The sequence below is a fragment of the uncultured Bacteroides sp. genome, from assembly GCF_910586915.1.
GTDB lineage: Bacteria > Bacteroidota > Bacteroidia > Bacteroidales > Bacteroidaceae > Bacteroides.
Window position 1 is genome coordinate 1 of sequence record NZ_CAJULN010000004.1, and the last position, 57,671, is coordinate 57,671.

The following is a 57,671-nucleotide window of genomic DNA, read 5'->3' on the forward strand; positions in this document are numbered from 1 at the left end:
ATATAAGCTGTAACTAACTGTTTATGAGGAAGAAAATAAGACGTTTTGAAGAAAAAGGAAGGGGAAGGAGAAGCATGAAAGATTTTTTTAATCAAGTTGGAAGAGAAGGAAAAAAGAAAAGCCCTTTCCCCGAGTCTATCTCAAAAACAGAGAAAAAACGTGGGGAAAGGGCAGACAAAAAGTATGTAAATCCTATTACCTATTGACGAAACAAAAAGAATTGAGGACGGGTGTAGAGTCGGATATCCTTCACTTTGCCGGATAAGAATGAACCTTCGCGCACTTTCACCCGCAAGGCAGATACCTTATATATCTCTTTCATATCCAGGATAATCTGATGGGGATGGGCGGAAGTGACCGATGCATCCGTATGCCAGAAAGAAGAGACATCGCCATCGCAGAGGTTCTCTCCTACCCCCAGGTTCTTGTCAGCCTGTTCGCTGCTTACGTAAACGACTTCCCACTTCGTCTTATCAATCGGCTGTCCCTTATCGTCAAGCAATTCAACCTCCGAGATGCAGGCCTGGCAGTCGTCGGTATAAGAAGAAAGCGTTTCGATGCAAAAATGGCGAAGCGTGGCAGCTACGGGAAAATCAAACTGCTGCCAATCGTTGGATTCCTGTATGGTGGCCCCCAAAGTGATGTCGCCTTCGTCAAGAATCGGAATTCCCTGCACGGCACGGCGTTGTCCCTGACGATAGTTCTTATCCGTTCCTAAGCTGTCGAGTATGGGACGGTCTACCCCCTGCAACGAACGATTGCCGGTATCTTCCATTTCAAAAACCACGATTTCATTCTCGCCTTCCTTCAGCCACGGAGCAGGCAAGTATAACGTCTGCTGGGGACCGATGTTCCAGAAACGTCCCAAAGACTTGCCGTTCACCCAAACAGCACCTTTCCCCCAACGACTCATATCGACAAAGCAATCTCCTTTCTTCCCAACGGTAAAGACACCCCGATGGAAAGCTGGTTTGCCCTCGATGCCTGCGCCGAAGGAGAGTGCCGACACATCTTCCTTATAAAGCGGCAAGGGAGTGATGGACCATCCGGTCAGCTTTTCGTCGCCCCACAACACCTGGTTCGTAATGCCTTTCCGGTTGAACTGTATGTCGGGACCGTAATTGACGCGGCCAGAGTTCTCGACCAATATCTCCAACGTGGCAGGGACGTTCTGAATGTCGAGTGTCACATGATTCTGGTTGTAGCGGCGGTCAAGGCTTGCCACCTGCTTGCCGTCTACCAGAATCACGGCGTAGTCGCGCAAATCCTGTACAATCAGTTTTTGCTTGCCTGCCTTATTGATAGTAGTCTGATAATGTATATAACCGAAATCGACACCCAAGTCTTCCATCGAAAGCACATTCTCCGATTGGGTTGCCTGATGGAAGGCGGCGCTCAACGGAGCACTCTCCTTAAGTTCAATCGTGGCAAAAGAGGTGGTCGGGTTGTCGGCAGGCACATCCGGCAATACCGTTCCCTCGGGCAAGTATTTCTGAATCACTTCTCTGAAAGCATGATACTTGGGGTAGCAGTTTCCCCATTCGCCCAACGGCGCGTCGTAATCATAGCTTGTCGGCTGCGGACGATAGCCGCCGGCAGTATTCGCCCCATTGGTGTACCAGAAGTTGGTTCCGCCGTGAAACATATACATACTGACCGACACGCCATGCGCCAACATCCAGTCCAGTTGTTCCGCCGGACGCTTATAATCGACCGTCGAATGATACTGTCCCCACACATCAAACCATGCCGGATAAAATTCTGCCACGAAATACGGGCCACCCGGATGATATTTGTCTATAATCTTAAAAATATCTTCGCTGAATACACCGTTCAATGTGGGCAACGCCCCGTCGATATGTCCGGCCTCAACCTGTCCGCCACCATCGCAAGTAAACAACGGGACATTAAATCCCGCCTCCTTTATCATATCGCGGAGAGCAGCCAGATATTCCTTATCCGCATCGTAAGAGCCGTACTCGTTTTCCACCTGTACCATCAGTATGTTACCGCCATTGTTGATAGTCAGCGGAGCCAGTTGTTCACCAAGCGCCTTGATGTACCGTTCGCAATATTGCAGGAAACGGGCGTCCTTGCTACGATAAACCATATCCTTTTCCTTCAGGAGCCAGGAAGGATAACCACCGAAGTCCCACTCCGCACAGGCATAAGGTCCCGGACGAAGTATCACATACAAATCCTCTTCCTGTGCGAGACGGACAAATTCGGCTACATCCGCCTGTCCACTAAAATCAAACTCACCGGGTTGGCTCTCATGGAAATTCCAAAAGACATAAACCGATATGGTGTTCAGCCCCATCGCACGGGCTCTTTTCAGGCGGTCGCGCCAATATTCGTGAGGGATACGGGCATAATGCATTTCGCCACAAATCAATTGTATGTCTTTCCCGTCGATGTTGAAAGTTCCACCGTCCAGCTTGATACGTTCTTTGGGAGAGCAAGCCAGGAACAGGAGTGGAATTAGCAAACCGAGTAATGTCCGACAAAGTTTTTCAGTAATTCTGGAAGACTTTTATAACCTCTTTATTTATAAGAGGTTTGAGAGAAAGGTTAAAATAGAGGTAACGAATTGGCAACTGTGCCTGTTTCTGCGCTTTGCTGTAAGTTGCTGTCAATGTCACTCGTCTTGATGCAAAAGTAGTAATAAAAATCGGAAACAGGGCAACATCGCCTGTACATTTTTATCGGATGGTCTTTTTTATCGTTATCTCGTATTTCTCCATTTTGGTGTATAGCGTTGTCCTGCCTATGCCGAGCAGTTTGGCTGCAAGAATCTTGTTTCCGTTCGTATGTTCCAATGCCCGTATGATACGCTCCTTTTCCTCCTCATCGCTTCTTAGGGCAAAACAGCCGGGGGTAGATGCAATGGTTTCATAGTCCAGCTCCAAATCCGCTTCGGTTATCATGTCACTTTCTGCTTGCAGAACCGCTCTCTGTATTTTCTGTTTCAACTCACGCACGTTGCCCGGCCATGTGTAAAGAAGCAGGGCTTCCCGTGCGGAACAGTCGAAGCCTTTGACAGCTCGTTCAAGTTCCCGATTGGAGACTTCCCGAAAGAATCCGGCCAACGGCATGATGTCCTCCGGGCAGTCACGCAACGGAGGGGCGGTTATCACATAACCTTGCAAACGATAGAACAAATCCTGTCGGAAACGCCGTTCTTTGATTGCTCGCTGCAAATCCTCGTTCGTGGCTGATACAATCCGTATGTTCGTGTTTTTGTTCTCCTTTGCTCCGACCGGACGGTAACAGTTTTCCTGTATGGCCCGCAACAACATCTGTTGCGTTTCCATAGGCAGGTTTCCAATTTCGTCAAGGAACAGCGTGCCGCCATTCGCCTCTTGAAAGTAACCGTTCACGTTGTAATCCGCACCTGTGAACGCTCCTTTGACATGCCCAAAAAATGCGGACGGAGCCAGTGAGGGGGTAAGCGAGCCGCAGTCCACGGCTACGAAAGGCTTGGCAGCCAATTTGCTTTGGAGGTGGATTTGGCGGGCGATGTGCTCTTTGCCTGTGCCGCTTTCGCCAAGCACAAGTACATTCAAACGGGTCGGTGCCACCAACCGGATGCGTTTCAGCATATTCTGATATGCCGTACCTTGACGGATAAATATACGGTTCTGAAATTCCCGCTTCTCTTCCTGCTCTTTGACAATGGTATGGAGAAGCGGTAACAGCCTGTCCTCAATCAGAAGTTTGGGTATGTAGTCAATCGAGCCGAGTCTCATGCATTCCACAGCCGTATGTACCTCGGCATAGTTTGTCATGATGATGAACGGTAACAATCGGTCGTTGTCTTTCATCCACCTTAAAAGCTCCGTGCTTTCGCCATCGGACAAGCGCAGAGCGGCCAATACGATGTCATCATCCCCGGCTTCCAGCAAATGTTTTTTGGCAGTAAAAAGGCGATGAACCTGTATGCTCTTGAATCCCGCCTTTGCCAAGAACTTGCTGATGAAAGTATTGTATGTGGGATTGTCTTCTATGATGATTATTTTCGTCATGTATTCGTTGCCACTTGGTTGGACAACACTCAAAAATAAGTGGCCCAACTCGTAAATTCAAGTCGGGCTACTTGCATGAATGGCTGGAATACTAATCCCATTGTATAATAATTATTTGCACCATACATTTACAATCTCTCCGATATACATTGTATGAACTCCCATGCCTTGGTCATAAATCTTTCTGGCTTCGGGAGACATCTTGTCAATGTCGAATGGTGCACTATATATAATCTTGCACTCAATGGCAAGGTTTGCTTCCTTAAATATGGGATTTCCCAATTCTGTAAATTCCGGAGTCAGCCCTGCAACCTTCAATTTGTCACCGTCACGTCCGGAGCGTGTCCCTATGACTTGCAAAGCCTGTTTCTTATCTGCCGGAAAACCGGTGACGGTGAAATAATCATTGCGTTCCATGAAGGAGTGTGTATAACGGTCGGTAGAAACATATACCGTCACGACGGGTCGCCCCCAAAGTTCGCCCATGCCGCTCCAGCTTATCGTCATGGCGTTCATGTCACCGTTTGTCCCAACTGCAAGAGCCATCCAGTCCTTATCGAACAATTGAACTGCATTCTTCACATTCGTAGGCTTGATTGTCTGCCATTCCTTTCCTTCGGCAGATTGCCCTTCTTTCTTTGCCGTTTCTGCGGAAGAAGAGCTGCAAGCGGCAAACAAACAACAAGCAAATATGCCGAATATCGTTTTGAGACTATTCTTCATTTTTCTTTTTTATGTGATAGATTATGCTTACTATTTTCCATCTGTCACCAATTTTCACCATCGTGAACATATCAGTAAACTTTCCTGCTTTACTGAAATCGGACTCTATACGGACAATCGCCGTATCTTCCGTTGCGCTACACTCCGTCAGGCTATACGCCACCTCCTACGGGCCGAGCGAGTCTCCATAATCATACAGAGCCTCAATGGGTACAATGCGAAGTTCCCCATTTTCTGACCACGACATGGTTGTGTCATCGGCAAAAGCTTTGGCAACTATACTACGGTCGCTTTTGCGTGCGCCATCGATATAGTATTCGATTGCTTCGAGTATTCCCTTGATACTCTCTTCCATAACGTCACTTTTTATGATAGACTTTGCTGATTATCTTCCAACCGTCGCCGTCTTTTACGAGTGTAAACATATCGGAAAACTCATTGTATCCGAATTTGGATTCAATACGCACTATGGCAACGTCTTCGGCGACACTGCACGATGATATTTTATACGAAACACCACCATCGGGTTTCTGCGGCTGGTCATACAGGTCATACAGCTCCTGAATAGGGACGCTTTTTAATTTTCCGTTCTCAGACCACGACATGGTAGCGTTTTCAGCAAATCCCTTGCGTGCGATTTGGCTATCTCCTTTTCGTCCGCCATCTATATAATACTCAATAGCTTTGACTATCCCCGCCATTTCAAGGTTTGGACAAGATGCTGAGGGTGAACATTGTTCTTGGAGTTTACATATCGGATTCGCCGTTGTTTTGGGCTGATGCCGGGATGGTGGCCAGCAATGTCATGCAACATGCTGCCAATAATGTTATCGTTTTCATGTTTTCCGTTTTTTATTTGTTCTGAATAAAATGTGTACGCAATCTTGGCTCATAAACAGGTGCTTCTATGCCTTGCTTAATGGCTGCTTCCCTGCTCTTCAGCAGCCAAGCCATATTTTCGCCAAGGGAGCGCATCGTCTGCAACCCTTCTTCGTCTTTGCGGACATCTTCCGGGGTGAATCCGTGTACGGAGTTCCAATATTGCGAAGAGACAACGGGCATATTGGAGATGGTGAAAAACTGGTTGAGCTGCTCGAACGTGGCAGAAGCACCGCCACGGCGGCACGACACGACCGATGCACCGAACTTGCCTGCCATTTCGCCCTCCTTGCAGAAGAAAAGCCGCTGGCAGAATGACGTTATCTGCCCCGTAGGCTGGCTGTAATAGACGGGCGAACCGAGAATGATGGCATCGAACTCCGCAAGCCTACCTTGAATCTCCTTGACGGCATCATCGCGGAAGCAATGCCCGGTCTCGATGCATTTCATGCAGGCGATACATCCGGCTACCGGCTTCTTGCCGAGGTAGAGCAACTCCGTTTCAATCCCGTGCCGCCACAAGACCATTTCAACTTCATGCAGGGCGGTATAGGTGCAGCCCTCCTTGTTGGAGCTGCCGTTGATGAGCAATACTTTCATACGCGCTTCTTTCAGATGGTCTTACCTAAATTATATGCTTTTGCCAACGAAGGATGTCCGGCAATGTCGCCCACCTGCATCACACCGCCGGCATAGACTTCACCAAGGTTCTCCCAACCGAGATGGCGGAGCAAGGCATGGTAATAATGCTCGACCGGCTCGAAATTGTCCGGCGTGTCGCCCTCTGCCGCCATGAGCAGTACGCAGTGCTGCATGGGGGTGTGGTATTCGGGACTTTTTTCCGTCACGGCAAACAGGCGGTCGATTACAGCTTTTAGTTGTGCCGTGATGCTCCAATAATACATCGGCGATGCCAGCACCAACACATCTGCCGTTTCGTAATGCGGATAAATCTTCGCCATATCATCCTTTTGTACACAAGGGCTTTGTCTGTCTTTACCGCCGCCCAGACACCCCAGACAGGGATGGATGTCCATCCGTTGCAAATTAAACACCTCCATCGTATGCCCAGCTTCTTTCGCACCTTGCTTGAAGGCCTCTATCAGCCCAGCCGTATTGCCTTTCAGTCGTGGGCTTCCGTTCAATATGACAATTTTCTTTCCCATGATTCTTATTTCTTTTGAATGGTATTCGAGTTTTGATTATAGGCTTTTGCCACGCACTTCCATTCGCCGTCTATTTTTAGCAGAAGCAGATAGTCGGTAAAGTCGATACGACCTCCCCAGCCCTCCTCCAGTACACGGACTACAGCAAGCGTTTCTTCCACCGCCACCACATCAACACGGGCCTTGAATTCCTCGCCGCCGCTGACGGTATCCACATTGCGGTAGAACTGTTCGATGGAACCGCGTTCCAACATCCCATCAAGGAAGCCGAACAGCACGGCATCATCGGTAAACAACTCGCGGGCATATCGGCTGTCGCCTTTTGCCACACTCTCCACAAATTTCATGGCAGCGGCCTGCACTGCCTCGTATTCTTTGATTGAATCTCTCATGATAAAATGTTTTGTTCCTTAATTGCTTGTAAAGTTACAGGGTAGTTCTTATTCCCACAAGTACTGAAAAAATATTCATATACCGAATAATTTTTCGGTATACTTTGTTTCAGATAAATTATAGTTACCTTTGCAGAGTTCCAAAGAATAGAAATTATGTACGAAAGAAAAATACCTGTCGATTTAAGTTGCCCGTTACGGTTGACAATGAGTTTGATAGATTCCAAATGGAAATCATGTATCTTGGATGAATTGCGTGATACCTCCATGCGACCAAGTGAACTTCACAAGGTCTTGCCCGAAGCTGCGCCACGAGTACTGGACCTCCAGCTAAAAGAGTTGGTGGAAGACGGGTTGGTGGCTAAAACCATTTACCCGGAACTGCCGCCGCGGTCAGAATATTCCATCACGGAACTTGGCCGCTCCTTGCTTCCCATCCTTGACGCTATGATTGAATGGGGTGAAATCAATCAAGATTTATTTGAGAAGAAATACGGTCCGCAGAGATGAACCGTATTTCCTGTTCCAACACACCAGTCCTATTTAGAAAAATTCATATTACAATCTTATTCCCCGTTTGCGTTTCTTTTTCCTGCGAAGAATCTCCGCCATTTCCAGATTGGCTTCCGCATCGGTGGCGTTACAGGATGAACCGTGACCGTTTAGCAATTCTAATGAACCGCTGACAAGTTCTCCTCTTGCTGCATCGGAAGTTGCGTTTGGCGTATCTGTTGTACAGACTTTCGGTATCAGATTCATGCGTTCCCCATACCTGTTGCGCTGTAAGGCAGCATCAATCTTGGAATAGCTGAAACGTCTGTCCACTTTGGAACCGTTGAAATGGTAGCCGTTCTTGGTGAAGACAATGCCCTGTATTTCGTTGGTCTGCCCCTTGTGCTTGAAATGCACTTCCACTCCAAGCCGTTTCAAGTTGGCTACAAGCACGTTCCAGTTGCCGCACCTGCCGACCTCGGATTTAAGGATGTCGTAAAGCTCATATTTCGTCCTGTCCGGCTCTTTCAGCCGCTCACGCTTGACGTTATCCTTGCCGTCTGCCATGTGTAAGCCATGTTTCATGGTTAGCTCCTTGCAGATACGGCTACTGCGCAACCGCTCGTTCCTGTCCGAAATGGTATTGCCGTTGTTGTCGATTCGGTTATACGCGATATGCACGTGCGGATGCTTCTTGTCGAAGTGACGGGCGATGAAGAACTGCGTGTCACGGATGCCCATCCGCTCCATGTATTCAAGCGCGATGCTTGCCATGACACGGTTCGTCAGACGTGGCTCATCCTCTTTGGAAAAACTCAACGCGATGTGTCCGACTGGTTTTGAAACTTTACCATTCATTTGCGACTGTGCATTGAAACTCATGGCAATGGTATCTTTATTTTCCATGAATAAGCCGTCATATGCCACCATCTGTGTACCCTTGTCTTTGTCAAGGATGTAGTCCACCACACCCTTGAAGTCGCTTCCCTTTGTGATTTTCGCCATCATATCCCTATCTTGGTTAAAAGTTCGTGAATCCTTGCCACCGCCACCTTGCAGTCCCTCTGTTCATCGTGGAAGCCTCCGGCGTTCGCTTTGCGTGCAAGCTGGTTGAGGTTGTTCGCCATGCCGCAAAGCTGTCGGATGTACCCGGCATGTTCCTCCGACAGCCGTTCTTGCACATGACCGTTTCGGAAACATTCCCTCATATATTCGCTCGGTGATACACCCGCCTCATGCGCCTGTGTCAGCAGGCGGAAGTAGTCGGCTGCCACCATCTTCACAGAGACACGGTATTTCAGTTTGTCGGTCGCTCCTTTCTTTGGGCGACCGCCCTTGTTACGTTCCTTGTGTTCCATTTCCAATATTGTGACTGTGAATACTATATATACTGCATAGACCAACGGGATACCACCTCCTGCAACTTGGATGGTGGGAAGCAGGTGGTTTCGGTACACCCGAAACACAAACTTGCTACCTCCCAATCCTCGAAGAATAAGTTTCGGGCAGCTCCCGTTTTTCTCATTCGGAATGTCACAATCCCAATCCTTTCTTTTTCGGTTTTACGATGGTTCGTGGCGGTGGATTGACGGTCAAATTTTGCCGTTTCCCGCACAGGTAATCGTTCAGGTCTTTGTGTCCGTTGTAGTTGTCGGAGAAGTCGCGAATGCATCCGGCAAACTCCCTCTCCAGTTCCCGGTATGCGTTTCTTCCTGCCTCGTCATTGTCGAGCAGGCAGTGAATGCGCCCATACCCGTGAAACGCATCTATGGCTTTGGAAACATTGGAGACGGAATTGAGGATGACGTAATCCTGCCTGTCAAGGTTGGGCATGGTCGGGCAGTTCTTCATCCGCAACGTGAGGAAGGAAAGATAGTCCATCATGCCCTCGAACACGAGGCATTTCTCTCTTGGCTCTCCATGTTGCCGGATATGGCTGATGTCCTTCGGTGCGATGCAGCCCTTGAAGAAACGGTTGCGCACCTCATATCCTCCCGCCACGTTCGGGAAACCGATGGCGAAATAGGGCTTGCCGTTATGGATGAAGTGCAATTCCCTACATTCCGGCTTTGCCAAAGCGATGTTTATACCCCGTTCCTGTAAATAGCGAAGTAATGCCGGATGGGCAAGTTCTCCTACCTCCAGATGTTGGAAACTCGGTTCGGATGCCTGCTGGCGAAAAGAGAAAGACACGGGACGGATGTGTGGAGCCTGTTCCGCTATCTTGTTGAGCAGATAAGGCACATAGTCGGATGCGTATAGCTCCTGTGCCAACGCGATGATATTTCCTCCCTTGCCTGTTCCGAAGTCGTACCACAGGTTACGGTCGGTGTTCACCTTGAACGAGGCTTCCGTTTCCTGTCGGAACGGGGATTTGTACCACAGGCTGTTTCCCTGTTGCTTTACGGGCGTGTAGCCCAGACTTTGCAGATAGTCTGCGATTCTGATTTGTTTGGCTTCTTGGATGTTCATGATTTTACAGAGGATTTGATAGTGGATGTAAAAACGTTGATTTGATGAATGATAGGTGCAACATATTTATATACAGTATTATAACTGCTCAACATCTTCTCAACAAACCGCTCGACAAAAGAGAAACCAATAAATGGGTGTTGTTCCTCTCTCAACAGCTTTTTTTGATTGTTGAGAAATTGTTGAGAATATATGTTGTTAATTATCAGCATAATTATATCCTTATTCATCAATTCAACAAAAGAATAATGGTATTATAGGGATTCAAGTTGTTCCCTTGTGACGGTGTAGAAACGACCGACTCTTTTTATCGGCTCATATCGACACTCCCGATTATAGTTGAACTGGTAGGTGGTATAGGTCAGCCCGTTGGATGCAGGTGTGAGCTTCCAGCACTCCTGCAAGACTTTCCGGACTTGGTGCTTTTCTACCTTTACCTGCGAGTGTATTAACAAAAGAAGAATATCGTTATAGCAGAATGAGAACGTGTCCGTGCCTGTACTGTCCATGATGTCGAGTATAAGCTCGCACATCTCGATTTCCAGACGGTTACGGTTGCTGCGGATAATCTTTTGCAAGGCTTCGGTATGCAGTAATGACGGGGCAAACCACATCCGGCTTTCTTTTTTCGTTGCCATCGTCCTGTGCTGCAAATGATACAGGAAAGCCGGGATTTCCGCTTTCAGCTTTTGCAGGAAATTGGTATCGTCAGATTGCAAGCGGCTTATCTTTCGCACCCAATAGCGTGTCTCGCCAGCGTCAATGATGACAGGCAGATACTCGTTGTTGGAACACAGCACGAACTTGGCGAAGAAGGCTATCTCGTCACGGTCTTTGCCTTTGGCTTCCACCTTGTAGGAGAGTGTGGTGCTGAGGTTCTTCAACCTCTCGCTGTCTTCCCTGCGGTTGAGCAGCACCTCGTCCACTACGATGAGCAGTTTGCCCGTCCAGTCGGAATTGAACTGGCTGCGGAAATCCTCGTTGGTGTTGAACGTGACGTTGTTCTGAAACACGGCTTTCAGGAAGTTCAGGAACGTGCTTTTGCCTGTGTTACGCTCTTCCGACACCAACAACAGGATAGGCAGTTTCTGTACTGGTTTCAGGTAGAGCAGTTGAAGGTAATCCATGCCCAGTTCGTACTGTTCACTGAAAATGTGGCGCACCAATGACCGGATACAGGGAAACTCGCCTTGCTGCGGGCGGTGCTCTATCGGTTCGTAGAGGTTCAGGAACTTGTCCACCACGGGACGGTAGTCCACATGGTCGGGGACGGTGCAGAAGCCGTCGTACTTCGGCACGGTGGCGAGATAGTCCTTGCCGTAGTCCTGCCGCAACGTCTCGTTGTTCCACACGATACGCTTCCTCACATAGCCACCGTTCAGACGGGGCTGGTTCACTAACTTGTAGAGGGTCGTACCTACACGGATAAACTCCTCCCTTTCTGTAGTTTCTTTCTTCATCGGCATCTTGATTTTATGATTGTCAGATGTTTGTTTGGCGCAAAATTCGGCAATACCCGGAAGTCTGTTTAACAACCCACACGTGACTCACGTAAGATTTTCTTTTATAGCGGAGGACATACGAAGTAAAAAGCCCGAAAAAGAACATATCGGAATGGCTCTTCTTCGGACTTGTCGTAATCGTACGTATGAATGGCAATATGCCTATTCATATATCCGTATAAATACATTGTCGGCAATGTGAATACGCATAGGTTTCATTACTTCATGCCGTCATATCATTAGGGTTTATGCCTGATAATTAGACGTATTCCTTCCATTTATACCCAGCGAAAAGAAGATGTTTGTTTTCTCTTTTCGCAAGTACAGCCTTTCAAAAACGGTATTGCGTACCTGTTCCGCACCGAAGCTGTTGATGCGGAAAACAAGTGCGACTATCATCGGAAAACTGAACACATCGGCATGATAGCCGTTTTCCTGCTGGATATACTTCTGTACCTCGTATTCTTTCAGTACACCACTTTTATACACGGCTTTGATGACAGTACGGAGTGTCGGGGCTATTACTCCGAACAAATCCACCAATTCCGGTTCGCTCATCCAGATACAAGCAACATTATCCGGCATGATGATGTTGTTGGATTCGCCCATTGTTATGATGTTTCTTTCCATACTCATGACATTGTTATCCCGTTAAACGTCTTGCTCAATTTATCACCGAACATCGTCAGGTCATTGTCGAGTTTCTGCGTGGTTATCTTCGCATATATCTGGGTCGTGACGATGTTCGTATGTCCTAATACACGGCTCACGCTCTCGATGGGCATACCCTTGCAGAGAGCCAGCGTCGCGAATCCATGACGGGCGCAGTGGAAGCTAATGTTCTTTGTTATGCCGCACTCTTTTATCATCCGTTTCAACGGTTTGCAGATAGACCAGTAGTTCAAGCCAGGGAATATGCGGTTGTCTTTTTGCATCGGTCGGTAGCGTTCTATTATCTGCAAGGGTATATCCAACAGCTTCACTTGGAATGGGACTTTTGTCTTGTGGCGTTTGGACAATATCCACTTCTCGCCGTTCACCTCCACGATGTTGTCATTCGTCAGTTCCTGAATGTCCACGAATGACAAGGCGGTGAAACTGGCAAAGATGAAAATGTCACGGATGTATGCGAGCTTGCTGTCTGCAAACTCATGTGTCATGACCGCTTTCAGTTCATCTTCTGTCAGATACTCGCGTTCCTTTACATTGGGGCTGATATGGAACTGGATGAAAGGATTGCGCGGTATCAGTCCGTTATAATGCGCTTTCATGACCACGCCTTTCAGCCACATACAGTTTGCCCATATCGAACCGTTCCGCAATCCTGCTTCCGTTGAGAGGTATGCGGCGAACTCCTTGATGAAGTCGGGTGTAAGTTCCAACATGGACATATCGCTGCGCCTGTAAAACGACTTGATAAAGGCGGCTACATGGTTTCTTGCCCGTACACGTGCCCGATAGGTAGCCATCACCCTGTCCTTACCGACACGCTTCTTGAACACCTCGTTCTCACGGTCGAATGCTTTTAGTAGCGTCTCATACTCGCTACCGATGCCCTGATAGGCATTGCGTACCATTTCAGCCGTAACGAATGCTTCACGGTCGGATATGCGCTGGTAATGTTTGATGATTTGCGCTTTGATGTTGTCCAATGCAAGATTGATGTCCCGTGCCTCGCGGCTCTTGCCTTTAGCCCGGTTGCCCTTGATGTCCCAAAGCGTTTTCGGGACACTCTGTTTGCAACTGAACTGCGCCACAGTCCCGTTGATTGTAACCCGTCCCATGATGGGGACAATACCGTTTTTCTCCTTGCTGCCGTTCACGTAGAACAGCACCTTGAATGTGCTTCTTGCCATACTCGTTTTTTGTTTGCAAAGTTATTACTCAACGAGTTAGACCTTGATATGCCAACCTGTGCCACAAGCTGCCAGATACAACACGGTATGTTAAAAATCACCATCCGGCGGGTAACGATTTGGAGACCGTTCTGCTTCATAAATCCGCTTTCCTTTGCGTTACCCCGATTTTTCGACTGTCCTCATTTGGCTCCGCAAACGCCTTATTGACAGGCGTTACGAAGACATTTATCCCTTTTTATTCGTCTTTTCCAGAGATTTTGCTTATTCATGGATATTAAATTGTTATATTCTTATTTTATCTTGTCATACCTATTGCACAAACGCATGACGGAATTTATTTATTTTAGATTTTCAACGGTTTGGTACAAACGATTGAGAAATAAACACTTAACAAAGTATTTGAAAAACAGCAGTAACGATTTGGGAATCGTGCTATTTTTAGCGTTTTGCGGTGCTATGCTGTCCAATAACTCGTGACAAAGATACGAATTTTCGTGGATTCTAAATACCTATCCCATACATTTATCTTTGAAAGCGTGCTGATAACAATAGAAATCAGCAATAATCATCAATAGAATCTCCGCCAGTCCATTCTAACCCCTGCGCAAGAGTAAATTGCTTTTCTGCCCCTTCCTTTGTAAAAAACGTGTGTCCTGTATGAACAAATAGGTCATTTTCATAAGTGATTCTTGAGAGTGCATAGCGTTTTATAGCGGTCTCACCTTCGGATGACTCGGTCATCACATATAGTGCTTGTCTGTCTTCGGAAAATCCGCTATTGATTATCAATGATGCACCATATTGATTTTGAGCAAAAACCTCTTTTCTCTTTAGGTTCTCGGCATAGGTAACAAGTGGAGTATCACCGACCTCTTGTGGAGTACACGGAAATTCAGAAGGAGTGCGCCAGTCACGTTGCGCTGCTCTGGGCGTTAATGACATGATATAGTTCGGTTCTTCTGGTATTTCTTCAATAGGATTATACTTTATAGATAACGATTTATAAATCCATTCGCCCATTGAGCCACCTGATGGCTGTTTATCGCTCGCAACCCATTTCAACAGATTTTTCAAACACTGCTCTCCCTCTTCTTTAGTAACAGTCCGCATCCATCCGAAGCCGGTGTCGGACTGAATCATATTCCGATATTTTTCGGGATTAGCGAGAAATTCCTCTGCACTACAACCACAGATATATTCCATCTTCTTCCGTGAAATAGGATTTAACAATACGTTTTCAAGTCTTGTAAGCCAGCGTAAATTTTCTATCCGATTGTTTTGACGATTAGTATCTATATGATCAACAACGTAAACCTTTGTGTCCTGAGCCCCATAAAACGCCATCGCCACAATAATATGAACACGCGCCGAACCAATCTCCATATACCCTGTTTTGCTGTTGGGTTTACCGAAAGTCCATTGACAATCAGTTGGTCGTGGTCTCTTTCCTTCACGGGGATGCCGCCACACAGCTCCGTTATCACGAACCGAATATCTTTCGTCTTTGTAAACACATTCTTCTTCTCGGGTATAGTCGTTGACGCTTGGTTTCATATTACATATTCTTAAACGGTTTATTTACTCAATTACAACAGCTGGAACAGTTTTAACCATTTCGTTTTTAGTGGTGTATCGATACGTTCCTATCTGCCTTGCACATTTACCTGAAGGGATTTTTATTTTTTGATCGTCATAATAAGATTTGTCATCGTAATTGATAAGCAGAACTAATATCCTATCTGAATAGAAGAGCCCACCAGTCCATGCCAAAGCAACATTCGGTGCCAGAACTTGCATTATTTCTATTTCACCAGAAGTTGTTATACATTCACCTTTTTCAGAGAACAGTGTAAGCCCTGGAAAATCATCGTTGGCTTGATTTGTGTTGGCAATCAACATTGCGACTAAGATTGTTGCTACAATTCCTGTGACGAACCCACTAATAAACAATAGAGCCTTTTTCATGATTATATTTTTTAGAATTTTTCAATCCATCTGTAATCATCACCTTTTGTACTCCACTGAAATTTCCACATATCCCCAGTGTTATCATTAATGAGATAATATTGATACATACTCGTTAAAGGCTGAATAGAAAAAATACATTTCTCATTATCAGAAACCAACTCATATTTATTTATCGGTATGCAAAATAGATTATCCAAATCTTGTGTACTATATTGAACTTGCCATAATCGTCCATTGTATGAATCTAATAGTATAAAAGTCCACATGTTTTGAGTACTAAACATCTGAAACCTATTAGTCCAATTTGAAGTCGTTTCGGGATATGCAAGAGAGAACATATTGATAGGTGCTGCAAACATATAATCTTCACCTTTTACACTAAATTGGACTTGCCAATTTTTACCTGTATATGTATCAAGCATTATAAAAGTCCACATATTCTGTGTTTCATAAAGGCAAAAACGTCCCACTCTATCTCCTGAAACTTCTCTCGCACTGCAAATTTCCCAAGACTGTCCATCATCCTGAATTTGTTGTACCTCACCTGTCATTGTATTTAAACGAAGTTGGTTATGGTAATTTCTCGTAGAGTACATTTTATAGGTTTGACCTACCATCAACGATGGAATAAAGCAAAAAATACCTATTAACAACAGCTGAATTAGATACCATTTTTTATTTTTCATTGTATCTCCATTTTATAGCTTCCAGTTCCTAAAAACCTATTATATGCGCAGAAGCGTGGAACTGTATGCCACATTCTTACTTGAAGGTCGTAGGAAACCTTGGATACGGATGTAACAATAGCAGCCCACGCTATAGCGTGAGAACCACTATGCTATCCTTGTATCCAATTTGAAAATTTCCTACGTTTTCAAGTACAAGATAAGCATAACGCTTCTTCTTTTTCTTATGTCTTGGAAAGAGTTGCCCCAATCCGGATACAAAAGTATAAAAAATCCGTGATATAGTATTCTACTATCACGTACTTTATTATGATTTACAGCTTAATACCCCTATTTTGTTTCCTTGTCGGCATTCCCAACGCTTCCATGAACTCGCCTTTCTTTCGTCTGAACCAATTGACATGCGAAACGCCGTCTATGTTGAGTTCAAAATTTCCTTCTGTGCTCTGTTTGAGTGAACAAACCGCACCGTCAACTTTAAAATGCTGGTTAAACTCACGGGAATATAGTTCACCTTTAATGGTGGCGTCTTTGAATATGCATAGTTTTCTAATGACGGCATCGTCAAAGTGCAGAGAATCGCGCAGGAACTTTATTGTCGGTATCAGTTTATCCACGTATGGGAAATAACGTTTGACGAAATCCACGAACTCGGACAACTTGCGGTTCTGCTGTTCGTATGCGCTTTTCATTTCCTGTATCTGTTTGGCTTGCCGTTCCTCATGTTGTTGAACTTCATTTTCAAGTTCATAAATGCGGTTTTGCAATGCTGCATTTTGCCTTTCCAAAGTCTTAACCTTATTACTGCCGAAAAGAGAACCTACACTTTCCGCTATGTGGGTGGCTGCGGTCGTGGCTACCCCTTTCAGCTTCTCGGTCTGCACCTCTTTCTTGGCTCGCCTGAGTTCTTCCTGTACTATTTCTTTGCTGTCTTGGAGCAGCCCTATGTCTGTTCGTAACTGTTCCGTCTGCTGCATCAGGTCACGGTAATACTGCCGTGTGGATATATGCTTAGCTTCCGAACCGTCAATGCCACGTTGCAGCCCGTATCTGCTCATGGTTTGTGCATAGGTGTCCTGATAGGATTTGAGTTTGGCTCGTGTCATAATCTCATCGGCACACAATCGGGTTGTGCCGGTCGGTTTCTTGCGGTATCGCTTCTTAACCTGTTCCTCTTTCTTTTTGCGCTTGCGCTCTCCTCTGATTATCGGTACAAGGGTGGCATGTATGTGCGGTGTCTGCTCGTCCATGTGCAGGACTGCCGACACGATATTCTCCCTGCCGAATGTGTCGGCAAGGTATTTCAGGTTGTCGCTGCACCACTCGTCAAGTCTGCCCTCGTTGGTGATGCGTTCCATATCATCATGAGTTCCCGTTAGCAGGACACGGATAGCCCTCACTTGGTTGTTACCGATTTTGCGTGTCAGTCCTGCGGTGTCCAATCGGTACTGTATGGCTTGTGTCCTGCTTTCCACACCATCAGGAAACCTTATCAGTTCCCGATTGAGGTGCGTCCTGCTCTCATCGGCATTCTTTGGTTTGATGGTGCGCTCGATGTGCGCTGACATGGCGGTATCCGTTCCGCTTGTCTTTTCCATGTGTAATACTGCATAACCCATGTATAATCCTTTCTTTTTAACTTGTGGAACAATGGTTGATGGTTTACTTCTATACGGCTTCTGCCGTTGGCTGGGGAGTGTCCAGAGAGGTGCAGCCTCTTTGGCTTATTGGGAGATTTTCAGCGTTGCTTGCAATGCGGCTCGGAAAATTCCCTAATAAGCTACGGTATTTTCCGTTGGCAAATATCCGTGCCGCTGCAAGCAACCCCTTTCTACATTTTCAGCCCTCGCTTTTTCGGTGGCTGCATCATCCGCCTTGCGGATTGGACTTGCTTCTCCTGCTTTATCGGTTCTGCCGATTGGGACAAGGGCTTACCGCACAGGTAGTCGTTCAAGTCCTTGTAGTCACGATAATATAGCGACTTGTTAAACAGGCGTTCCCCGAATTTCGCCTTTAAGGTCTCACAGGCGTTCCGTCCAGCCTTGTCGTTGTCAAGGAAACAGCCGATTCGGGTGTAGGTCGCCAATATGCTTTCCGCTTTCGTGAGGTTGGAAACGGAGTTGAGTATGATATAGTCCTGCGTGGTCAGTCGTGGATATTGCGGATTGTTCTTTATTCTAATGGTAAGGAACGAGAGATAATCCATGAATCCCTCAAACAGATAACACATATTTCTCGGTTCGCCCTGCTGTCGGATATGGCTGATGTCTTTCGGAGCAACACACCCCTTGAAATATCTGTTGCGCACTTCATATCCTCCTGCCATATTCGGAAAGCCGATTGCAAAATAGGGTTTGTCGGCATTCATAAACCGAAGTTCCATGCATTCTCTTTTGGCGAGTTCAATGTTTATTCCCCTTTCTTGCAGATAGGCGATGAGCGCAGGGGAAGATAACTCGCCAACCCTTAAACCCCGATAAGTGCGGTTGTCGGATTGTTGCGCACTAAAAGAGAACGATGCAGGACGGATGTATGGTGTCCGTTCCTCTATGCGCTTCAACAGACAGGCTACATTTTCCGTATGGTAGAGTTCCGCAGCCAATGCGATGATGTTGCCGCCTTTGCCAAGTCCGAAATCATACCACCTGTTGAGTTCGGTGTTCACCTTGAAAGATGCGTCCCTTTCCTCTCTCAGCGGTGATTTGTACCAAAGGCTGTTGCCCTGTTGTTTGACGGGCGTATAGCCCAGACTTTGCAGATAGTCCGCAATGCGTATGTTCTTTGCTTCTTGTGTAGTCATAATTTTTCTACGGATTTAATGATAATTGTAAAAACGATGAATTGTTGAACGGGTAATATAATCCGCTTATATACAGCACTGTATTTGCTCAACATCTTCTCAACAAACCACTCGCCAAAAGAGAAACCGACAATTGTGTGTTGTTCCTCTCTCAACTTCTCTTTTCGATTGTTGAGATTTTGTTGAAAGTGTATATTACTCATTACCAGTATGGTTATATACTTATTCATCAATTCAACAAAAAAAGAATGGTATTACAGGGATTCGAGTTGTTCTCTTGTGACGGTATAAAACCGCCCGACCCTTTTAACAGGCTCATACCGACATTCCCGGTTATAGTTCAGTTGGTAGGTGGTATAGGTCAGTCCGTTGGATGCAGGGGTAAGTTTCCAGCACTCCTGCAATACTTTCCTGACTTGGTGCTTCTCCACCTTTACCTGCGAATGTACCAGCAATAGAAGTATATCGTTGTAGCAGAACGAGAATGTGTCCGTGCCGATACTGTCCATAATGTCAAGTATCAGTTCGTGCATCTCTATCTCCAATCGGTTGCGGTTGCTGCGGATTATCTTCCGCAAGGCTTCAGTATGTAACAATGACGGAGCGAACCACATTCGGCTTTCCTTTTCGGTGGAAAGCTGCCTGTGTTGCAGGAAATGGAGAAAGGCGGGTATCTCCGCTTTCAGCTTTTGCAGGAAGTCGGTATCGTCCGACTGTAAGCGGTCTATCTTCCGCACCCAATAGCGTGTCTCCCCTGTGTCTATGATTACGGGCAGATACTCGTTGTTGGAACATAATACGAACTTGGCAAAGAACGCTATCTCATCACGGTCTTTGCCTTTGGCTTCCACCTTGTAGGATAATGTAGTACTCAAGTTTTTCAACCGTTCGCTGTCCTCTCTGCGGTTGAGCAGCACCTCATCCACCACGATAAGGAGCTTTCCAGCCCAATCGGAATTGAATTGGCTGCGAAAATCCTCGTTGGTGTTGAAAGTGACATTGTTTTGAAAGAGGGCTTTCAGAAAATTCAGAAACGTACTTTTGCCTGTATTGCGTTCTTCCGACACCAACAGCAGGATAGGCAGTTTTTGTATGGGTTGCAGGTAGAGCAGTTGCAGGTAGTCCATGCCCAACTCATATTGCTCCCCGAAGATATGATGCAGCAATGAACGGATAGAGGGAAAATCCCCCTGTCGTGGTACATGGTCTATCGGCTCATATAGGTTAAGGAACTTGCCGACTACGGGGCGGTAGCCGATATGTTCGGGCACGGTGCAGAAGCCGTCATACTTGGGAACGCTGCCGATGTAATCCTTGCCGTAGTCTTGGCGCAGGGTCTCGTTGTTCCACGCTATGCGTTTCCTTATATACCCTCCGTTCAGTTTGGGTTGCTCTACAATCTTGTAAATCGTTGTCCCCACTCGGATGAATTCTTCCTTTGCCATGCCGTCATCCAATGGCGGTCGGTGGCTGTCTTGTTGTTTGTTAGCTGACATAATCAAATGGTTTTAAGTTTGAAAAATACCAGCTACAAAAGTATAAGCATTTAATGTATAAGTTGTTACGCGAAATATAGCAGAATGCGGAAAAACGCCTCTCGAAACAAAAAAATCAATGGTTTGGGGCTGGAATCGGATTAGGAAGATGAAAAAACTCCCGAAAAACGAATTGTCGGATTGCGCTTTTCGGGAGAAAAATCAGAGTGCCTGTTTATACGTTTATGACAATGGTATGCCGTTTGTCCTACCCATAGTCAGCGAAAAGAAAACGGTTTGTTTTTCTTTTCGCAAGTACAGTCTTTTCAGAATGGCATTGCGCACTTGCTCCGCTCCGAATGTTCCGATGCGGAAAGCGAGGGCGATTATCGTTTCAAGATTGTAAGCTTCCATGCTGCAATTATCGGATATGCGTATGGTGCGCCTTATCTCATACTCCCTTAATGTGCCACTTTTGCAAAGAGCCTTTATACCTGCCCGAATGGTTGGGACGGTTACACCGAACAAATCCAACAACTCGGCTTCGTTCATCCACACATCGGTTATATCTTTCGGCATAACCACATTGCCGAACTCGTCCATTGTGATGATATTTCTTTCCTTTTTCATTTCCGTTTGATTCAAGGGTTATTGAATGGCGTTGCAAATGTTCTTTTCCATATCCTCCAGCCTGTGCGACAGGGTTTCCATGTCCTGACTAATCTTTTGGGCGGTTATCTTTGCGTAGATTTGGGTCGTCTTTATGTTGGTATGTCCCAAAAGTCGGCTGACGGTTTCAATCGGTACTCCGTTGGATAATAGGACTGTAGTCGCTGCCGAATGTCTTGCCACATGATAGGTCAGACGGGATTTTATACCGCACAACTCGGCAATAGTTTTCAACTTCTTGTTGCAAGTCGTGTTGCTCGGCATGGGGAATACCTTGTTGTCCCTTGTCATGCCTTTGTACTTCTCTATTATCTTTCGGGGAACATCCAACAGTCTGATATTGGATTCCGTGTTGGTTTTCTTTCTTCGGGTGATAATCCATAGATTGCCGTCAAAGAATGTTTGCAGGTTGTCTTCCGTGAGGTTCTTGACATCGGAATACGCCAACCCTGTGAACGTGGAAAAGATGAACAGGTCTCGGACAAGCTCGTGTGTCTTGTCGGGCATATCGGTGTTCATCATCGTGTGTATCTCCTCATTTGTGATATATCCCCTGTCCACGCTTTCGGGCGAATTGATATATCCTGCAAATGGATTGAACGGCAGACGACCGTCATTCCTTGCTATGGAGATAATGTGTTTCAGCACAATCATGTAGCCCCAAATGGTATTGGTACGGCATTTCTTCTCCGTGCGCAAAAAATACTCGAAGTCGTTGATGAATGTGAGGTTCAATTCTTTCAGCGGAATATCCTCACGCTTGTAGGTATGGGACAGGAACTCACGGATGTGCTTGCAAACGGTCACATAACGCTGGAACGTTCCCTTTGCTCTGCTGTGTCCCACTTTCTTGGAAAACTCGGTATTGTGTTGCTCGAAGAGTTTTAGCAGGGTTTCCTGCTTGACACCGATACCGAGATAGGCATCCTTGAGTTTGGCGGCAGTAACATATCCGTCCGTCTGCATCAGTTCCTGATAGCGGCGGTTTACTTCTACTCGGATTTTATCAACGGCAATGTTGATTCGCTGCGCTTCGACACTTTTGCCCGAAGCACGGTTGTTCTTCACATCCCACAGCCGCAAGGGAACATCCATCTTGCAACTGAACTGTTTAATCTCTCCGTCCACTGTAAGGCGGCACATTAAAGGCAGGTTGCCGTTGGGTTTCTCACTGCCTTTCTTTACATAGAACAAGACCTTAAAAGTACTTCTCATAACTCACTCATTTTTTTGGTTACAAAATTAGTTTATAGTGAGTTACCGACAGATACGACAAATGACGCCAAACGATGCAAAATTTAGGTTTCACAAAAAAATTGCATCATTACACGGGTAATGATGTGGTAACTGAACTTTTGCGTCATTTGTCTATATTATGGTTTTCTTTGGCTTTTTGCCGAGAGAAAAATATAGCGTAACGAACGCTGTTCCAGTACATTCGCTACGCTTTCCTCAAATTTACTATTTCGCTATGTGTTTATTTTATTCCATCCGCCACGCGTAAAGTCAGGAACGGCAACCGAAGCCGAACCATTTTCGATGGAAAGGCGGGTCAACTCCGCCATACAACACCATTCTGCCAAATCATATACATCCATATCCAACGGCAAACCGTTGCGCAGACAATACACCAACCGATAATCCATGATGTAATCCATACCGCCATGACCGCCCACTTTCCTGGCTGTCTCTTCCAGTTCCCGGTGAATGGGGTGTTTGTATTCGTCCATTATTGCCTGTTTGGCTTCTTCGGACATGGAAGCGTGCGCGTTCAGGTTCTCATGGTTGGGGACGATATGAGTATCCACCTGTTCGGGACGCAGGCAATATTCTTCGACCGGGTATTTGCTGGCATATCCGTCTGTGCCGACCAATTGGTACATACGGCTATAGGGACGCGGTGTCATTACATTGTGCTGGATAAGCATCGTCTTGCCATTTTCCGTACGGATGACAGTAGTCGTCTGATCGCCATTCTGAAAATCTTTCACTTCCTCACCCGTTATTTTTCTGATATATGCAGGCCCGTTGACCGCTTTAGTGTCCATAGCCACCAGTGTCTTCATCCTGTCTCCCCGGTGAATATTGAGCAACTGGCAAGCCGGACCGATGCCATGTGTCGCATATATGTCTCCCCGGTTATTACGATTGTAATCCATACGCCAGTTGTTCCAATAAGTAGTCCAGTATTCTTCAAGGTTATGGATATAAGCGCCTTCTACGTGCAGAATCTCTCCGAACACTCCCTGTTGCGCCATGTTCAGCGTAGTCAGTTCGAAGAAGTCGTACACGCAGTTTTCCAGTTGCATACAGTGCTTGCGGGTTCTTTCGGACGTATTGACGAGACTCCAAATCTCATCCAGTGTCATGGCAGCCGGCACTTCAATAGCCACGTGTTTGCCGTGTTCCATGGCATATACCCCCATCTCGGCATGGTGCTTCCAGTCCGTAGCTACATATACAAGGTCTATATCGTCCCTTTCGCACAACTGCTTCCATGAGTTTTCATCTCCATAATAAGCCGTAGCTTCGGGCAAACCGGCTTCTTTGAGAATATCCTGCGCCTTTTCCACGCATTCCCGGCGAATGTCGCACAAAGCCTTGATTTGCGTGCCCGGAATATGAGTGAAACGGGCAACTGCCCCCGGGCCACGCATCCCCAGTCCGATAAATCCGACCCGTACAGTGTCTATCTTGGGAGCTGTCAACTGAATGACATCTTCCTGCCCCGAAGGGCGCTCCATAGTAGCTACTACAAGAGGTTGTATAGTTCCTTTCTTCTGCCCGCAGCCGGAAAAGCCGACAAGCAGAAGTAGGGAAATCATTAAATTGAAATATATCCTGTTCATAACGTTCTTTCTTCTTACAAAAAAATATTAGCGGGTAATCTTATTTACAATCTCCGTCAAAGACATACGTGGCGCATCGTCTACCATATGCAGGTTCTTTTCTACCCATTCACGCTCCCAATGAAAATAATCGGGCGCTTGCGCTGTCTCTCCGCGAAGCAAGGCGCGCTGATAGTCAAAGTAAACCATCCAACGATCTTTGTAGTAGGTGTTCATCATGCCCGCCCATTCTTTATAGGCATAATCATGCAAATTGTCTTCCGTCGGTATGTGCTCGCCCCAATAAGTGATAAGCATCATCAGATTGTGGAAATTGTTCTTTTTCTCTGCGGCGGTATTGCCTGCATCTTTCGCTTGCTGCTGCCAGGTGCTCAGGCGGAAGAACGGGTCTTGTGCCAATAGTTCGTTTTCGGTATCTATCATATCGAGGAAGCGGGATACTTGCTTTTCATACTTTTGCGTATCTTTCTCCTGATAAGCAGTCATTATAGCATTGAATACCGAATCGGCATCATTCGCTATCACTTGCCGCAGAAAGTGTATCAGGTCGATGCGATAGGTACGGACATCACTGAATTGGGGCATTGCCCTGGCAAACAGGAGTGCCGCTTTTCGATAAAGCTCCGTGTCGTATTTCTTAGCCAGTCTTCCCCAGGAAGAGACGGATTTGAGTTCCAACGCCGGACGCGCACATAAGATGTTTTCGGGCGGGCCTTCCTGATAACCGACTTCACTGCTATAAATGGATTTCAACATCATTTTCCAGGCAGTCCGTATATCATCGGTGATGCGTCCATAACGGGCTGTAATATAAGATTCCACCCATTGGTCTACATCTACGCGGTCTTTGTGCCACACCAATTCAAGCAACAGTTCATAGGTAACCGGGTTATTATTAATGCCTTCGGGCAAAATGCCTACTCCCTTCATATATGATGCGTATTCTCCATTCGAAGCACGGTGAACCTCATCGGCAAAACGTTGCAACTTTCCGTTGATGCCCGGCCTTTCGCCAAAGTTAGTGACGGTAGCCCAGATGAAAGGAGTTCCCTCGTAGCCTTTGCGAGTCTCCCAGTTGTTGGTGTTTTCGCCAAATAATTCCTGTACCAGTACGTAGCGTTTATCCAGTTTCTCAAGCAATCCCGGCTTCGAGTTGTCCTGCCAGCCTTGCAATACCCAGACGGATTCCGGGAAATATTTCTGCATTGTTTTTTGTATAGCCCGGCCTGCGTCACCCAACGCTACACCATCCGTTGCTCCGCCTTCGTGAAAAGGATCGCCGGAGAAGAAACGGATATCCGACCCATACAAACGGCGGGTTTCTTCATAAAATATTCCAGCTATACGGTCGAATTCGGGATCCGTCGGGTCGAGAATATCCGACCTTGTGAAAGCTCCCCAAGTGCCTTGGGGGATGATATGCGCCTTACTTTTGTTTTTCAGGTTGCTCGGCACCATTCCGTAGAATCCGGGCATCAACGGTTCGATGCCCAGTGACTTCATGCGTTTCAGCATTTTCTGTACGAGTTTCTTCCGGCTGTCTATCTGCGACTGGGGCATAGGGCCGCCCCATCCTTCGATATTTCCCATCAGCCACCAGGCATTATAGGCAGGGCCGGTGATAAAGTCGGCAATCTCCTTTTCCGAATAGTTCATCCGGCGGAGCGTGTTTTGCCATACAGCTTCCGAGCCGTTGGCTACCAGCATCAGGTTAACGCCGTTGAGCGCCATCCAGTCAAGCTCCCACTGCCAGTCGTCCCAATCGTAGAAACTCATGGTATAATTAAAGGTACAGTAATTCAGCGCATAGCGATATATAGATGAGGTTTTGACTGTCACGGGTTGGTCAATGACCGGAAGCTCTGTTACGGGGGCGAGCTGGTCACCAAGATGTGACATACTGCGATGGCAGTAATACTTCAAGTACCAGTTGACACCGACTGCCGCCGCATTTGCGCCGGTAGCCTGAACCAGTAGTTTCTTATTTACTGTTTGCAGTGTGAAGCAATCGCCGTCCGAAGAGGGCATTGCCTTGAACTGAATATGTTTACCCAGCCACGGAGCACGACGGGACACGAGTTCCCGCACGCCGTCGAACGGAGCGGCATAGGTATGGGCTGCCGTACACAGTAACACAAAAAGAATAGCCAGAGAGTGTTTCAATATTTTCATGATTTGTATATTTGAACAAGTAAAAGGGCAGATACTTTATTGATCGGCACCTATATTAACAGAATGAATCTCACAACGCTTGTCACCGTCTATGTCGAACATTCCGATGACATATCCCCGATATACAAGACCTGTGCCGATGGCCGGCGAAGCGGATTTCAAGTGTAAGTCCGGTTGTCGCGTACGGGTGCTTTTCAGCAGCGGGTCTACATTGAACACCGATGTCCGGTCGCCGCTTGCGGCCTGCCAGACGGAAAAATCGGTATATTCTTTGCCGTCCCACATCCATTTATGGTTTTTCTTGTTCGGTGAGAAGTAGATATTGCCGCCGATAAAGTTATTCTTTCCCGAGGTGGTGTATTTGCGGATAAAGATGTCTCTGTCCGACAGGGCATAAATGATATTGTTGGCTATCACATTCTCCTCGCACAATTCGGACAGGCGGATTTCACCTTCACTGCTGTTGTCACGGTCGTTCACTTTCAGGTAGTTGTTTGTGCCGTCCAGTTGTCCGCCTTTCAGGTTGTTGTTGAACAAGGTGTTGTTCAACACATAGCAACTTTTGGTGCTCAGCCCGTCGAAACCGAGATAGGCTCCCATATAGATGCCAGTACGGAAGTTGTTGTACACGAAATTGTTGCGTACGATGCAGTCCTTGGTTTGCAGTTTGTAGCTTTCGCTGCACAGCCCGATTCCCCGGTCGCATTCAAAGACTTCATTCTGTTCTACAATCGTATTTCCGTTGCCGCACAGGTAGATGCCAATCGCTCCGCCATTGGATACGGACTGGCTCCAGTAATCCTGTGACTTTTCGTGCGTGCAGCGATATACTTTATTGCGGCGCACTATTCCGTTACGTGCATAGTTGACCGAAATATCGCCATGAGGATTCAGGTTATCTCCGCCTGCGATAATGATACCGATGTTTTCCACATCATGCACTTCATTATCCTGAATCGTGAAATCGACCACGTTGCCTGCCAGTGTGAAGGCTTCGCTTGTGCCGCTATGAATCTCGAATATCTCGCATTTCTCTATCAGCAAATTACGAATCGGTGTATGGTCGTCCGTTCCTAAAACAAGAATTGCGTGTGCACTACGCCAATCACCTTTCGCATCAACTAATGGACAATCATTCTTTATATCATACACCTTACATCCTCGAAATGTAATATTACCAGATGTTCCGCTTATATAAACTCCTTCCGGATCGGTATTGTCCTCTGAATCATGTGCATGGCAAATATGCAAATTTTCAAATTGCATATAATTTATATTATTAACTTGTACCAATGCATTTCCCCACCCATTGATATGCAGATATGAACCATCTATTTTTGCTGTTTCACCAGGATAACTTTTTAATGTTATCATCTTACCTGGTTCTCCCGAACGCTTCGGAATCACAAATTCTCCATATGAGCCTTCACGTAAAAATATAGTGTCACCTGGATTGACACGCTGTAGTGCGGCAGCTATTGTCTGAAGCGGTTTTCTTTTACTTCCATTATTCGCATCATTACCATCCGGGGCTACATACCAGTTGACAGGAGTAGCACCACAAGCCAACAAACCAAATAAAAGGAAACTTATAAATGAACAAAAACTTTTTCTCATTTTCATGGGCTTTTAATTAAAAATCATTATCATTTACAGGCTCACTGATCAGCTCCTATATTAATACAGTCGCCATTATAACGTCTATCACCGTCAATATCATAGTTTCCAACAAAATAAGCAGCAATAAAATGACCTACATTCTTTGCTGGCGAACTCGGTTGCAAATGCAAATTCGGATTTTCCACATTCAAATCCATCAGCATAGGGTCAACATTGTAAAGAGAGTTTTCATCACCACTTGCCTTTTGCCATGCGGAAAAATTCGTATATTCAACACCATTCCAAAACCACTTGTGATTAGTAGCAGACGGAGAGTAATAGAGATTATACCCTATTTTATTCTCACTACCGGAATTTGTGTATTTGCGAATAAAAATATCCCGGTCGGTCACAGCATAAATCAGATTGTTCATTATTGTATTATTAGTACAATTCTCAGTCAGACGAATTTCACCCTCGCTGTCCTTCTCGTCATTGATATTTTCCGAATTATTATTTCCGTTCAACGCACCACCAACCAAATTATTATGATAGAGTGTATTATTTACTACATAACATCCGGTTGTTCCTCCTACCGTATACCCAACATAGTCTCCCAAATAAATACCTGTACGATAGTTGTTATAAACAAAGTTATTACGTACAATACAATCCTTCGTAGCCAACACATCACTCTCACTAACCAAACCAATAGCACGGTCGCATCCCCATACTATATTTTGTTCAATAATAGTACTTGCTCCGCCGCAAACGTAAATACCAATAGCTCCATAAGCAGCTGGATTATTGTAAACACCTTCCCAAAAATCTTTTGAAATCTGATGAGAGCACCGATATACTTTGTTACACTTCACCACTCCGTTACGTGCGTAATTTACGGAAATATCACCTCCTGCATTCAAGTTGTCTCCACCGGCTATAATAATACCTATATTTTCCACATCATGCACCTCACATTCCTGTATGGTAAATCCATCCACATTTCCGGCAATAGTCAACGTCTCACTGGTTCCGGTATGCATATCATAAATTTCGCATTTTTCAATGGTCAGATTACGTATCGGTGTACCATTATCATCTCCTATCGCCAAAAATGCGTGTGCACTACGCCAATCACCATTATTATGCCCAACAAGACAAGTGCTTTTTATATTGTAGATTTTGCAATTACGAAATGTTATATCCCTTGATGTACCATTAATATATACCCCTTCTGGGTCAGTATTCACATCTGAATTTGTAACATTACAAATGTGCAGATTCTCAAAAGTCATATATTGTACACTTTTCAGTTGCACCAACGCATTAAACCAGCCTTTGATTTCCATTCCAGTTCCATCTATTTTTGCTGTTTCACCAGGATAACTTTTTATAGTCACCAGTTTACCTTTTTTTCCGGAACGAGTAGGAGTAACAAACTCGTGGTATACACCTTCTCTAAGAAATATCGTATCACCAGGGTTAACACACAATAGTGCTTTGGATATACTTTTCAGAGGACTATTCATAGCACCACTGTTACCATCATTACCCGTAGTAGCCACATACCAACTCACCGATTCGGCTTCAGAGGAAGTATCGGAATCGTCCGTATTATCTCCTTCGTTACTTTCCTGTTCTTTCTCCGGTTCTCTTGGAAGTTCCTCATTGCCACATGAACTTAATCCAACAAACAAGGAAAATACCAATAAAATCATCTTCTTTCTCATTCGTATATAATTTAAATCCTCTATTAAAAACTGAAAAATAGAAAAGGCGGTTTGTATGTACAGAAGCACTCCTCACCGCCTCCATCCCCCTTAATTATTCATAAACAATTTTCCTGATTGCATTATTTTTCTTGTCATAAACATAAATTATTCCATTTTTGTCCACAGCAAGATCCTGAGGGCCAGAAAAAGCAGCAGATGAACCATTTGCATCTACATATCCAGCTTGAGTTCCACCTGCAACCAAACGTACCACTCTATTCGTCATATCAAGCAACCGAATACTTTAGTCGAGATTTTCACCACCATCCCATACACCATTACCAGCAACATAGATATTTCCATCTGAATCAATAGCCAAATCACAAGGATATGTGAAAAGAGCATCTTCAAAAGAACCACTCAAATAACCAGAAGTTCCTTTTCCTACTACATTCTCTGTTTCCCACGTTCCTGCTTTAAATTTCACTATAGCATGCTGTATTTGATCAGTTCCATACAAATTACCCTCTTTATCCAAAACCAATCCTCTAAAATTACCAGTAGCGATTTGGGTAGAGCCTTCTGCCGTCCATTTGTAAATACCACTATTGGATGAAACATAAATATCTCCACAACGTTTATCTACAGCCAACATCCAAGGTTCAAAGTCTGTGCTGCCAAGTGTTGTCACTACACCATCGAGAGTTATTTTTCTGATTTTCCATTCAAAAACATCTGTCAAGAATATGTTACCCTCTGCATCACAATCCATCCCATAGAGTCCATTAAAACGTGCCTGTACTCCTGTTCCATCTATGCATCCTTTGTTTCCAGCCAATCCGGCAAAAGTCGTAACGGTGCCGTTAGGGGTAATCTTCCGTACACAATAATTCACACAATCACCCACATACACGTTACCCTCGTCATCTACACATACAGAACCTTTTCTCCAATCTTCTGCAGGATCTCCCTTAGCACCATCGAAGAAAAACAATGCCTCATCTCCATTTCCATCCTGATAACCGGGCTCACCATCAGGACTACCCGCTAAAGTCGTAACGACTGCCGAGAATGAATAAGTGAAAGATTCAATGGTACGAACAGGTTCTCGATTAGCAATGGTAATCGTCAGCACTCCATCACCTAATTTAGGTGGGACAACAGCCATGATACTATTCATATTACAGTTTAACACTTTTAATGGAATAGTTCCTAAAGTTACTGAGATATCTTCTGGATTCTCCGAAAAATTTCTTCCGGTAATCAAAATTTCCGTTCCGGCACTACCACTTGTCGGATAGAAACGATTCACAACCACAGGACTGTCAGCATCATGTCCGGTATCGTCCTTACAACTGCCAAATAGACTTATACTTCCTATCAGTAAAGCCAAAGCAAGATATTGAATGATGTTCTGTTTCATAAGAATTGTCATTTTTCTATTGTTGTTATTTTCTTTACACAATTATTCCGGCGATCTAATACATACACAGTACCGTTCTTGTCAACACATACGGAAGACGCAGCACCAAATGCGGCTGGTAATGTTTCTATGGTTGAGTTAACCCCTCCATAGGAAAGTACTTCAAAACTTCCATCTGTATTGCCAGAATCTGCCGAACCTGCAAACGTAGTAACCATTCCGGTTTGTAAGTCTATATAGCGAATACTCTGATCGGCATTAGCCGTCGAAGCATCTGCCGTACCATTACCCGCCACTAAAATATTGCCGTCAGCAGTAACCGCAATTCCCCATGGACTGGCAAAAGTAGCCTCATTGACCGGTCCATCGGTATGTCCGCTCTTACCACTGCCTGCTATCACAATAGGAGAATCCCATTGATCTTTCACATATTTAATAACCTGATTAGTACCGATATTGGTAATATAAAGATCACCTGTACGCTTATCTATATCCATACCGCCTGGATTTCCATCACCTGAAATGATGATAGTGCCATGATTATTAGGAGAACTGCCATAATCATCCAACTCTTTGAGAAGAATGTTCCCATTCGAAGTCATACTATAAAGCCGATTGTTAGCCTCATCAATAGCCAAGCTCACAGCCACTTGCCAGCCCATATAAAGAGCCTTTCCGTCAGGTTCAAAGCATACAGTTGCCGAAGCCCAATCATCACAAATATACATATTTCCCTTACTGTCAATCTTTAAATCCGTAGGACGTACCACAGCATTGTACGAACCGGTACCCCCATTGTCAAAACGCCAGTTAAGTCCCCAGTCGACATCAGCTTCTGTACCTGTACCTGCCACTTCCGTAACAGTACCGTTCACAGCAATTTTACGTACACGCAAATTACCTATATCTGTCAAATATACATTTCCATTATCATCCACAGCAATACCACCCCGGCGATATTCCCAATCAGCACACATGATATTAAATTCGGAACTTCCCGGTAATGTAGATATAGTGCGTTCGAACAAAAGATTTTTATATTCAAAGTTTCCTGTAGTAAGCGTTCTTCCATTAAAACTAATAACTATAGGATAGGAACCGAAATCTGTTTCCGGAATAGTAACTAAAAAATACCCTTCTTCAACCGTACACTCTGCAACTTGTCCGTTATATGTAGCAGATAAATTCTTTATCTCCTTCGGCAGATTCTCTACATAAATACGCACTTTTGTTCCAACCTTTCCATAAGCAGGAGAATAACCTGTAACAGTTGCCTTCTGAAAAACAAAGTTTATGTCCGATTGAACACTCCTTCCGTTTGCCTTGATAATAATAGGAGCAGTTCCTATTGCCTCATCATCGGGAATTTCAACCAACAACTGCTCTTCATTAGAACGAAGGATAGACAATAATACTTCATTGATACTCACAGAAATAGAATTTACATCCAATGGAAATTGTTCACCATTTATCAATAACTGCGTACCACCTTTTCCTGTATTAGGAGCAAAATCATAAATCGAAAGTTCACCGAAATAGGGTGACAACGACTTTTCATCATCGTCTGCACAACCGGCAAAAACAGCTGTCGCCAAAATAACAGCTATAGATATATAATATGAAATTGTTTTCATTTTGCTATCTTATTAATTTTATATTATCAGGCAAATACTACCATCCTGGATTCTGAACCAAACCACGGGCACGATCAATCTCAGACTGAGCTATCGGATACAAATACATTTTGTTAGCCCAATATCTGGTTTGTAACAGTTTACGTTCATAGAAACCTTCAAAAGAAAACCCTTGCCCTTGATCGTCAGCAAGCACATTCATACGATAAATTTTACGGTTCTCCTTTTTCTCATAAAGCAATCTGCGAGCAAGCGTCCAAAAACGGTCGCCTTCGAAAGCCAATTCAATTTGGCGCTCACGGAGAATCCATTCACGCATTTTCTCTTTATTTCCCAAATCCTGCGGATAAGTAACTGTAATATTCGGAATGCCCGCTCTCTGACGAATTTCATTAAAATAAGTGATAATCTTGGGATCTTCAGGATTATATTCATTCATAGCTTCCATATAATTCAATAAAATTTCAGCATAGCGAATATGAATATAGGGACGATATACAGCCTGATCATTCCGGATACTGGAAGAAGTACTCACTTTCTTAGCTACATTATATCCAGTAAAGTCAGTCATCTGCGTTCCGGCTCCCGATGCACCCGAATAATAATACTCAGCCCTTCCAAATCCATCCTTATTCTTATCAGAGGAGAAATAGTTACAATCATCTACAGTAATTGCAGAAAGAACAGGACGCCCGTTATAATGTACAGACGCATAAAAACGAGGTTCACGATTGACATACATATTCGATTCTCCTTTACGGTATCCCCGATTAATCTCATTACGGACTTTACCATACTCTTCCGGATCGTCACTTTGCGCAAATCCTTCTTCTGTATAACTAACATCATCATTAATATCCAACCCATTACGAGTCAAGAATGCATCCACAATATTCTGTGTGGCATTCTGCATACTATATCCACCATTTTTCGGATTACAACGCTTATCATATCCCCATTGCCAATCACCCGATTTATGAGTTGCAAATATTACTTCGGAATGATTACCAGACATAAACAATTCGCGGAAAGACAAATAAGGGTCAAACTCTTTATCACCACTCTCTGTATTATAATAAAGATGATAAATCCCTAAATCAATCACATCCTCGGCAGCTTCAGCAGCAATCCGCCATTTTTCAAGGTCTTGTGTTTGAGGCGCCAACAGTTCTCCATCCTTATTCTTAAAGTCCTTAAAACGAGGATTTCCATTCCATAGTTCGCTGGCTGCCAACAAACGAGCTTGCGAAATCACTGCCAAAGCAGCGCCTCGCGTTGGACGTCCTAAATAAGCAGTCGAGGCCCATACATCTGGCAATACATTCAATGTCGACTCCATCAAATCGCAAACATATTCTACACATTCATCAAACGGACGACGCACGTATTTATTAAAATCTTCATCTTGCTCGACAGGTTTCTCAAAAATCACAAACGGTCCATACAAGCGTAACAAATTCCAATAAAACCAGCCACGCAAGAAACGTGATTCTGCTTTATATTGTTCCTTCAAGTCTGCACTCAACACTCCTTCAGGAACACGATCGACATTCTGTTCAAATACAAGAGCCTTCTGTATTCCGCGATAAGCTGTATTCCATTTATTATCTCCTAATGTATTAGAAGGTCCCCAGTTACCTTCTACCATATTACGGACATTTGTATTTGAAAAGACACAGGAAGATTCATCGGCAAAACCGAATACAACCGGATCATCGGTAGATAACCAAATATATCCGTAAATATTATATAAGTAGGCTTCGGCTTCCACACGGTTATTCCAAATCATATCTGTTGTTTTCAGATTTTCCGGTTTCTGATCCAAATAATCACAAGAAGAGACTCCTATAACGCCAGCGAACAATAATCCGACAGCCAATATACGACTAAATATTTTTTTCATTGTTTTCATTGCTTTATTAGATTAAAACGAAACTCTCATTCCCAATGTCACCATACGGGATAATGGGTATTTTGCTCCATTAGAGCCTAATTCGGGGTCCCACAATTTAAATTTCGAGAACGTCAATAGATTCTGTCCCGACAAATAAAAATAAAGGTATTCTATTCCTTTATCCATCATTTTTTTGTTTTCAAGCGTATATCCAAACGAAGCTTGTTTCAGACGTAAATAACTACCGTCTTTCAGCCAGTGCGTACTATTCACATAATTATTATCATTGGTGGTAGCGTTAGCTGTCATACGTGGATACCATGCTTCTGCATTCGGATTATCCGCTGTCCAACGATCCAATGTCTTGGTTATGACATTACTCGGATTCAATCCCATACCGGTAAAAGGTACAATACCGACTCCGCCTGCTCCCCAATTTCCATTCCCTGTGTCAATAGAGCTACCATTTGCCATAATGGAAACATCAGCAACTCCCTGGAAAAAGAGAGACAAATCAAAATTATGATAGTTGATATTGAAACCCATTCCATATGACCAAGAGGGGAACCAAGATTTACCTAAATAACATTGGTCATTAGCATCAATCACATTGTCATTGTTTAAATCCTTGTATTTGATGTCACCAGGTGCCAATTCACGCAACTGTCTCGGACTATTTTCAATTTCTTTCTCACCTTGAAAATAACCTTCAGCTATATATCCATAGAATTCACCATAACGAGTACCTTCGCTTTTTTGATAAGGATATTGCATATCCGGTTCGTCACGGAACACAATCTTATTTTTGCTGTAAGTCAAGTTACCAAACAAACGTAATCCCACCTTATTACCGATACGAGTCTGATATTCTAAATTAGCATCTATTCCCTTATTGTCCATTTCACCCATATTGGCATAAATAGAAGCGTCAAAACCTGCCATACCCGGTAAAGAAGAACGCTGAATCAAAATATCTTTGCGCCTTTCCCAATAATAGTCCATTGTCACATTCAATTTTCCCCAAAGCATCATTTCCAAACCGAGATTAGCCTTATAAGATTTCTCCCATGTGAGCTTGTCTGAGCCGAGCAAAGTCTCTCTGATACCGTATACAAGATTTCCATTCGGACCAAATCCATAATTATTACCACTGCCAAACTGAGTAAAATAGGCAAAACGGTCTCCTGTTCCACCAATATTGTCATTACCCACAATACCATAAGAAGCACGTAGTTTCAATAAATCCACTTTCCGAGACATTTTTCTGAAAAATGGTTCATTTGAAATAACCCAACCTACAGAAGCAGCAGGGAAGAATCCAAAACGATGTCCAGGAGCAAAGTTCTCCGAACCTGTATAAGAACCGTTTACTTCCACCAAATAGCGTTCTTTATAACCGTAACCAAAGCGAGCGGCAATAGCCTGATTGCGATAAGGAATAGAGGCTATCGCATTTTGAGCTGTAGCAATCATACGGTTACGCATATTATACAGCAACATTCCGTTTATGTTATGATGCCCAAAAGTACGGTCGTAAGCGATATTGGCTTCCGTATAAATAACCCTCTCACCAGTATCACTATGCTCGTAATAAAGTTCATCTGAACCTTCTTTTATTGGTTTTCCAAAAACAAGTTCTCCATTTCCGTCACGTTGGTTGGTATACCACAAATCCACACCTCCAGTACGTTTATTATTGAATTCGCTATAGCTATCGAAAGAAAAACGGGCATAAGCCGACAATCCCGGGGTGACAAAATCCAGTTTCTGATTAATTGTAAATACCGACTGTAAAGCAGGACGGAATGTGTCGGTATAACCATTGTTCTGTACTTCATTCATCGGATTGGAGCCTGCATTGGCTGGAGGACCAGCCCAACGGCCATCCGGGTAACGAACCGGAAAAGCAACGGGCGAAGTAGAGAATGCTTCATACCACAGTTTGTTGGAAGCAATACCCGGATAACGTGAGTCTGTCATCATAGCTGACAAGTTCATTTGCAACAGAGTTGTTTTTGTAATATTCACGTCTATATTACTACGAAAATCATACCGTTTATAATTTAGGTTCGGGTCATATCCCCGTTCCTTCTTCACATTATATTGTCCTCCCTGGTTATAAAATGAAGCCGACAAATAATAACGTACTAAATCACTACCACCACTAATATTCAGATTAACATTGGAGACGGATGACACTTTTTTATAAATCTGGTCGATCCAATCTACATTCGGGTACAAATAAGGGTCTAATCCACTCTCTGTCTTCAATACCTGTTCACGAGAATAAACTTCACTCAATCCTGAGTTCCGACGACTCTCATTGTACAACATCATATAATCAACCCCACTCAGCATCTTAGGAATTTTGGTAAAGCTGGTAAAACCTGTTTCCGCCTTTACCGAAATTTTAGGTTTACCTACCGAACCACGTTTGGTAGTAATAATCATTACTCCGTTAGCACCTTTCGCACCATATACTGCAGTAGCCGAAGCATCTTTCAATAAAGAAATGCTAACGATGTCTTCCGGGTCGATATTATTGTATGCACCACCGTAAGTCGAGTTTACATCGTCACGCTGCACACCATCCACAATTACCAAAGGGGAAGTATTACCTGTGAACGTTCCGATTCCTCGAATGGTAAATGTAGAATTATCGTATCCCGGTTCGCCGCTGGACTGTACAGAGATAATACCTGCCACCTTACCCTGCAAAGCATTACTAAGATTAGCGACCGGAGTTTTCAAACTTCCTATATTTACAGAAGCTACCGAGCCTGTCATTGTCACTTTCTTCTGAGCACCGTACGCAACGACAACGACTTCTTCCAAACTGGAAGCAGACTCCTCCAACGAAACATTAATCGTAGTTTGATTGCCCACTTTTACATTCCGAGGTTCATATCCCATAAAACGGAATTCCAATTCCGATTGATTATCAGGAACCGTTATCATATAAAAGCCATCAATATCGGTTATCACTCCGGTAGTGGTATTAGCCAACTTTACACTCGCCCCCGGAATCGACTCACCAGTTGTGGTAGTAACATTTCCTTTTACTGTACGCGATTTCTTAGCATCTGCCGATTTTCCTTCTTTGGCAGGGAATAAAAGAACTTGTTTACCTTGTATTTTCCAAGATATTCCTTTTCCTTTAAAAGCCTGTTCCAAAATTGTATTAATAGGTTGCTTGCTAACAGAGACAGTGATAAGTTGATTCGTCTGAAATTGATTATCTTTATAAAGAAATGAATATCCACTTTGTGTTTGAACAGCTTCCACAAACTGTTTCAACGTAACATTTTTCATCTTCAGCGTCAACAAATCTGATTGTTGAGCCTGTATATGGACAGAAAAAAACAACAGAAATAATATCTGCCAGAGACATAGTTTGAACTTTCCCCGAAAAGAAAGAGGTAATATTAAACCTCTCAAACCCTTCGGGATTGAAATATTTTCCATAAATTTGCAATTTAAAATTAATAATTAGGTAAAGTTAATTTTAATTCGATAAAGGATTGGGAAACGGCAATTTCCTAATCCTTTTTGTTTTTCATGTAGTGTTCATCATTTTTTTCTTTTAGGGTTAGCAATTCATTTAAGTTTATAATAATATCAGGCTGCCTTTCTTTTTTATCTTGGAGTTACTAAATAAGTTCCATCCGATTGCTTCAAAAAACGAATAGGAGTAATCAGATTAATTGTTTCGAAGATATTCTCTAAAGACTGTTCTATATCAAAACGTCCCGAAAAAATCTCAGTTTTCAAATTATCCCCTTCAATACGAATCTCCGTATGATAGCGCTTACTTAACATAAACATCACATCTTCCATCTTAAGGGATTCTATATTCATGTATTTATCTTTCCAGGCTGTGTAGAGTTGTAAATCGACATGGTGCACTTCGATACCAGACTGGTAGCTGACACGTCCCATCTCACCCGGCCGTAAAATCACCCCTTCGCTTGTTTCATTGCATCCGTTCAGTTGGACGGAACCGGACTCCAGTACAACTTCCGCCATCTTTTCCGATTTGGAGACTTTCACATCAAAACGGGTACCCAACACTGTCACTTCCACTACATCGGTAATTACCTGAAAGGTTCTTCCATTATCTTTCTTCACATCGAAAAAGGCTTCTCCTTCCAAATATACCTCTCGGTCGTGAGCCGACAGCTTATCAGGATATTTCAAGCTTGAACCGCCGCCCAGCCAAACTTGCGAATTGTCAGGAAGCGTAAAGAGTAAAGCCTCTTTTCCCTGATTCATCACAATCAGCATATCCGGTTTGCTCCAGGTGTGATAGCCCAAAAGTCCTCCCAAAACCAATAGAGTAGCAATACAAGCCGCAGCAGCATAGCGATGGAGAGTCCACATCGGGCGATGTTTCTTTTCCGATTTCATGCCAGCTTCGATTTTACCCCAAGTCCGGTTCTTTGTTTCCTCAAGCAAATGAGCATCCATACTTACCTGCGAATTGTCCACCAGCCGGGAAGCCCGATGCAACGAGGTCTCTTCCTCCAACAATCGTTCCAATGTTTCTTCCTCTTCTTTACTAAGAGTATGGGCAGTCCTCTTAGCAAGCAAATCCCATATATTACTATTTTCTTTCATCATTTTACGAATATTATTAAGCGCTTCTATATATAAAGACAGAAATAAAATGCAAAATACGTAGTCGTGATTAAAATAAAAAGCTATTTTTGCAGATAAATTATGTTAACAGACGCTTCTACATATTAATAATTTAAGTTTAATCAATTTACAATCAACCTGTTATCCATGTCGCAAGAGAAAGAGGAAATAACTTATCTATTACGACAAATCAGTGAAGGAAACACTTCCTGTTTTGAGAAGATGTATAAGCGGTATTTTGAGAAATGTTATTCCATTGCATTATATTTCGTTCAGTCACCCTCTTCTGCCGAAGACGTATTGTCTGAGGTTTTTCTCTCCTTATGGAGTAAACGCAAGTACTTGAAAGAAGTAAAAGAGTGGGATTCTTATCTGTTTATGACAGTGAAGAACCACGCCGTCACATTTTTAGAGAAGAACCAGCAACAAGACAATCTAAGTTCGATTGACCAATATACAATAGAAATAGCAGAAAGCGAACTTACACCGGAAGAGAAACTGCTGAAAAAAGACATGGAAGAGAATATGCAACAAGCCATCCGGCAACTGCCCGAAAAAACCAGAATCGTCTATTGCATGGTAAAGGAGAAATACATGAGTTATAAACAAATCAGTGAAATACTGAACATATCCGAACGGACTGTCAATGCACACATGACAACTGCCATCCGCAAATTGACGGAAAGTCTGCAAAAATATTTCGGATAGAGCGGTTTACATACACTTCTTTGCCAACCACGTAGCCAATCGGATAATACCGTTCTGATTATCCGCTGTTTTTATGCACCCTATGACCGATTTGCAGCACATATAGCTCCTATTTTCACCGCATATATATCCTACTTCCAGCATCTATATGTCCAATGTCCAGCGCATATATGTCCTGCACGCAGCAGATATATATGCTGTAACAAGTTGGTTATTAAGATATAATACCCTCATTCGGCAGATAGGGAAAGATGACGGACAAGCATTAAACTTTTCAACCGATAAGCAACAAGACCTGTTCAATCGCTGCCAGTTCTTCCCTTGTAAAGTCCAAATGTTCCAACGCCTTGAGGTTGTCTGCCAACTGGCTTACCGAACTTGCTCCTACTATCACCGATGTCATTCGCTCGTCTCTCAGCACCCAGGCCAATGCCATTTCCGCCAAAGTCTGTCCACGGCGGCGGGCTATTTCGTTCAACTGCCGGGCAGCCTCCACCTTCTCCGGCGTCACCTGCGAACGCTGAAGAAAACCGGAAGAGCGTGCGGCACGCGAACCTTCGGGGATACCGTTCAGGTATTTATCGGTGAGCAGGCCTTGCGCCAAAGGTGAAAAGGCGATAAAGCCCGAACCGAATTCGGCAGCCAGTGAAAGAGTTTCGGCCTCCACCGTACGGTCGAACATACTGTAACGATACTGACTGATAAGGCAGGGCACGCCGGCTTCGGTCAACATCGTGTAAGCGATACGTGCCTGCCGTGGCGGATATTTGGAGATACCGACATAGAGGGCTTTGCCTTGCTTCACCATATCAATCAAAGTCTGGACGGTTTCTTCCACCGGAGTTACGCCGTCATAACGATGGCTGTAGAAAATATCGAAATACTCCAATCCCGTGCGGCGGAGGCTCTGATCGATGCTTGCCATCAGATTCTTACGGGAACTGTTTCCACCGTAAGGCCCCGCCCACATCTCGTGTCCGGCTTTGGAAGAGATAATCATTTCATCCCGATAGCCTCGGAAGTTCTCTTTCAGGATACGCCCGAAGTTAGTTTCCGCGCTTCCGGGAACAGGACCGTAGTTATTTGCCAAATCAAAATGGGTGATGCCGTGGTCGAAAGCATACTTTATCATATCGGTTGCCACGGTGAAGTCGTCTACACTACCGAAGTTGTGCCACAATCCCAAAGAAATAAGAGGCAACCGCAAACCGCTCTTGCCGCAATATTTATACTGCATACGGTCGTAACGCCCGGCTGCCGGCTGATAAGTGAATGAATGCTCCATACGATTGATGTTTTTCTTTATCTGACAATGTGATAAGGGTTAGAACTGGAAATATATAAACGGCTGAATCTCCGAGCTCTTCATCTGCACGACGATGTATATCAGTACGACCATCATCAGTGCTTTCCCCACAAACGGCATACGGATGACACCGCGACATACCGCATTCTCCCAACGGCCGGGCGCGAAATGAAGCAGGAAGCCGAGCAGCATCAAGGCAAAGACTTTCCAATAGCCTTCGAGCAGTTGCGGAAGCAGTTGGGGGCGGAAGGTGGTGAATATCTGTTTCAGCATATCCACCGAATGCTGGAAGTCGGCGTTGCGAAAGAATATCCAGCAGAAGCACACGAAATGGAAAGTAACCACAACTCCCAACACGCGGCGCCAGCCGTGGCTCTGTTCGCCCTTCTTGCGCCCGGCGACTGTCATCCATATTTTATGCAACGCCAAAGCAACGCCGTGAAAAGTGCCCCAAAGTACGAAATTCCAGGATGCGCCGTGCCACAATCCGCCTAAGAACATGGTGATTATCAGATTGAGGTATTGGCGGAACTTTCCTTTGCGGTTTCCACCTAAAGAGATGTAGAGATAATCTTTCAGCCAACTGGACAGGGAGATGTGCCAACGGCGCCAGAATTCGGTGATGGATGCAGACTTATAGGGCGAATCGAAATTGAGATTGAACCGGAAACCTAACAGCAGGGCGATACCGATAGCCATGTCGCTGTATCCGGAGAAGTCGCAGTAAATCTGCAAGGCGTATCCGTAAAGCCCCATCAGATTCTCGACTCCCGAATAGAGGGTGGGATTGTCGAAGATACGCTCCACAAAGTTGATGCTGATGTAATCGGAGATGACGGTTTTCTTGAAAAGCCCGGCGGCTATCAGGAAAATACCGCGTCCGAACATCTCCTGCGAAACAAAGAGCGGTTGCCGTATCTGCGGGATGAAGTCGCGGGCACGCACGATGGGACCTGCCACCAATTGCGGGAAGAAGGATACATAGAAAGCATAGTCGAGCAGGCTGTGCAACGGTTTGATTTCTTTCCGGTAGACATCGATGGTGTAGCTCAACGACTGGAAAGTGAAGAAGGAGATGCCGACAGGCAGAAAGATGTCGAGCGCCGTAAACTCCCCTCCCATCAGCGACGCGATGACGCCGCCCAAGAAGTTGGTGTATTTGAAATATACGAGAAGCCCCAGATTGACACTCAGACTCAGCGTCACCAGTCCTTTACGCAGCCAGCGTCCGCAGGCACGGGCGATGAGCAACGCCAGGAAGAAGTCGCACACAGTGACAAGGGCAAGCAGGAAGAAATAAGTGCCGCTACTCTTATAATAGAAATAGTAAGAGAAGAGGGTAACGAACAGGATACGGGCGGTGTATTTGTGTTGCAGCAACACATACACCACCATAAAAGCGACAAAAAGCCACAGAAAGATACCACTGCTGAATATCATCGGCGCTTGCGGGTCGTAGGTCAGTACCTCCTTCAGTCTGCTGAAATCTATATCAATGGGAAACATAGTCGTTGTATGCTTGGATAATGGCTTGGTATAACAAATTTCCCTGAAGGACGTATCCTTCGGGCATATAGTGCACGTGGTCGGGACGCATCAGTCCGGCCTCCGTCCAGTTGGTGCAGGCGCGGCTCTTGCCGCCCACCACGTCGTACATATCCCACACCAACAGGTGGCAGTCGGTCGCATAGCGCCTGATGGTTTCGGTAGCGGTCGCCGTGCGGGGATTGACGGTATAGGTACGCTTGCGCCTTCTTTGGCGGAAACTCTCGTACGAGCCGGGCGGGGTGGTGAGCAGGATGGGCACGCCGGGCATACTGCGTTGCAGCAGTTTGACAAGTTCGTCCATCTGGTTGTAGTGCGCGTTGGCATTGTAGCGCCGGTTGTGGCTTTCGTTCGTGCCAAAAGAGAGCACCAGCAGTTCGGGCTTCAAGGCGGCGATTTCATCGATGCGCCCAGGATGGGTAAAGGTAAGGCAGGTAGCACCGTTCACTCCCTTGTCAATGTAGGAAACGGCACCGAACACATCGGCAAGGCGTGCTCCGGTAGTCTGCGGATAGATATGTCCGCGTATGTGGCTGTCGCCGATATGGACGATGCGCACCGTATCTTCGGAAAGCCCGGCACGCACTTGGCGGAGATGTTCGAATACGGGAGCCAACAGGCCGATGCTGTCGACAATCTCGTTCCGTCCGGTTTCGCGGAAGGTTGGCGGAAGGACGACAGGAGCGGCAATGGTATCGTCAGCCCAATGCATCTCGCGCAGGGGCTTGATGCTCTTCAACGCCTTGCCCAACGGCGGGCAGGCGGGGACGCGGTCTTGTGCCGCAATCCTTGCAAGGAAACAGGGAGCCGCGAGGAGTCCCGCCAACAAAAGTATCAGTACAGGCAGCAGGTTATTCTTTCTCATATGCTCTTCTCCTGTCATATTGTTCTTTGCCATATATCAATGTCTCGTAAAGCAATCCTGCCAGGTGCTTGCCGCCCCGGAAGTTGATATGCGTGTAGTCGTAGTTTGCCATAGAGGGTTTGGCGTGCACCATTTTCGCCATACTGCCTTCGCCGCCCATTGCTTCAAACATATTCCAGAAGGCGATACCGCTTTCGGCAGCCATGTTCTGCTGATATCGGATGAGGTTCTTCACACCGGGCATGGTACGGAGTTCGCCGTTCTCGTTCTTGTAGTTGCGGTCGCCGACGCTCAGCAGGAGGATTCCGGCTTGCGGAAAACAAGCCTTCAAATGGTCGATAACGGCAAGAAGCCCTTTCTGATAGGGGTCGTAGTTGCGTCCGCGCTGGGTGGCGACGTTCAAGCCGTATTCAAGGATGATAAGGTCGTAAGGCCGATAGCGGTTGAACGCCTTCATCATGTGGGGCGGGATACCGCGCAACGACAGTCCGGAGCTGCCGCGTAGTGAGAAGTTGTCGAGGATGATGCCTTGCTTTCCGTCCATCGCCAGTCCGTAGAAAAGAGTGGAGTCGGTGTGGTTCACCGTCCAACGGATGGAACCAATGTTGCCGTCCACCTGCATCTCTTGCAGACCGCCAGTGGGAGGAAGTATGTAACTCCTGTCGGTGCCTTTGTTCACGCAGGCAGTGAGACGGAGGGAGTCCTTGTTAAGGAAAAAGATGGATGCGCGCTGGCAGGTGTCGAGCAGTGAGGCGTATTTGTCCTGTCCGCGCAGCTCGACATAGGCGCCGCGACGGGGGACGAAATAGTGTCCGGAGATGCCTTGTTTCTTCTTGTCGAAATAGACGGTATCCGTCACCGCGTGACTGCTCCATCCGCCGAAAAGGTGGCGCACCGTAGGGCGGTAGCCGCTCGTCATAGAGGTGATGGTGACGAAACCTACTCCGCAACCGCCGAACCGTTGCTGCAACATCTCGCGCAGGTCGGCAGTGAAGATGTCGGCTTCGATGAAGGAGTCGCCGAATACGGCAATACGTACCTGGCGGTCGGTGGAGTCGAGAGCTTCGGCAGAGAGACGGTCGAGTGCTTCGTAAAAAGGAGTCATGCCGCGAGAGGTGGAGTCGCTGTAGTCTTCGATGCAGGTAAGCCCTGTGCGGCAGGTATCCACAAACTCCGGTTTCACGACGGGCGGCAGAGGGATGCTGTCCGAATCGGCTGCGGCGGTATCCGCGTCCGGATAGCGGAGGTCGCTCAAAAGGTCGACACGCCGCATGGTATGTCCGTCGACGGTGATAGCAGGCAGCCAGTGAAGCCCGAGCAAAGCGGCAAATACCGTCAGCACAAGCCACAAGGAATATGTCAGGTAGTTCTTGATTATCTTCATCTTATCTAAAAATAGGAATAGGGGATGCAAACTTAGATAAAAATGACGAAAATGCCGAACAAAAAGGAATAAAAGTCAGCAAAAGATATGGCTGATACGCATTTGCAGAAGTCAATCACGTTGCCGACGAACGATGCTACCGCTTGCCCGGAAAGAGGGACTACGGTATCGCTTCCAAATACATCTCTTTAAGATTCAGAATAACTTTCGAGAACCTCTCCAACAGGTTCACGCCGATAACTCCGTCTTCTCCGCCGTTCAATAAGGCGGTATTCTCCGGCTGGCCGGTATGCAGGCCGATACCCGTGTTCACTACCACGGAATCGAGAACGGCAACCCCGTTTCCTATAGCAAACTCCATCGAAGGCAATGTATAGCTACGGGTAACGGATACACCGCCCACTCCGGCAAGGCGCAAAGAGTCGGGCGTAGCCACAGCTTGTACCTTTTCCTTGTGACGGGCATACCAAGCGGGCGACAAGGTAGTGTGATAGATGCCTGTATCAAAGTGAAAACAGAGCGGTGTTCCCTCTTTACTGACGGTGGTCAGACGCAGGTTCTCACCGTCTGTACGTATCAGATTGCTTTCATTGTACGGACGCTGCGCAGGCGTCTCGGGGATGACGAACTCACGGCGTACAAAGTCGAAGTGTATCTCCTGCATACGCAACATGACGGGAAGCCCGATGACCGGCGGAAGTTGTCGGCCGATGCTGTCCGCCTTTGCATGACCTGTCTGAATATCTACCACAAGAAAAGGTACATTGGTCCATGTCGTGCTGCCGATTCGCAGGGTGTCGCATAGGGCGTACCGGCCTTGTTGCAGGCCAATACCTGCCACCGACATATGGGCCTCCAATAAGCGGAGACCACATCTGCGTGCCTGCTGCGAAGATATTGTATTGACTCCTGCACCGGTATCGAAACACAGGCTACTTTCCTGCCCGTTGAGGTGACCGTCCATACGTAGCAGTCCCGTCCCTTTATCTATCGTCATCGGAATGCGGTATTCGCCTGCCGTATGCTGAGGTTGGCAGATGGCGCCGCAAGTTGCATAGGCACGGTATTGTTGCGACAGGGTACGGTAGACATCGGTTTGTGTGCTGTCCAGTCCTTGCGCTGTCAGTTGGTCGTAGAGGCTTTGCAGCAGTCCGGCGGCGTCAGCATAGTGGCCGGCACGTGCCAGATTCACTCCCATCAGCATAGCCATGCTCAACGTATTCGCTCCCAATTCTTGCTGATGATTGTTCAGCAGTTCTCCCAATACTATGCATACCGAGTCGGGACGGTTGAAGTAATGATGGGTCATACCGACAGCCATCTGACGAAGCAAAGGGGTAACGGAATCTGCCGGAGTAGCTTTCAACTCGCGGGCAAGGTCGAACCAACGGCTTTCGTTCATCAAACTGCCGATGCGTTGGTCGACGTTCTGTGCCTGGAGTGTGAACGAAAGGAACAGACAGGCTAAAAGGATGAGTTTCTTTGACATATTTAGGTGTTTTAGTGTGATAATTATAGGTGTTATGTCAGTTTGTGAACAGGCACTACTTTTATACCCAAACTTGCGAGTGTCTTAGCTTGTCGAGACTGTGGAAGTATATATCCTCCCTTTGTATGAACCCAAACAAAGGATACAGATGCTTTGGGCAAGGCCCACAATTGCGGTGCTTTATTCTTCAGCCATGCTTTTAACCAAGAAAACTTTGCTTCAATTGTTGCAACCTCGGAAGTATAGGCAGGGTGTACTTCAATATAACATACTTTTCCATCATAACCAATTGCATAGTCCCAACGGTTATCTTCCGGATATAGTTTCTTAACGGCACTGTCAATATCAACACTTCCATCTATTTTTATCGGCTCAGAGGCAATCACCTTTCCTGTTTCACTCTTTTTTAAGGCTTGAAGCCCTTTACAATAAGCAGATGATATTTCTGAGGTATTCTCCACTGCATGCTGAAAGGGAGATTTCGGCTTTGCCGACAGTTGTCTTTTATTCGTTCGCGCCATATCTCATCATATATTTAGAAACGACATCCGAAGCTTTACTTGCAAACTGAGACAATCCTCCCCATTCAGACTCTTCAATATTCTCGCTCGCTATATTAAGTGAACTTATATCAAACGTTTTTACTCCGCTTAAAGTATGCGCAAAATAATATGTTTTCATTTCACGATTAGTGATTCCTTGAAATATTTTGCTAACGTTGCTATTGGGGGATATTTCAAACAAGTCACACAAAGCTTGTTGTTGTATATTCGGGGGAAATTGCTGAATAAGCCTATAAGCCCATGCAAACTCAAGCATAACAGATGAATGAGTGGAAACAACAACCTTATATCCAAATTTAATAAATTCCAATATCTGCATGATTACACTCTGTATAGCTTTAGGATGCAATCCCATTTCAGGCTCTTCAATAATTATATATTCATATTGTTCACGATTAATTGTTTTTATTACAGGTCCGGTAAGGCAATATATCGCCATTAACAAGGGCATAAATTCTTTTTGTCCGGCACTCCATGTCATAAACGGCAAACTACTGTCGCCTACTTTCATCCGCATTTTTTTTTGCCCGGATTGTTCATCTATTACCACTTGTCCTCCATGAAATATAGTATCATCGAACGACTTCTTTACCCCCCCCTTCAATCTGTAATTCAATGGAAATATTGTTTGCTCGTTTCCCATACCATTTTGAAAAAACAAGCGCAGAGTTTCACTGAAATTACGAAGAACATAGGGCGAGGAAATATCATATTCCATAAAATTCTTAGGACGTCCATCCGAAATTGATAAAATTCTTTGTGCCGGTATATAGAATACCTTTTCCCCTACATCTTCACCAACTTTGAGAAGAAAGTTCTTTTTATAGTTTTTTCCATCCGCCTCTACCAATGTTTCCTTTTTCCACATTGTAGAAAGACAATCGCCAAAATAGTAATTGAGTATTTTATCAGGTTGTTTGTCTATAACATAATTATATCTCGTTAAGGTCTGTACTATATGTTTTTGATCAACCAATAGTTTCAACATCTGAAGGAATAATGTTTTACCACTAGCCTGTGGTCCTAATAAAATAGTAAGATCTCCCAATTGGATGTTCAGACTCTTGATAGGACCAAAATTTGTAAGTTTCATACACTCCATTTTTCTATAATTGTTTTTATACATACAAAAGTAGGTCATATTAGTCTAAAACACAAGGTTCTCAGAGTTATTTTATACTTTCTGTGAAAAATATAAAATAGCCCTGAGACTCTAATTGTTTTGATATTAATGAATTCTATGATTATTCTGGATTTATGCCATTAACAAATCTTGCAACCATAGATGAAAACTATCAACTTCTGAACATTCTCCACCTATTATGTCTATGTAGTTGATAGCATAAGACAAATCTACTTCATATCCATAAAAGTCTCTTAAATCCTGTATTAATCCTTCCGGCGTTATCATAATAAATACTTATTATTGGCTACATGAATCAACCATTAAAGTTAGTCTTATTTCGCAAAGTTTTTAATAGTGCTCTGTATTCTCTATTTATCGGATTCTTATTTCCTGATATATTTAGTGGTGGATTATAATCATTTATAAATTCTTGTTCAAGATTCTCTATTTGTTCCTTTTTTCTATTTTCCACACTATAAAATAATAACAAATTTTCCCTCATCCATTGTGACAGTGTTTCTTCATCATTTTCATTGAATTTAGTTTTTCCATTGGCAGGATTATTCTTATCTCTTGGTATTTTAGGAAAGCCCATAAGACTACCAAGAGATTTGCGAAGAGTTGATCTTCCCGCATTCTTGCCTATGAAATGCTGTTGGTAGTCACGTTTTCTAATACTTACGGTACTAATGCCGGTATATATTATTGGGTAATGATTGTTATTATGATCTATATAGTGGAATTTGGGACTTACTTCTATTGAAGGTAGTTGAGAAGCAGTTCGTAGAACAATTAAGTAATTTCCCGGAAAATCAGGAAGACTCGACTGACAGTCCTTCATGGGATCAAAGATTTTGAATAAATTATTCATGATTTCGATATTTATTTAGACAGTTAATATACCTAATTCTTTTAAAGTCAAAATATCACTTCTATAATATGGATTTTTAATATTTTTACCAACGGGAGTAGCAGAATTGTATATCAATCGTTTAGGTAACAGTTCTACACATTCGGAAGGTATTAGAAAGTATTCTGTAGAATCAACATTAGTACCTACGACCTGGTTCCCTTTTAAACCTAACAACGAATGTTCTGAGATATATTCTGTAGAATATAATTTTATGAATGTATCATTATTATATAATGAGAGAGTTGCAATGTATGTTTCTTCACTAATAACATATATACCTTTTAAACAATCCTGTGAATAGCATCCATTGGAATATATTTTTTCTCTTTTTTTCTCTTGTAATACTCTGACTGGTATTTTATTGACACTTCCATGTTCATAGCATTGTAGTACAAATTTATCTATATCGGGATTTATAGAAATACTTTTAATGATATTGTTTTCAGAGAGTAGTTTGTCTGTAATGATATATGTTCCATCTTCATATAAAGATAGAAAAAAATTGTTCCGTTGGAGTTCTATTTCGGTTTGGCTGGAAATAGATGAATAAATATTATCTTCCGTTTCTTCTATGTCTTCTACTTCAAAATCTTCGTCCTCCTCTCTTCTATTTTCATATTCTTCAGAAAAATACAACATTTTATCAATATCACTTAGCAAATTGATGAATTCCTCTTTGTTTTCAAGCAATTTGTAACCATAAATGATACAGGTAATCGCACTTAACACCTGTGGTTGCATATCAATGTATGAGTGTATGTTTTGACTATTTGTATTTTTAGGCTCATTAAGTAAAGAATACAGAACACTAAAAGCATCATCATTTATTTTTTCTTCAATTTTATGTGAAAGTTCATACATTTGTACAATGTTATTTACAATTCTCTTTCGTTCCATTTTTACTCTATAAGCTAATATCCCTTGAAATGCTTTTAGGCATTTATCTTTGATGCTTTGAAGTGCTTCATTAGGTGTGCTTGTGGAAAAGCTATCATATAGTATTTTACAAGTTTCTTTATAAAAAGAGAGATTTTCGCTAAAAAAGCAAGGATCTATTTCAAATAAAGCAAATAAAGTTGACATTTCTGAAATAGTTTTTTCAGCACAGATAAGAGTTTCTTTATATTGGGAAATTGAATTTGTTTGAAGAATTTCAATTGCTTTTTGAAGTCCTTCGTATTTTTTCAATTTGGGAAGTTTTTTGGCTTCACAAAGTTTGAATGCACGCGCCCAGTCGATTAAGCGAATCATCAAATTTGCAAATTCTGCTAATTCATCTAAATTTTCTTTCTGAATTAATATATATTTGTATGTTTTATCCAAATATCTAATATAGTTTGCAATCCATTTGTTGTTTTTACTTTGGTATAAGTTTATTATATTTTTCAATTGTACGTTCGTGGGAAGGTAAATTATATCATAAAAATATTTTTTTACAAGTCCTTCTTTATTGATAATTTTAAATAGAATAGTTTCATCTATCCATGCAATGTTTATTACATTATTAGCATTTTGAATATTAGTTTCCATATAGTCAGTACCAGCTTTTTTTGCTACTTGCAATATGAGACTCTTTTGTTTTCTATCAATAGAATTTATTCTACATTTTATTGGAGTTTCTTTATTTTTCAGATTAGATGGAAGTTGCTCATATAGACGATGGACTAATCCATACTTATCTTTTAATACAGAAAAAGGAGTTCCTTCCATATCTATACTCTCTTTTACATAATTAAAATCATATTCTTCTTTTTCTTTGTACAATTCATACAAAACAGAAAGTTTGTCTTCTATAAATATATGGGAACCATATGAATCAACACCTCTATACTCACATCTTATGATATTTTTCTCCGTTTTTTGATATATTTCAAAAGGAAGCATTTTTATCCAACATTCTTTATTATCAATGACTATTACATAATAGTAATTACCTCTTGTTTCGGCAATTCTTTCTACCATAAAGTTGTAACTTAATCCTTTTTCAAATGTCGTCATAGTGATTTTAGTATTTCGATTTAATATTATAAAAAGAAAGTGTGGCGCCTATCATCTATCTCACTAAAAGCTACACTTTCATCAATAAACATATGTATGATATATGCCCCAACCTGTCATGTTGGAACTCTGCAAAGCTACAAAAAAGTTATTGATTATCAAACACAAAAGGGGATATTGCATTTTTCTCAGTAATCATTTTTTTTCGTTATCAACTCATCAACATCTATCTGTGCGTCATAGATTTCAGGTGGATAGGCAATCTCATCTATGCCTTTCAAAATATCATTCCTATTTTTATAAAAATTGTTACTCATGACTTATTCTGTCTTTTCAAACGGTTATTACAGGAGAATTTACTATCACATATTTCATTTTCTGCGGACAAATATAGCGAGACTGAGCGACAAAGTGTGTCGTTATGTGGAAATCTTGATGATTTCTTCTCACCGTTATCAACTTTAACTTATATCAACCTTCCCCCTAAAATAACAAAAGAAAAACTTGCTAATCTACAATATTTACATAATATTGTAATCGTCCAAATCGTACACCTAAACAATACTCTTATGAAAGCACGAATCAAACCGGGCACTCCTGCCATTATCCTCTCAGGACCGCTCACGGTCTTAATGTGCACCGGGAACGACTGCTTGTTCATCTTCTCTTTTGCTGCTATCTGTACAATTAACGTTATATATCACATTGACAAGCATTTGGAGTTCCCATCTGTTTCTTGCGATGGAAACGGTCGTATCCATGCATGGAAACAGTCGTGTCAACGTATGGAAACGAGTGTGTCAATGTATGGAAACGGTCGTGTCAATGCGACGACACAGACATTTCGCATAAAGCAACCAACCGTTTCCTATATAGATAATGATTGCAATATTATCACACTATAAAAACGAATGTTTGTGTTTGCCATAGCCGTCTCCGTCTGTATGCATCTCCTGATTGATGATTATGCAATCAAAGTGTCATGTATCGGTTTGACAAATCTGATACTGGCCTTAGCCACCTTAGCGTATATGTATATTTCAGGAAACGGTAAACCGAAGCAACTCACGGAGCAAAAGGCTAACAAACGACAGAAGTGCCCCTCAAAAGTCAGATACAAGACTTTTGAGAGGCACTTCTCATCTCCACCGGACGAAGAACTATCCCGTTAAATCGTCCGTTCGATACCCCATACAAAGGCGCGCAAGCCTAACTGTTCGGTCTCCAAGTCCATCCGGTGCAGCGCGTCCAGCAGCGGGTCTACCTTCGTATCCTCCACCACCGTGATGATGGCGGAACACATACTGGGCCATGCGTGGCTGCCGTAATGCGGTTCGCCTGTCTTGGAGCCGCGTCCCTGCACCTTATCCAAATACGTAAATCCACGGCAACCCATACGGTCGAGCAATGCTATGATGCGCTCGTAATAAGCCTGGTCGAATGTTATTAATATAGATTTCATTGCGTTTCGTTCTATTTATTTCTTAATGATTTCATCTTTATGCAGTTGGAAGTACTCGTTCATCTCGCGCGCCTGCTTAATCTTGCGGCGTTGGCGGCGAACTCCCACACTACCGAAGATGCAGTACATCACCGGCACGTAAATCAACGTCAGGATGGTAGAGACTGCCAGACCACCGATTACGGAAATCGCCATCGGACTCCACATCTCCGCTCCCTGTCCCGTGCTGACTGCCATCGGAATCATACCGAGGATGGTCGTGGCAGTGGTCATCAATACCGGACGCAAGCGGCTCTTGCCCGCCGTCACCACCGCATTAAGGATGGACTGCCCGCGCTCGCGGCAGAGGATGGTGTAGTCGATAAGCACAATACCGTTTTTCACCACGATACCAATCAGCATGATACCTCCCAACAGACTCATCACACTCAGCGTAGTGTTGGTGATGAACAACGCCATCAGGATACCGCTCAGCGCAAAGAACACGGAAAGAATCAGAATGAACGGATAAGTCAGCGACTCGAACTGTGCCGCCATCACGATGAATACGAGGATGACAATCAGTACACCCAATGTTCCCAAGTCGCGGAACGAATCCTGCTGGTCTTCGTAGGAACCGGAAATCTGTATCGTCACGTCGCCCGGCAAATCCATCTTGTCGATAATCTTATTGCCGGCAGCCACCACGTCGCCCAGCGGAGCACCCGAGATAACGGCCGAAACGGTCACAATACGTTCGCGGTCTTTACGCTCGATGGTGGGCGGGGCGAAACGTTCGACAACCGTTCCCACATCTTTCACGCGCACCGCCTGTCCCTGTGAATTATAGATAAGGATGTTTTCGATGCTTTCCAGACTGGTACGGTATTCGGGAGCGTAACGCACCTTGATGTCGTACTCGTCGCCGTCCTCACGATATTTGGAAGCTACGGAACCGTTGATACGGTTGCGCAGGAAGGTTCCCGCCGTAGAGAGGTTCAATCCGTGCATTGCCAACTTCTCGCGGTCGAAGTCCACCTGGTATTCGGGCTGGTAGTCGCTACGGCTGATATTGACTTCGGTCACTCCCTTCACGTTGAGCAGCTCGCGTTTAAGGCGTGCCGACACGCTATCGGTCAGCTCCATGTCGTATCCGTAAACCTCGAAGTCGGCGCTTGCCTGGGCAGACATACCACTGTTGCTACCACCGAGAATCACCTGCGCCTTACTGAATTCAGGATATGCCTTGAGGTCGTCGCGCATTTCGTCGCAGACGGTTTCCAGCGTCACGTCGCGGTCGCCCGGGTCGACAAGACTGATGTTGAAGGAGATGATATGCGAACCGTTGTCCTGCATAGACGCCCATGTATTGTCGGAGTCTGCCTGACCTACCGTATAGTTGCACACTTTTATGATGCCTTTATACTTCGTGCGCCACTGTTCGGTCAGTTTCGCCGAAAGTTCCTGGGCAATCTCCTTGCGCGTACCGATGGGCAACTCTAACTTCACGGCAATACGGGCGTTGTCCTGTGCGGGGAAGAACTCCGTACCGATACCCTTAGCACACAGCAGACTGAGGAAGAAGAAGGCGATACATCCGAAGATAACCGTCCAGCGATGGCGAACCGCCCAGTTGAGCATCCTTGCATACCAGGCGTCGAGTCCGTCGAGCGTCTTTTCAATCGGAGTAAAGAAGAGCTTGAAGGCTTTCGTCTGCTTCTTCTGCAAACGGAGCAACTGCGAACAGAGCATCGGCGTGAGCGACAGTGCCGAAACGGTGGAGATGAACATGATGGCACACATCATCCAACCCAACTGTTTGAAAAGCACACCCGACATACCGCTTACCATCGTCAAGGGGAAGAACACGGCAATCATGGTCAGCGTAGAAGCGACTACGGAGATTGCCACCTCGTTCGTACCGTGCACTGCCGCCTGTTTGGGGTCGGAGCCGCGTTCAATATGGGTCGTCACGTTTTCGAGCACCACAATCGCATCGTCCACCACCATACCGATAGCAATAGAAAGTGATGAAAGCGAAATAATATTAATCGTATTTCCACTAATCGCCAGGTAAATGAACGAGGCAATCAACGAAAGCGGGATGGTGATACAGATAATCAGCGTTGCGCGCCAGCGTCCCAAGAAGAGGAACACGACGATTACTACGAAGAGCAAGGCATACATGACGGTTTCGGTCAAACTGTCGATGGTGTTGAGGATGTTGTCGGACGTATCGACGATGACGCCGATTTTCACGTCGCTCGGCAGGTTCTTCTGGAGTCGGGGCAGTGCTTCCGCCACTTTCTTGGAGATTTCCACCGAATTGGCGCCCGCCTGCTTCTGCACGATAATCATGGCACCCTTCACACCGTTGTTATAGGTCTCCTGCGCACGCTCTTCCACAGAGTCGACGATGCGTGCCACGTCGCGCAGAAAGACATTGGCTCCATTGTGCGTACCTACTACGACATCCGCCAGTTGGCGCGAGTCTTTGAATTCGCCTTCCACACGCAACGAGTAGGTCTCGCTACCGATATCGAAGTTACCGCCGGGGATATTGCGGTTTTCGGCTCCGATGATGGAACTGATGGTTTCGATGGTGAGGTGGTAGGCTTCCAATTTGTTGGGGTCGCAATATACCTGAATCTCGCGTTGCGGCGCACCGCTGATAGAGACGGTTCCGACACCCGGAATACGCGCCAACGGGTTCACCACGCGGTCGTCCAGAATTTTATAGAGAGCAGACTGGCTCTCGTTCGCCTGCACCGAAAGCAGCACGATAGGAATCATGTCCGTACTGAACTTGAAGATAATCGGATTCTCGACGTCGTCGGGAAGCTGCGAGCTTACCATGTCGAGTTTGTCGCGCACATCGTTCGTGAGTACGTCGATATCGTTGCCAAACTCAAACTCAAGCGTAATGAGCGACATATTCTCGGACGAGCGAGAAGTAATATGTTTCAGATTGCTCACCGCGTTCAACGTATTTTCGAGCGGACGGGTCACATTGTTTTCTATATCCGAGGCACTGGCGCCAGGATAAGCGGTCATCACCATAATCGTATTTGTATCAATGTCTGGATACAAGTCGATAGGTAACTTAGACAAAGAGAAAAGACCAAAAATCACTACTGCAAGGAAGCAGAGCGAGGTCATAATCGGTTTTTTAACCGCACCTTCGTATAAACTCATATTAATAATTTGTTATCACTTACAACTTTCTCGTTTTATTTTTCCACTTCTACTTCCATGCCGTTCACCAAGCGGGACTGACCGGCTACGACTACTTGCGAATTGTCGGGCACACCGGACTTCAATTCATATTCCGCACCCATACGTCTGCCCAGTTCCACTTTGTTGTAAGACACCGCACCGTCTTTGTAGACAAACACGTAACGGTCGCCCGAACCAGCTTGTTTCACAATTGCCAAATCGGGAACTACCACGTTGTCGGCCGTACCGAAGTTGAGCGTTGCACGGGCAAACATTCCCGGACGCACGCGCTGGTCTCTGTTGTCCAGTCTAATTTCCACCTGGAAAGTACGCGTAGCCGCGTCTATCGTAGGATATACCAGATGAATGTTTCCGGTGAATACTTCATCGCCGTAGACATCGAGTTTCACCTCTACCGGTGCGCCTTTCTTCACTTTCGTAAAGTAAGTCTCGGACACGTTAATGAGCAGTTTCACCGGAGTGATTTGCTCTACCACTAACACCGGAGTGCCACCGCCGTACATATCGCCGTTGTCGTAGTTGCGAGCGGTAATCACACCGTTAATCGGGCTTAACAGAGCGGTGTTCTCCAAGAGGTTCTTGTAAGCCGTCTGCTTCACGTCAAGCTGCATCTTCGAAGCGTCCCATTCCGATTTGGAAGCTCCGCCTACTTTATAGAGTTCGTCGATACGATTGAATTCTATCTGCTGGTTGTCGAGCTGGAGTTTTGCCTGTTTCAGACTGGCGGCGTCCATCTGCACCAATTTCTGTCCTCTGGACACGCGATCGCCCACTTCGACAAAAATACGTTCGATGCGCACGGGCGACGCGGGAGCGATGTTGTTCTTCACTTCGGCTTCCACCGTTGCCGTATATTCCTGTATCTGTTCTACGGGACGCGCCTTTACTTCTGCCAACTTCACCACGGGCTTCTCGTCCACGTGTTCGGTCACAGTAGCTTTGTCTTTTCCACCGCCTGTACATGAGCCCATGCATACGGTCAACAGCAGGGCTGCTAATTGGATATTTCTTTTCATATTCCTTGAGTTGTAATTTTCGTTGTTGTCTTTTAATCGTTATTCTTTTCCTAAAAGTTGGTCGAGGTCTGCCTTAGCCACGAGATAGTCGTATATCGACTGGTTGTAGGTGAGCTGCGCCTGTGTGAGCGATACTTGCGAACTGTTAAGTTCGAGCACTGTGCCCTTGCCCACGTCGTAACGCTTTTCGGCTATCGTTACCGCCTTTGTAGCCTGCATCACGTTCTCCTTGTTGCTGACTACCTGCTCGGTGCTGGCTGCCATGTTGTTACGGCAATTCACAATCTGCATATTCAGCTTCCGTTCCGTGTCGATGCGATTCCAGTCGAGCTGGCGCATCTGGATGCGGGCGGATTTCACCTTCGTAAAGTTGCTCGCCTTATAAAGAGGGATGCTGAGGTTGAACATCAGGTTCGAACTGTTGCTCCATGCATAGTCGAATATGTTGATGTTGGGATTGTACAAAGACTGGTATTTGTAGGAGAAACTCATCGAAAGAGTGGGCATAAAGTTTGTCTTTAAGGACTTGACGTTCTTTTCCAACAGCTTCATGTTCAAATCCAACTGCTTCATGGTGGTGTTATTGTCCAGATTGATTTCCTCGTCTCTCAACTGATTGGCAAACATCGCCGTCTCATAGTTGGTCAGGCTGTCGTTAATCTTAATCTCCACATCGGCAGTGACACCCATCAGCACCTTAAGCTGCAACTTTGCCAGGTTCACGGCATTGGCTGCCGAAATAAGGTTGGGCTTGATGCTGCGCATCTGTACCTCCGCACTGATTTTGTCGTACTCGCTCACGCTACCCTGCTGGTATTTCGCATTAACCACGTTGTAGTTGTCTTCCGCCAACTTGTAGCTGCCTTGCAGCACTTCGTAGCTGTCTTGCGCAAGCATCAACTGATAATACGCCTTGCTCACCTGGTTTACCAGGTCTTGCTTGGAAGCGCGCGACTTCTCCACGGCAAGTTCGATATCGGTCTTTGTCATCGACATGGCACGGTACACACCCGGCACAAACAAAGGCAGGTTGATGCTCAGTCCGCCATTG

The 57,671-nt window shown here is 44.8% G+C and carries 49 protein-coding genes and 1 pseudogene (1 of these 50 running past the window's edge); 4 read left to right on the forward strand and 46 right to left on the reverse strand.

Features of this window, described 5'->3' with window-relative positions:
• Window positions 1-23 precede the first annotated feature (23 nt).
• Window positions 24-206: a hypothetical protein gene (locus QZ331_RS02475; protein WP_294627762.1), complete on the forward strand. Its 183-nt coding sequence runs from the start codon at window positions 24-26 to the stop codon at window positions 204-206.
• Here QZ331_RS02475 and QZ331_RS02480 read toward each other — a convergent pair.
• The 8 genes and pseudogenes from QZ331_RS02480 to QZ331_RS02515 form a co-directional block, all read right to left on the reverse strand.
• On the reverse strand, window positions 200-2,521 hold the full coding sequence (locus QZ331_RS02480; RefSeq protein WP_365975777.1) for a beta-galactosidase: 2,322 nt from the start codon (window positions 2,519-2,521) through the stop codon (window positions 200-202). The genes QZ331_RS02475 and QZ331_RS02480 overlap by 7 nt on opposite strands.
• A gap of 181 nt (window positions 2,522-2,702) precedes the next feature.
• Window positions 2,703-4,025 carry a sigma-54 dependent transcriptional regulator gene (locus QZ331_RS02485; RefSeq protein WP_294627766.1) on the reverse strand — a complete coding sequence of 441 codons (1,323 nt, stop codon included), beginning with the start codon at window positions 4,023-4,025 and terminating at the stop codon, window positions 2,703-2,705.
• A gap of 111 nt (window positions 4,026-4,136) precedes the next feature.
• On the reverse strand, window positions 4,137-4,748 hold the full coding sequence (locus tag QZ331_RS02490) for a flavin reductase family protein (protein WP_294627767.1): 612 nt from the start codon (window positions 4,746-4,748) through the stop codon (window positions 4,137-4,139).
• A pseudogene (locus tag QZ331_RS02495) lies at window positions 4,738-5,103 on the reverse strand (nuclear transport factor 2 family protein). Before QZ331_RS02495 ends, QZ331_RS02490 begins: the two are co-directional and overlap by 11 nt.
• A gap of 4 nt (window positions 5,104-5,107) precedes the next feature.
• Entirely contained in the window at window positions 5,108-5,449 is a 342-nt protein-coding gene (locus QZ331_RS02500) for a nuclear transport factor 2 family protein (RefSeq protein ID WP_294627769.1), read from the reverse strand.
• 151 nt (window positions 5,450-5,600) lie between these two features.
• A complete protein-coding gene (locus QZ331_RS02505) occupies window positions 5,601-6,227 on the reverse strand; it encodes a flavodoxin family protein (RefSeq protein WP_294627771.1) in 627 nt (208 codons plus the stop codon).
• An 11-nt stretch (window positions 6,228-6,238) separates the two neighbouring features.
• The gene (locus tag QZ331_RS02510) at window positions 6,239-6,793 is read right to left on the reverse strand and encodes an NAD(P)H-dependent oxidoreductase (protein WP_288874306.1); all 555 of its coding nucleotides are present in this window, start codon (window positions 6,791-6,793) and stop codon (window positions 6,239-6,241) included.
• Window positions 6,794-6,798: 5 nt separating this feature from the next.
• Window positions 6,799-7,185, reverse strand: coding sequence for a nuclear transport factor 2 family protein (locus QZ331_RS02515; protein ID WP_288874305.1), 387 nt, complete (start codon window positions 7,183-7,185; stop codon window positions 6,799-6,801).
• 156 nt (window positions 7,186-7,341) lie between these two features.
• Here QZ331_RS02515 and QZ331_RS02520 point away from each other — a divergent pair, with 156 nt between their 5' ends.
• Window positions 7,342-7,695 carry a helix-turn-helix domain-containing protein gene (locus tag QZ331_RS02520; RefSeq protein WP_288874303.1) on the forward strand — a complete coding sequence of 118 codons (354 nt, stop codon included), beginning with the start codon at window positions 7,342-7,344 and terminating at the stop codon, window positions 7,693-7,695.
• A 48-nt stretch (window positions 7,696-7,743) separates the two neighbouring features.
• On the opposite strand, the gene QZ331_RS02525 is transcribed toward QZ331_RS02520, so the two are convergent.
• The 24 genes from QZ331_RS02525 to QZ331_RS02640 form a co-directional block, all read right to left on the reverse strand.
• A complete protein-coding gene (locus QZ331_RS02525) occupies window positions 7,744-8,685 on the reverse strand; it encodes a relaxase/mobilization nuclease domain-containing protein (protein ID WP_294627776.1) in 942 nt (313 codons plus the stop codon).
• On the reverse strand, window positions 8,682-9,035 hold the full coding sequence (locus tag QZ331_RS02530; protein ID WP_294627989.1) for a MobC family plasmid mobilization relaxosome protein: 354 nt from the start codon (window positions 9,033-9,035) through the stop codon (window positions 8,682-8,684). The genes QZ331_RS02525 and QZ331_RS02530 overlap by 4 nt, the downstream gene beginning before the upstream one ends.
• A gap of 175 nt (window positions 9,036-9,210) precedes the next feature.
• Window positions 9,211-10,149, reverse strand: coding sequence for a toprim domain-containing protein (locus QZ331_RS02535; protein ID WP_294627778.1), 939 nt, complete (start codon window positions 10,147-10,149; stop codon window positions 9,211-9,213).
• A 254-nt stretch (window positions 10,150-10,403) separates the two neighbouring features.
• On the reverse strand, window positions 10,404-11,609 hold the full coding sequence (locus tag QZ331_RS02540; protein ID WP_294627780.1) for a primase-helicase family protein: 1,206 nt from the start codon (window positions 11,607-11,609) through the stop codon (window positions 10,404-10,406).
• 288 nt (window positions 11,610-11,897) lie between these two features.
• Entirely contained in the window at window positions 11,898-12,287 is a 390-nt protein-coding gene (locus QZ331_RS02545; RefSeq protein WP_294627781.1) for a hypothetical protein, read from the reverse strand.
• Complete coding sequence (locus tag QZ331_RS02550; RefSeq protein WP_294627783.1) at window positions 12,284-13,507, reverse strand: site-specific integrase; 1,224 nt, start codon at window positions 13,505-13,507, stop codon at window positions 12,284-12,286. Before QZ331_RS02550 ends, QZ331_RS02545 begins: the two co-directional genes overlap by 4 nt.
• Before the next feature lie 558 nt (window positions 13,508-14,065).
• Entirely contained in the window at window positions 14,066-15,064 is a 999-nt protein-coding gene (locus tag QZ331_RS02555) for an HNH endonuclease signature motif containing protein (RefSeq protein ID WP_294627784.1), read from the reverse strand.
• A gap of 24 nt (window positions 15,065-15,088) precedes the next feature.
• The gene (locus QZ331_RS02560) at window positions 15,089-15,475 is read right to left on the reverse strand and encodes a hypothetical protein (RefSeq protein ID WP_118774170.1); all 387 of its coding nucleotides are present in this window, start codon (window positions 15,473-15,475) and stop codon (window positions 15,089-15,091) included.
• 11 nt (window positions 15,476-15,486) lie between these two features.
• Entirely contained in the window at window positions 15,487-16,164 is a 678-nt protein-coding gene (locus QZ331_RS02565) for a hypothetical protein (protein WP_229127972.1), read from the reverse strand.
• Between the two features lie 314 nt (window positions 16,165-16,478).
• Window positions 16,479-17,783 carry a MobV family relaxase gene (gene mobV, locus QZ331_RS02570; RefSeq protein WP_294627790.1) on the reverse strand — a complete coding sequence of 435 codons (1,305 nt, stop codon included), beginning with the start codon at window positions 17,781-17,783 and terminating at the stop codon, window positions 16,479-16,481.
• Between the two features lie 212 nt (window positions 17,784-17,995).
• Window positions 17,996-18,964, reverse strand: a complete 969-nt coding sequence (locus QZ331_RS02575) for a toprim domain-containing protein (RefSeq protein WP_294627791.1) — start codon at window positions 18,962-18,964, stop codon at window positions 17,996-17,998.
• Between the two features lie 254 nt (window positions 18,965-19,218).
• On the reverse strand, window positions 19,219-20,460 hold the full coding sequence (locus QZ331_RS02580) for a primase-helicase family protein (RefSeq protein WP_234098892.1): 1,242 nt from the start codon (window positions 20,458-20,460) through the stop codon (window positions 19,219-19,221).
• Window positions 20,461-20,682: 222 nt separating this feature from the next.
• Window positions 20,683-21,069, reverse strand: coding sequence for a hypothetical protein (locus tag QZ331_RS02585; RefSeq protein ID WP_118273767.1), 387 nt, complete (start codon window positions 21,067-21,069; stop codon window positions 20,683-20,685).
• An 18-nt stretch (window positions 21,070-21,087) separates the two neighbouring features.
• Window positions 21,088-22,323 (reverse strand): site-specific integrase, encoded by a 1,236-nt coding sequence (locus tag QZ331_RS02590; RefSeq protein ID WP_118774174.1) that lies wholly within the window; start codon window positions 22,321-22,323, stop codon window positions 21,088-21,090.
• Window positions 22,324-22,577: 254 nt separating this feature from the next.
• A complete protein-coding gene (locus QZ331_RS02595) occupies window positions 22,578-23,957 on the reverse strand; it encodes a Gfo/Idh/MocA family oxidoreductase (protein ID WP_294627798.1) in 1,380 nt (459 codons plus the stop codon).
• A 27-nt stretch (window positions 23,958-23,984) separates the two neighbouring features.
• The gene (locus QZ331_RS02600) at window positions 23,985-26,129 is read right to left on the reverse strand and encodes an alpha-N-acetylglucosaminidase (protein WP_294627800.1); all 2,145 of its coding nucleotides are present in this window, start codon (window positions 26,127-26,129) and stop codon (window positions 23,985-23,987) included.
• A 36-nt stretch (window positions 26,130-26,165) separates the two neighbouring features.
• The gene (locus QZ331_RS02605) at window positions 26,166-27,746 is read right to left on the reverse strand and encodes a right-handed parallel beta-helix repeat-containing protein (RefSeq protein ID WP_294627802.1); all 1,581 of its coding nucleotides are present in this window, start codon (window positions 27,744-27,746) and stop codon (window positions 26,166-26,168) included.
• Between the two features lie 41 nt (window positions 27,747-27,787).
• Window positions 27,788-29,458: a right-handed parallel beta-helix repeat-containing protein gene (locus QZ331_RS02610; RefSeq protein ID WP_294627803.1), complete on the reverse strand. Its 1,671-nt coding sequence runs from the start codon at window positions 29,456-29,458 to the stop codon at window positions 27,788-27,790.
• Window positions 29,459-29,552: 94 nt separating this feature from the next.
• Entirely contained in the window at window positions 29,553-29,726 is a 174-nt protein-coding gene (locus QZ331_RS02615; protein WP_294627805.1) for a hypothetical protein, read from the reverse strand.
• An 18-nt stretch (window positions 29,727-29,744) separates the two neighbouring features.
• A complete protein-coding gene (locus QZ331_RS02620; protein ID WP_294627806.1) occupies window positions 29,745-30,863 on the reverse strand; it encodes an IPT/TIG domain-containing protein in 1,119 nt (372 codons plus the stop codon).
• A gap of 8 nt (window positions 30,864-30,871) precedes the next feature.
• Window positions 30,872-32,497 (reverse strand): IPT/TIG domain-containing protein, encoded by a 1,626-nt coding sequence (locus QZ331_RS02625; RefSeq protein WP_294627808.1) that lies wholly within the window; start codon window positions 32,495-32,497, stop codon window positions 30,872-30,874.
• Between the two features lie 37 nt (window positions 32,498-32,534).
• Window positions 32,535-34,409 carry a RagB/SusD family nutrient uptake outer membrane protein gene (locus tag QZ331_RS02630; protein ID WP_294627811.1) on the reverse strand — a complete coding sequence of 625 codons (1,875 nt, stop codon included), beginning with the start codon at window positions 34,407-34,409 and terminating at the stop codon, window positions 32,535-32,537.
• A gap of 12 nt (window positions 34,410-34,421) precedes the next feature.
• Window positions 34,422-37,856, reverse strand: a complete 3,435-nt coding sequence (locus QZ331_RS02635) for a TonB-dependent receptor (RefSeq protein WP_294627813.1) — start codon at window positions 37,854-37,856, stop codon at window positions 34,422-34,424.
• Between the two features lie 171 nt (window positions 37,857-38,027).
• On the reverse strand, window positions 38,028-39,011 hold the full coding sequence (locus tag QZ331_RS02640) for a FecR family protein (RefSeq protein ID WP_294627815.1): 984 nt from the start codon (window positions 39,009-39,011) through the stop codon (window positions 38,028-38,030).
• Window positions 39,012-39,176: 165 nt separating this feature from the next.
• On the opposite strand from QZ331_RS02640, the gene QZ331_RS02645 reads away from it, so the two are divergent.
• On the forward strand, window positions 39,177-39,737 hold the full coding sequence (locus QZ331_RS02645) for an RNA polymerase sigma-70 factor (RefSeq protein WP_294627817.1): 561 nt from the start codon (window positions 39,177-39,179) through the stop codon (window positions 39,735-39,737).
• A gap of 274 nt (window positions 39,738-40,011) precedes the next feature.
• Here QZ331_RS02645 and QZ331_RS02650 read toward each other — a convergent pair whose 3' ends face one another.
• From QZ331_RS02650 to QZ331_RS02695, 10 genes are all read right to left on the reverse strand, one after another.
• Complete coding sequence (locus QZ331_RS02650) at window positions 40,012-41,022, reverse strand: aldo/keto reductase (protein ID WP_294627819.1); 1,011 nt, start codon at window positions 41,020-41,022, stop codon at window positions 40,012-40,014.
• Window positions 41,023-41,061: 39 nt separating this feature from the next.
• A complete protein-coding gene (locus QZ331_RS02655) occupies window positions 41,062-42,549 on the reverse strand; it encodes an MBOAT family protein (protein WP_294627820.1) in 1,488 nt (495 codons plus the stop codon).
• A complete protein-coding gene (locus QZ331_RS02660; protein ID WP_294627822.1) occupies window positions 42,536-43,453 on the reverse strand; it encodes an SGNH/GDSL hydrolase family protein in 918 nt (305 codons plus the stop codon). Before QZ331_RS02660 ends, QZ331_RS02655 begins: the two co-directional genes overlap by 14 nt.
• Window positions 43,440-44,837, reverse strand: a complete 1,398-nt coding sequence (locus QZ331_RS02665; RefSeq protein ID WP_294627824.1) for an SGNH/GDSL hydrolase family protein — start codon at window positions 44,835-44,837, stop codon at window positions 43,440-43,442. Before QZ331_RS02665 ends, QZ331_RS02660 begins: the two co-directional genes overlap by 14 nt.
• Before the next feature lie 160 nt (window positions 44,838-44,997).
• Window positions 44,998-46,326 carry a retropepsin-like aspartic protease gene (locus QZ331_RS02670; RefSeq protein WP_294627825.1) on the reverse strand — a complete coding sequence of 443 codons (1,329 nt, stop codon included), beginning with the start codon at window positions 46,324-46,326 and terminating at the stop codon, window positions 44,998-45,000.
• A gap of 32 nt (window positions 46,327-46,358) precedes the next feature.
• On the reverse strand, window positions 46,359-46,847 hold the full coding sequence (locus QZ331_RS02675; RefSeq protein WP_294627827.1) for a hypothetical protein: 489 nt from the start codon (window positions 46,845-46,847) through the stop codon (window positions 46,359-46,361).
• A complete protein-coding gene (locus QZ331_RS02680) occupies window positions 46,831-47,982 on the reverse strand; it encodes an AAA family ATPase (protein WP_294627829.1) in 1,152 nt (383 codons plus the stop codon). The genes QZ331_RS02675 and QZ331_RS02680 overlap by 17 nt, the downstream gene beginning before the upstream one ends.
• A 162-nt stretch (window positions 47,983-48,144) precedes the next feature.
• Window positions 48,145-48,300 (reverse strand): hypothetical protein, encoded by a 156-nt coding sequence (locus QZ331_RS02685; protein WP_294627831.1) that lies wholly within the window; start codon window positions 48,298-48,300, stop codon window positions 48,145-48,147.
• A 28-nt stretch (window positions 48,301-48,328) separates the two neighbouring features.
• Window positions 48,329-48,886 (reverse strand): GIY-YIG nuclease family protein, encoded by a 558-nt coding sequence (locus QZ331_RS02690; RefSeq protein ID WP_294627833.1) that lies wholly within the window; start codon window positions 48,884-48,886, stop codon window positions 48,329-48,331.
• 15 nt (window positions 48,887-48,901) lie between these two features.
• Window positions 48,902-50,926: a hypothetical protein gene (locus QZ331_RS02695; protein ID WP_294627835.1), complete on the reverse strand. Its 2,025-nt coding sequence runs from the start codon at window positions 50,924-50,926 to the stop codon at window positions 48,902-48,904.
• A gap of 569 nt (window positions 50,927-51,495) precedes the next feature.
• Here QZ331_RS02695 and QZ331_RS02700 point away from each other — a divergent pair.
• A complete protein-coding gene (locus tag QZ331_RS02700) occupies window positions 51,496-51,831 on the forward strand; it encodes a hypothetical protein (protein ID WP_294627837.1) in 336 nt (111 codons plus the stop codon).
• A gap of 263 nt (window positions 51,832-52,094) precedes the next feature.
• On the opposite strand, the gene QZ331_RS02705 is transcribed toward QZ331_RS02700, so the two are convergent.
• The 4 genes in view from QZ331_RS02705 to QZ331_RS02720 are tightly spaced (at most 39 nt apart) and all read right to left on the reverse strand, a layout consistent with a single transcriptional unit that may run on beyond the window.
• Entirely contained in the window at window positions 52,095-52,388 is a 294-nt protein-coding gene (locus QZ331_RS02705) for a PG0541 family transporter-associated protein (protein WP_294627839.1), read from the reverse strand.
• Between the two features lie 15 nt (window positions 52,389-52,403).
• A complete protein-coding gene (locus QZ331_RS02710; protein WP_294627841.1) occupies window positions 52,404-55,562 on the reverse strand; it encodes an efflux RND transporter permease subunit in 3,159 nt (1,052 codons plus the stop codon).
• A gap of 35 nt (window positions 55,563-55,597) precedes the next feature.
• Window positions 55,598-56,620 carry an efflux RND transporter periplasmic adaptor subunit gene (locus tag QZ331_RS02715; RefSeq protein ID WP_294627843.1) on the reverse strand — a complete coding sequence of 341 codons (1,023 nt, stop codon included), beginning with the start codon at window positions 56,618-56,620 and terminating at the stop codon, window positions 55,598-55,600.
• Between the two features lie 39 nt (window positions 56,621-56,659).
• Window positions 56,660-57,671 carry the 3' portion of a TolC family protein gene (locus QZ331_RS02720; RefSeq protein WP_294627845.1) on the reverse strand. The gene runs 335 nt beyond the window's last position, so 1,012 of the gene's 1,347 nt are visible here — the last part of the coding sequence; the start codon falls outside the window, past its right edge; the stop codon is at window positions 56,660-56,662.

Excerpts from the sequence above, each read along its gene's own strand:
- QZ331_RS02475 (WP_294627762.1), top strand. The coding sequence starts at position 24 with ATGAGGAAGAAAATAAGACGTTTTGAAGAAAAAGGAAGGGGAAGGAGA.
- QZ331_RS02485 (WP_294627766.1), bottom strand. The coding sequence starts at position 4,025 with ATGACGAAAATAATCATCATAGAAGACAATCCCACATACAATACTTTC.
- QZ331_RS02490 (WP_294627767.1), bottom strand. The coding sequence starts at position 4,748 with ATGAAGAATAGTCTCAAAACGATATTCGGCATATTTGCTTGTTGTTTG.
- QZ331_RS02500 (WP_294627769.1), bottom strand. The coding sequence starts at position 5,449 with ATGGCGGGGATAGTCAAAGCTATTGAGTATTATATAGATGGCGGACGA.
- QZ331_RS02505 (WP_294627771.1), bottom strand. The coding sequence starts at position 6,227 with ATGAAAGTATTGCTCATCAACGGCAGCTCCAACAAGGAGGGCTGCACC.
- QZ331_RS02510 (WP_288874306.1), bottom strand. The coding sequence starts at position 6,793 with ATGGGAAAGAAAATTGTCATATTGAACGGAAGCCCACGACTGAAAGGC.
- QZ331_RS02515 (WP_288874305.1), bottom strand. The coding sequence starts at position 7,185 with ATGAGAGATTCAATCAAAGAATACGAGGCAGTGCAGGCCGCTGCCATG.
- QZ331_RS02520 (WP_288874303.1), top strand. The coding sequence starts at position 7,342 with ATGTACGAAAGAAAAATACCTGTCGATTTAAGTTGCCCGTTACGGTTG.
- QZ331_RS02525 (WP_294627776.1), bottom strand. The coding sequence starts at position 8,685 with ATGATGGCGAAAATCACAAAGGGAAGCGACTTCAAGGGTGTGGTGGAC.
- QZ331_RS02530 (WP_294627989.1), bottom strand. The coding sequence starts at position 9,035 with ATGGAACACAAGGAACGTAACAAGGGCGGTCGCCCAAAGAAAGGAGCG.
- QZ331_RS02535 (WP_294627778.1), bottom strand. The coding sequence starts at position 10,149 with ATGAACATCCAAGAAGCCAAACAAATCAGAATCGCAGACTATCTGCAA.
- QZ331_RS02540 (WP_294627780.1), bottom strand. The coding sequence starts at position 11,609 with ATGAAGAAAGAAACTACAGAAAGGGAGGAGTTTATCCGTGTAGGTACG.
- QZ331_RS02545 (WP_294627781.1), bottom strand. The coding sequence starts at position 12,287 with ATGAGTATGGAAAGAAACATCATAACAATGGGCGAATCCAACAACATC.
- QZ331_RS02550 (WP_294627783.1), bottom strand. The coding sequence starts at position 13,507 with ATGGCAAGAAGCACATTCAAGGTGCTGTTCTACGTGAACGGCAGCAAG.
- QZ331_RS02555 (WP_294627784.1), bottom strand. The coding sequence starts at position 15,064 with ATGAAACCAAGCGTCAACGACTATACCCGAGAAGAAGAATGTGTTTAC.
- QZ331_RS02560 (WP_118774170.1), bottom strand. The coding sequence starts at position 15,475 with ATGAAAAAGGCTCTATTGTTTATTAGTGGGTTCGTCACAGGAATTGTA.
- QZ331_RS02565 (WP_229127972.1), bottom strand. The coding sequence starts at position 16,164 with ATGAAAAATAAAAAATGGTATCTAATTCAGCTGTTGTTAATAGGTATT.
- mobV (WP_294627790.1), bottom strand. The coding sequence starts at position 17,783 with ATGGGTTATGCAGTATTACACATGGAAAAGACAAGCGGAACGGATACC.
- QZ331_RS02575 (WP_294627791.1), bottom strand. The coding sequence starts at position 18,964 with ATGACTACACAAGAAGCAAAGAACATACGCATTGCGGACTATCTGCAA.
- QZ331_RS02580 (WP_234098892.1), bottom strand. The coding sequence starts at position 20,460 with ATGTCAGCTAACAAACAACAAGACAGCCACCGACCGCCATTGGATGAC.
- QZ331_RS02585 (WP_118273767.1), bottom strand. The coding sequence starts at position 21,069 with ATGAAAAAGGAAAGAAATATCATCACAATGGACGAGTTCGGCAATGTG.
- QZ331_RS02590 (WP_118774174.1), bottom strand. The coding sequence starts at position 22,323 with ATGAGAAGTACTTTTAAGGTCTTGTTCTATGTAAAGAAAGGCAGTGAG.
- QZ331_RS02595 (WP_294627798.1), bottom strand. The coding sequence starts at position 23,957 with ATGAACAGGATATATTTCAATTTAATGATTTCCCTACTTCTGCTTGTC.
- QZ331_RS02600 (WP_294627800.1), bottom strand. The coding sequence starts at position 26,129 with ATGAAAATATTGAAACACTCTCTGGCTATTCTTTTTGTGTTACTGTGT.
- QZ331_RS02605 (WP_294627802.1), bottom strand. The coding sequence starts at position 27,746 with ATGAGAAAAAGTTTTTGTTCATTTATAAGTTTCCTTTTATTTGGTTTG.
- QZ331_RS02610 (WP_294627803.1), bottom strand. The coding sequence starts at position 29,458 with ATGAGAAAGAAGATGATTTTATTGGTATTTTCCTTGTTTGTTGGATTA.
- QZ331_RS02615 (WP_294627805.1), bottom strand. The coding sequence starts at position 29,726 with ATGACGAATAGAGTGGTACGTTTGGTTGCAGGTGGAACTCAAGCTGGA.
- QZ331_RS02620 (WP_294627806.1), bottom strand. The coding sequence starts at position 30,863 with ATGAAACAGAACATCATTCAATATCTTGCTTTGGCTTTACTGATAGGA.
- QZ331_RS02625 (WP_294627808.1), bottom strand. The coding sequence starts at position 32,497 with ATGAAAACAATTTCATATTATATATCTATAGCTGTTATTTTGGCGACA.
- QZ331_RS02630 (WP_294627811.1), bottom strand. The coding sequence starts at position 34,409 with ATGAAAACAATGAAAAAAATATTTAGTCGTATATTGGCTGTCGGATTA.
- QZ331_RS02635 (WP_294627813.1), bottom strand. The coding sequence starts at position 37,856 with ATGGAAAATATTTCAATCCCGAAGGGTTTGAGAGGTTTAATATTACCT.
- QZ331_RS02640 (WP_294627815.1), bottom strand. The coding sequence starts at position 39,011 with ATGATGAAAGAAAATAGTAATATATGGGATTTGCTTGCTAAGAGGACT.
- QZ331_RS02645 (WP_294627817.1), top strand. The coding sequence starts at position 39,177 with ATGTCGCAAGAGAAAGAGGAAATAACTTATCTATTACGACAAATCAGT.
- QZ331_RS02650 (WP_294627819.1), bottom strand. The coding sequence starts at position 41,022 with ATGGAGCATTCATTCACTTATCAGCCGGCAGCCGGGCGTTACGACCGT.
- QZ331_RS02655 (WP_294627820.1), bottom strand. The coding sequence starts at position 42,549 with ATGTTTCCCATTGATATAGATTTCAGCAGACTGAAGGAGGTACTGACC.
- QZ331_RS02660 (WP_294627822.1), bottom strand. The coding sequence starts at position 43,453 with ATGAGAAAGAATAACCTGCTGCCTGTACTGATACTTTTGTTGGCGGGA.
- QZ331_RS02665 (WP_294627824.1), bottom strand. The coding sequence starts at position 44,837 with ATGAAGATAATCAAGAACTACCTGACATATTCCTTGTGGCTTGTGCTG.
- QZ331_RS02670 (WP_294627825.1), bottom strand. The coding sequence starts at position 46,326 with ATGTCAAAGAAACTCATCCTTTTAGCCTGTCTGTTCCTTTCGTTCACA.
- QZ331_RS02675 (WP_294627827.1), bottom strand. The coding sequence starts at position 46,847 with ATGGCGCGAACGAATAAAAGACAACTGTCGGCAAAGCCGAAATCTCCC.
- QZ331_RS02680 (WP_294627829.1), bottom strand. The coding sequence starts at position 47,982 with ATGAAACTTACAAATTTTGGTCCTATCAAGAGTCTGAACATCCAATTG.
- QZ331_RS02685 (WP_294627831.1), bottom strand. The coding sequence starts at position 48,300 with ATGATAACGCCGGAAGGATTAATACAGGATTTAAGAGACTTTTATGGA.
- QZ331_RS02690 (WP_294627833.1), bottom strand. The coding sequence starts at position 48,886 with ATGAATAATTTATTCAAAATCTTTGATCCCATGAAGGACTGTCAGTCG.
- QZ331_RS02695 (WP_294627835.1), bottom strand. The coding sequence starts at position 50,926 with ATGACGACATTTGAAAAAGGATTAAGTTACAACTTTATGGTAGAAAGA.
- QZ331_RS02700 (WP_294627837.1), top strand. The coding sequence starts at position 51,496 with ATGAAAGCACGAATCAAACCGGGCACTCCTGCCATTATCCTCTCAGGA.
- QZ331_RS02705 (WP_294627839.1), bottom strand. The coding sequence starts at position 52,388 with ATGAAATCTATATTAATAACATTCGACCAGGCTTATTACGAGCGCATC.
- QZ331_RS02710 (WP_294627841.1), bottom strand. The coding sequence starts at position 55,562 with ATGAGTTTATACGAAGGTGCGGTTAAAAAACCGATTATGACCTCGCTC.
- QZ331_RS02715 (WP_294627843.1), bottom strand. The coding sequence starts at position 56,620 with ATGAAAAGAAATATCCAATTAGCAGCCCTGCTGTTGACCGTATGCATG.